Here is a 57,504-nt window from a genome sequence, read left to right on the forward strand (position 1 = left end):
CTGACTGTCGAACCCGTGACGCGCCGGACGGCGCATCTCACAGGAAACGCATACCCTGACACTCAACCCTGAGCTGCTCATCTGAAGGCCAGCTCAATTCAAGATAAGGAAACATGACCATGAAGACCATCATCTCTGCAGCCCTCATCTCCATCGCCGCCGGTTCGGCCGCTTTCGCCGCCGTCCAGCCGATCCCGGGCTCGATCACTTATGACAACGCCAACGTCCAGCTGGAAAAGGCACCCGCCGGTTCGACCTTCTTCCACACCTTCTCCAACGGTGACGGCCGCGACGTTCGCGAGATCTACAAGGTCAATGCCGACAAGTCGGTGACCCTCGTCAACCGTACGGTTTCCAACGCTTCGTAATCCACGCGCCTTAAGAAGACGCACTCTTCGGCGGCCGACCCGGTTCCCCTCCCCCTTCCCCCAACCGGTCGCCGCCAACCCAAACCCAGACAAGGAACACGACCATGAAGACCATCATCTCCGCAGCCCTCATCTCCATCGCCGCCGGTTCGGCCGCTTTCGCCGCCGTCCAGCCGATCCCGGGCTCGCTCACCTATGACAACGCCAACGTCCAGCTGGAAAAGGCCCCGGCCGGTTCGACCTTCTTCCACACCTTCTCCAACGGTGACGGCCGCGACGTTCGCGAGATCTACAAGGTCAATGCCGACAAGACGGTGACCCTCGTTAACCGCACCCTCTCCAACGCTTCCTAATCCGAAGCGCCTCAACCTCGCGCCTCTAGAAGACGCAAAACAGACTTCCGGCGGCCGGCTCGGTCCCCTCTCCCCGCCCCATCGGGCCGCCGCCAACCCAAACCCAGACAAGGAACACGATCATGAAGACCATCATCTCTGCAGCCCTCATCTCCATCGCCGCCGGTTCGGCCGCCTTCGCCGCCGTCCAGCCGATCCCGGGCTCGCTCACCTATGACAACGCAAACGTCCAGCTGGAAAAGGCCCCGGCCGGTTCGACCTTCTTCCACACCTTCTCCAACGGTGACGGCCGCGACGTTCGCGAGATCTACAAGGTCAATGCCGACAAGTCGGTGACCCTGGTTAACCGCACCCTCTCCAACGCCTCCTGATCTTCAGGGTGCGTGCCGGCCCCGGGATCTCGGTCCCGGGGCCTTTTTCATGTGGTCTCAACGAGAGATTTGCGGGTCGATCCGCAGTCAGTGCGGCGCCTCGCCGGGGTCGGCCGCGGCATCCGCCAGGCTGGTCGTCAGCAGCACGGCCCGGGTCTCGTCTGCCACGCGGGCGAAGACCCGACGGATTTCGCAGTCGGTCTCGCCATCGCAATCCTCGCAACGACGATAGGCGGTCAGAGACAGACAGGGAAGCGGCGCAACCGGGCCATCGATCAGCCGCAACACCTCGCCATAGGTGATCTCGCTTGCCGGCCGCAGCAGCAGATAACCGCCCTGCTTGCCCCTTCGACTTTCGACCATGCCGCCACGTTTCAGGTCGAGCATGATCTGCTCGAGGAATTTCTTCGGGATCTTTTGCTTGTCGGCGATATCGGGAATCTGGATCGGCTCACCCGGCTCGGCGCGGGCGAGAAGTGTCAGCGCCCTGAGCGCATATTTGGCTTTCTGTGTGATCATCGATCGTCAGCGTCTGCCAGAACCGTCCCAAATTCGTGGGTCCGGCCATAGCGCAAATCCTCTCGGCGTTCCACGGCTCATTTCGGCCGTGCGGGACGAAATGCCGCGATAAGCCCATGAGAGAGAGATATTTGCTCTTCGACTGCGGCTCGACGCACGTCGATTTCTGTCCGTCCTGTCGTCGATGCCGGATAATGGCTGCAGTCAGCAGGAACCCAATCATGACCAAGAACACTTCCGCAGATCTGGCCAAGGCACTGGACCAGCAACTTGCGTCCGCCGATCTCACCGAGCGACTGCGCATCGTGGCCGCCCTTGATGGTCGTGCCGTCTTCACCACCTCGCTCGGTATCGAGGACCAGGTGATCACGGCGGCGATCGGGCTTGCCGGTTTGCCGATCGATGTCTCGACGCTTGAGACGGGCCGCCTCTTCAAGGAGACGGTGGACCTGATTGCCGAGACGGAAGAGCGGTTCGGCATGGCGATCAAGCGGTTCTATCCCAAGCAGGACGACATCGACGCCTATGCGGCGAAGTATGGCCTGAACGGCTTTTACGAGAGCGTCGAAGCGCGGCACGCCTGCTGTCAAGTGCGCAAGCTGGTGCCGTTGGCCGAGGCGCTTTCCGGTGCCCGCTTCTGGATCACCGGTTTGCGCCGTTCGCAGTCGGGCAATCGTTCGAGCACACCCTTCGTCGAATACGACGCCGAGCGCGACCTGATCAAGGTGAACCCGCTGGCCGACTGGTCGCTGGACCAGATCAACGCTTATGTCGAGGCCGAAAGCGTTCCGACCAATCCGCTGCACAAGCGCGGCTACCCCTCGATCGGCTGCGAACCCTGCACGCGCGCCATCAAACCAGGCGAACCGGAACGCGCCGGTCGCTGGTGGTGGGAGAATGACGAGAAGCGCGAATGCGGGTTGCATGTGCCGGAGGCGGCAAGTTCCGCGATCCCGACGCCGGCCTGAGTTGAGACTTTAGAATTCACCCCCCTCTGTCACTTCGTGACATCTCCCCCACAAGGGGGGAGAGCGGGGCGCCAGCCAATCGCCTCCCTGCCTGGACTGGGCGCTCGGGAGGCGGATTTCGGTCTCCCCCCTTTGTGGGGGAGATGCCGGCAGGCAGAGGGGGGTGCCACGAAATGCCATCACTGATGGCCATCAAGGCAGATAGAGACCATGCACGTACACACATCCGAATTCGATCCGCATTCCAAGGATCCCGTCACCAAGCCGCCGCTCGATCCGCATCTGAAGGCGCTGGAAAACGAGGCGATCTATATTTTCCGCGAAGTGGCGGCCGAGTTTGAAAAGCCGGTCATGCTCTATTCGATCGGCAAGGATTCCTCGGTGCTCCTGCATCTGGCGCGCAAGGCCTTCTTCCCCGGTCGTGTGCCCTTCCCGCTGCTGCATATCGACACCGGCTGGAAATTCCCGGAGATGATCGCGTTTCGCGATGCGACGGCGGAGAAGTTTGATCTCGACCTGATCGTGCACACCAATCCGCGCGGCAGGCAAGAGGGCATCGGTCCCTTCACCCATGGCTCGGCCTATCATACCGACGTGATGAAGACGGAAGCGCTGCGCCAGGCGCTCGATGCCGGCAAGTATGACGCAGCCTTTGGCGGCGCGCGTCGCGACGAGGAAGCCTCCCGCGCCAAGGAGCGCATCTATTCCTTCCGCACGCCCGACCACAAATGGGACCCGCGCAACCAGCGCCCGGAACTGTGGAACATCTATAACGGCATGATCCGCCGCGGCGAGAGCGTGCGCGCCTTCCCGCTGTCGAACTGGACCGAAGTCGACATCTGGCGCTACATCCAGGCCGAAAACATCGAGCTGCCGCCGCTCTATTATGCGAAGAAGCAGAAGTATGTAGAGCGCGACGGCATGCTGATGTGGGCCGAAGACCCGCGCTTCGAGGCCTTACCCGGCGAACAGATCCAGGAAGGCATGCTGCGCTTCCGCACCCTCGGCTGCTGGCCGCTCACCGGCGGCATCCGCTCCAATGCGACCACCCTCGACGAGGTGATCGCCGAACTCGAAATCGCCACCGTCTCCGAACGCCAGGGCCGCGCCATCGACCGCGACCAGGCCGGATCGATGGAAAAGAAGAAGCGCGAAGGATATTTCTGAGATGACCGCTGTTGCCAACACCGCCCTCGTTTCCGAGGCACCGCTTACCGAAGCCGCACCGGTCATCCGCGACTCGCGCCCCCTTCGCCTGATCACCTGCGGCTCCGTCGATGACGGCAAGTCGACGCTGATCGGGCGTCTGCTCTGGGATACCAAGGCCGTCAAGGAAGACCAGGCGGCGACCCTTCGTCGGGATTCAGGGCAACAGAACGATCTCGGCCTGCCGGATTTCGCGCTTTTGCTTGACGGCCTGCAGGCCGAGCGCGAACAGGGCATCACCATTGATGTCGCCTACCGCTATTTCGCCACCGACCGCCGCTCCTTCATCGTTGCCGACACCCCCGGCCACGAGCAGTATACCCGCAACATGGCGACCGGCGCCTCGACGGCGGATCTCGCCATCCTGCTCGTCGATGCGCGTGCCGGCTTGCTCGAGCAGACCCGTCGCCATGCCACCATCGCTTCGCTGATGGGCATCAAGCAGTTCGTGCTGGCAGTGAACAAGTTCGACCTCGTCGGCTACGACAAGGCCGTGTTCGACCAGATCAGCACCGAGTTCAAGGCACTGGCGCTGACGCTCGGCGTGCGCCAGGTGACCGCGATCCCGATGTCGGCGCTGAAGGGCGAAAACGTCGTCTACCCGGCCGGCGCCGTGATTCCGTGGTATGAAGGCCCGACGCTGGTCGAGACGCTGGAGCTTGCGACCCTGCGCTCCGGCCAGTCGACCGGTTTCCGCCTGCCCGTACAGCGCGTCTCGCGTCCGGGCGAAAGCTTCCGCGGCTACCAGGGCACGGTGGCCGGTGGCGCGGTGAAGCCCGGCGACAGCGTGGCCATCCTGCCCTCCGGCCAGGTCGCCAATGTCAAGCAGATCGTCACCTTCGACCTGGTGCGCAACGCAGCCGTTGCCGGTGATGCGATCACGCTGGTGCTCGATCGTCAGGTGGATGTCGCGCGCGGCGACATGATCGTCTCGCTCGATGCCCAGCCGCAGACGGGCCTTGCCTTCGACGCCCAGATCGTTGCTTTGCAGCCGGATGGCATCGTGCCCGGCAAGCGCTACTGGCTGAAGGCCGGTTCGCGTCGCCAGCGCGTGCAGGTGCAGCCGGTGCAGCAGCTGGATCTCAAGTCCGGCAAGTGGCAGGCGGCCGAGATGCTGCAGATGAACGCGATCGGCAAGGTGCATCTGTCCTTCGACGAGACCGCGATCTTCGACCCCTATGAGCAGAACCGCGGCACCGGCGCCTTCATCCTGATCGATCCGGACACCAACAATACGGTGGCCGGCGGCATGATTACCGCCAAGCGCTCGGAACTCGGCGGGCTGAACGCCCATGACGGCCGGGTGATCCTGTCGCTGCCGGCGGATCTTGCCGAGCAGTTGCTCGCCACCGAACTTTTGGCCAGCCGCCGCGACGAAGTGGAGACGCGCCGTGTGACGACGAGCGCTGCGCGCCAGCTTCTCGACGACATCGACGGCTGAAGCCAGGCCGCCATCACCCTCGTATCCGGCCCGCCTCGCGCGGGCCGTTTCATTTTCTCTCCAGGCCGTTGAGGTCCAGACCTTTCCTTCAATCCACAATACGCTAATATCTAACGAAAGGGTTGGAGTGCGCATGCGGCGAAAGAGGCAGGACAAGGGAGACGGGCTGATCGCTCTGGCCGAAGTGCTCACGGCGAGTGGCATCCCGAAGCTGCTCCTGCATGCCTGGGAGCGCCGTTACGGGCTCGAACCGTCCGAACGCAGTCCGACCGGGCGCCGCTTCTATACCCCGGAACAGGCGGAGCGGCTGCGGCTTCTCAAGGCCTGCAGCGATGGCGGCCACCGAATCAGTACGATCGCCTCTCTTCCGATCGAACAGCTGCAGCGGCTTGAGGCGGAAATCGTGGCGCGCGGGGCGCTCGGCGACCTCCTTGATGCGGTGCGTACCATGGACAGCGACCGGCTGCAGGCCCTGCTGCAGGATCGCGCCGAAAGACAAGAGCCGGAAGAATTCATTCGTGCAACGGCCCTGCCGCTGATGCGCGACATCGGCAGCCTTTGGGCCGAAAAGGACCTGACCATTGCCGCCGAGCACATGGCGACGGCGGAAGTCAGGCGGGTCATCGGAGGGCTGTTCGACCGCTGCCCGCCTCCCGCGGAGGACGCACCCCGGCTTGTGGCAACCACGCCGGAGCGGGAGGAGCACGATGTCGGCGCGCTTGTCGCAACGCTGATCGGGCGGCTGAACGGCTGGAATGCCGTCTTTCTCGGGGCGAACCTGCCAGCCATGGACATTGCCGAGGCAGCCCATCGACGTGGCGTCCGCTGTGTCTGCCTGAGCGCCGTACATGGGCGCAAGGCCGCCCTCGACCGTCATCTGCGGGCCTTGCGGTCGGCTCTGTCGCCCGAGATCGAGATCTGGATCGGTGGTCCGGCCTATCGCGCCGTGCCGCCCATCGACGGTGTCACCTTCATCGACGATTTCGACGGGTTTGCCGAGGCGCTGAGTTCAGCCGGCGGGTTGCAGACAGGCGACTAGACGCCGAACGACGGAGCACCGGCTCCTTTCTCTCGATGTCCCTTTCCAGATCAGCTGAGACCGTCGTGCCCGGTGGGGCCGACGCAGCGTTTTCACCCCGGACACCTCAACCTCTCGTAGCTGAATGGACAGCCCTCGCCTTGGTACAAGATTTTGCATGAAACATAGACAAGGCGTTTATATTTTAGCTTTTCATTTATTTTTTGTATGCATTCTGGCACCCAGACAGACTTTTGGTGGATCCAGCTCAGGCGGGCTGGGGGCTGGAGAGAGAGATATGGGGTTTCCTGGATTTTCGGATGCTAAGACGACTGCCAAGACACTTGCGCTCGATGCACTGCAGGCCAATGTCATGGTGGCCGATGCCAAACTGAACATTACCTACATGAACCCGGCGGTCGTTGACCTGCTGAAGGAAGCCGAGGCGGACCTCAAGAAAGAGCTGCCGAAGTTTAGTGTTGCGACCCTCATCGGCAGCAATATCGACGTCTTCCACAAGAACCCGTCGCACCAGCGCAACATGCTGGCGGCGCTGAAGAACCGTCACGGCGCAACGATCACCGTCGGCAACCGGGTTTTCGACCTGCTTGTCACGCCGCTGAAACAAGGCGCAAAAACCGTCGGTTTCGTCGTCGAATGGGCTGACGCCAAAGCGCGTCTGCTCAATGTCGATTACGCAGCGCAGATCGCAGCCATCAGCCGATCCCAGGCAATCATCGAGTTCAATGTCGACGGCAAGATCATCGGCGCGAACCAGAACTTCATCAACTTGATGGGCTATTCACTGCAGGAGATCGTCGGACAACATCACAGCATGTTCGTCGACAAGGCTTTTGCCAGTTCAGAGGAATACAAGAAGTTCTGGCAGACGCTGCGTGACGGACAGTACATTGCCTCCGAGTTCCCGCGGATGACCAAGGCTGGGAAGGAGGTGATCATCTCCGCCTCCTACAACCCCATCCTGGACATCCACGGAAAGGTCGTGAAGGTCGTGAAGTTCGCGACCGACGTGACAGCCCGCGTGCGCACGGTCAGCTCGCTCGGGGATGCGCTGAAGCGGCTCTGCTCGGGCGACTTCGCCTTCCAGCTGACCGAACCCTTCGCAACCGAATTCGAATTCCTGCGCCACGATCTCAACCGCTCGGTCTCGCAGCTCTGCGACACCTTCCGCGAGATCTCCGGCAGCGTCGAGATCATCACCCAGGGCACGCGTGAAATCACCCAGGGCGTTGGCGATCTGTCGCGGCGTACCGAAAGCCAGGCGGCCAATCTCGAGGAGACCGCGGCGGCCCTCGAAGAGATCACCGCCAATGTGACATCATCGGCCCAGCGCGCCCAGGAGGCCCGCAATGTCGCCGGTTCTGCCAAGTCGAGTGCTGAGAAATCCGGTGAGGTGGTCGCGCATGCCGTAGATGCCATGAGCCGCATCGAGGACTCCTCCTCGAAGATCTCCAACATCATCGGCGTCATCGATGAAATCGCCTTCCAGACCAACCTGCTTGCGCTCAATGCGGGTGTCGAGGCAGCACGCGCCGGGGAAGCGGGACGTGGTTTTGCCGTTGTCGCGCAGGAAGTCCGCGAACTCGCCCAGCGTTCGGCCAAGGCTGCAAAGGAAATCAAGGACCTGATCCAGAATTCCGCCACCGAAGTTGCCTCGGGCGTCAAGCTGGTCAGCGACACCGGCGGAGCGCTGAAATCGATCAGCCAGCTGATCGTCGACATCAACGATCACGTCGTTGCCATCTCGACGGCGGCACGCGAGCAGTCCTCTGGCCTTGTCGAGGTCAACAGCGCCGTCAACGGCATGGATCAAATGACCCAACAGAATGCCGCGATGGTCGAGGAAAGCAGTGCTGCAGCGTCCACCCTTGCCAGCGAGGCCGACAAGCTGCGTGGCATGATCGGTCAGTTCAACCTTGGTGACCACCAGAGCGGGGCAGCCGTACGGCGCATGAACCGGGCGGCCTGATCCTCCTGGATTGTGACCGACCGCGAAGGATGTCCCCAATCATCCCTTGCGGTCGGTCGAACCACGCTCCAGGAGCTGATATCCGAGATCGATGATCTTTGACGAACGGCTTGCCGATCCGGTGGCGCGGATGATCAGATCAACGGCGCGATAGCCAATTTCGTAGCGCGGAACGCGCACGGTCGTTATCGCCGGAAATGCAAATCCGGCATATTCCAGATCGTTGAAACCGCAGATGCCGAAATCCTGGGGGACTGCCAGCCCTCGACGCTGGCTTTCAAACAGCGCGCCGAGGGCGATGTCGTCGTTGTGGCAGAGGGCAGCGTCCGCGTCCGGGAAATCGTTCTTCAGTCGGTCCAGCAAATGGCAGCCAAGTCCGACGCTGGTCGTGGTGTCGACAGAGAGCACCAGGGCCGGATCATAGAGACCAGCTGCCTCCAGCACGGCCTTGAAGCCCTCCAGTCTGCGCCGGGCACGAAAATCCCAGACACCCCCCAGCATGGCAATACGCCTGTAGCCCTTGTCGAGAAGGTGTCGTGTGGCCGTTTCGGCCGCGAGCCGGTTGTCGATGCCGACGGCCATGTCCGCCGGCTCGCGGCTGATATCCATGACCTCAACCACGGGACAAGGCGCACGTCTCAGCAGATCATCGATCGCGGTGTCGGCGATCTGTCCGACATGGATCAATCCGGCCGGATTCTGGGACAGGAAGAAGCGCAACTGCCGCAGCTGGTCCTCGCTGTCGGGCCCGGGATTTGCGTATTGAATGCGCAGATCGGAGGGGCGCACACGATCCTCGATGCCACGAACGAAGGCGAGAAAGGCATGGCTGGTCAAGACCGGAGCGACGACACCGACCAGACCGCTGTTTTTGCTGGCGAGGGCGCGCGCCGCAAGATCCGGCACATAGCCCATCTCCTCCACCACACTCAGGATCGTATCCCGCAGCTGCGGCGATACTTTCTCGGGGTCCCGCAAGGCTCGGGAAACGGTGATGGCACTGACACCCGCTTTCTGGGCAACATCTGAAAGCGTTATCTTATCGTGGCTCTGGCGACGTTTTCTCGTGATCTGATTCATGCCTACCAACCGCTTCGAATACAATTAATAGTAGCATTTACGAAATTGGTGTGCGCGATCGCACGTCGCCAAGTACACTTTAAGATAGACTAATCTACCTTGATCGGCAACGTTTTGCGGAGTTTATACAAGATTACGCAAGCAACGCTTGATCGTTGTTCGCTACCATTGTTTGCAACAGATACAACGCAGTCGGGCCGGTGCGGCTATCGATGGAGTACCACGACGCACGGCGGGCGGGAAAACACAGGATTTCGGGGGAATAAGCTGGTCGGAGTGGAGTGATTCGAACACTCGACCCCCACGTCCCGAACGTGGTGCGCTACCAGACTGCGCTACACTCCGTGACCAGCGGCGCCTCTATAGACCAGCGATTTTCGTTGCACAAGCATGGAAACGAAAAAAGCGGCGAGAAAGTTGAAGTTTTCGTGACGGGCGGCTGCATGGCGCTGGATTCATTGCGGAAAAAGCTTGCGATCGGCGGCGTGGCAATCCGCTCGAAGACTGCCGCCGGGGCGCGCGGGATACGGCCGTTGCGGAGAAGCCACCTGACAAAAATTTGCAGTTTATCGGTGGGGACGGACGTTTCGTCCGCCACGCTTTCGCAGTAAAGCAGAGCTGGGCCGGATATGCCCGGCGCAGCGCCGACGGCGGCCCTGACGGGGTTCAAGGGACAGTGACAATGAATTTGCTGAAAAGCACCAGGAATGGACTGATCGCAGCGCTCTGCCTGGCAGTGGCCGGCTGCACGACGGTGGGTGGGGCGCCGAAAAACGAGATCGAGGCGCGGTGGAACGGACAACAGGCCGGCGCCTTCTTTGCCAAGTTCGGCCCCCCGGCCGCAGACGTGGCCTCCGGTACATCGACGCTCTATACTTGGCGCGGCGGGTACAAGACCCGTGTCGTGCCGGCGACCTACGAAGATCTGGGTGACGGCAAGCGCGGCAAAATGCTGACCCGTGCGCGCACGGAATATCTTCGCTGCGAGGTGCAGCTGACGGTGTCGTCCGACTACGTTATTCGCGGTGTTCGCACGGTCGTGGACCGACCGGGTACGCAGGGCGGAAAGAGCTACTGCGCGGAGTTCCTGACTGCCGCCTGATCGCGGTGCCCGAACGCTCATGGGGCCTCCCGCCAACTGGCGTGGGGGCTCTTTTCATATCCGATTGTCTGGGAAACTGTTGCCTTCGAAGGTCGGGCCTTGCGCAACCACCAGGGCATCATGCCCTTTCGGCGCCCGGTGGGTTGCGCGCGGGAGGACGCCGTGGATGACGTCCTCCCCGATACGCAATACTGAAACCGAGCGCTTCTCGACGCATTACCTTGGTGGAAGCGTCTTCTTTATAGGAAGATCAAGGTTAACAGTTGGCTTACGGCGCCACTGATTTATAGTTAATTTTCAGTGACCTAGCAGATCGCGCGCAAGCGGGCTGCAAAGCCCGAAAAGCCTTGAAAACCGGCACCTGTAGCAATCTGAGGGGATCTCAGCACTTGACGATGTTCTTGTTTTGTTCAAAATCGTCGCCATGACACAGACGATCGATACACTGGGAAAAGCGCTGCGCCACAACTTCCTCGTGGTCGCTACCTGCCGGGAATGCCAGAACCAGGGCCGATTTCTGGCAAAAGATCTCGCCACGTTCTACGGGCATGGCCGTGACCCCTTCTCGCTGAAGTTCCGCTGCAGCCGCTGCGACACGCGCAATTGCAAGGTGACGCTGATGGACAATCCCTACGACCGCACCCCGGAGACGATCGTCTGGCGGCCGGTCAAGGTGAAGCTGTGAAATGGCGCGGCGTCAGCCGGTCACAGCGCTCATCCGGGAAAATTCGAGACCTCCGTATTTTTACGGATGAATTTTCGCCAAGGCGTTAACCATTCCGAAACCATAAAGGGCCGCCGGGATCATTTTTCATGAATGATTTTTCCAATTCTTCCTCAGGGCGGTCCGATTTCGATGACGAGCATCCTTACCAACCATTCTGCCATTACCGCGTTGCAAACGCTGAGAAGTCTCGCTTCCGATCTACAAGGTACACAGGAACGCGTGAGTTCCGGCCTTCGGGTCGCCATCGCTTCGGACAATGCTGCCTACTGGTCGATTTCGACCACGATGCGCTCCGACAGTCAGGCGATTTCGGCCACCGCGGATGCACTGGGCCTGGGGGCCGCGAAGGTCGACACGGCCTATGCCGGAATGACCTCGGTCATCAAGGTCCTGACCGATTTCCAGGCACGCCTGGTGGCCGCCACAGAAGAGGGCGTGGACAAGGCCAAGGTGCAGGCGGAACTGGATCAGATGAAAGATCAGGTGAAGTCGGTTGCCGACTCCGCGAGCTTTTCCGGGCAGAACTGGCTGACCACCGACATTGCCGACATCTATGATGTCAACATCAACAAGACCCATGTCCTGTCTTCCTTCGTGCGAGACGCCAATGGGGGTGTGTCGACCAAGTCGATGACCGTGGATCTCTCGGAGATCTCACTGTTCAACAGCACGGGAGGCGGTCTCCTGCAGAAGGATCCGCGGGATATCGAGACGATTGCTGGTATGCGGCGCCTGTGGAGTGAGATCGATGGTGCAAAGGTTTGGGGGCCTCGAACCGGGGGCGCATCAGCTGCAACGCTCCCTGACCGGGTCTTCTCCGGCCCGCTCGATCTCACAGGTGTTGGCGATGCGATTACCTTCGACGTTACCGTCGACAGAGATGAGCCGTCTCACGGTATCTCGCCGCCCTATCATCCGGGCAAGACGACGACAGGCGTCACCATCGACAAGGCTTTTCTGGACACGCATTTCCCGAGCTGGAACGGTGTCATAAACGATTACCGAGACTTTGAGCGCGCCCTGGATCGAGCCCTCACGCTTGCCAACACGGGGGCGACCACAGGTCTCTATCCGAAGTATCCATCCGGGACCGTCCCCGACAAATACTACCTGCAAACCCTGCAGAACTCCGGCCTCGACGGCTCCTATATCGAAATCAGCAATCTCACGTCGCAAGTTACCGCAGGATCTCACGGGTTGGGCAATACGTCCGCCCAGGCACCGCGCGGTTCGCAGATGACGCTGCCCTTTAACGACTTCGAGGTTTTCCGTGATGGCGAGGATCCCGATGGCATCGAGGTGACTTTCAGCTTCTATGTGAACAGCGAAAGCCCGAAGACCTATTCCTTCGACCGGACCTATGTGAACAACCTGCTCGGCAAGACCGACGGGACAGTCTCAAGCTCGGCCGAAATGGTGACGCTGCTGACGTCGCTGATGCAGGCCGACTGGCCGGATGTGATCATCTCGGATACTGGCACCGGCGTTTCGATGGTTCTCGATCCACTGGCCGATCGCCGGGCCGGGAGCGGATCACGGATCGGCTTCAGCGACATCACGGTCAGCCACGAGCCTATCCCCACCATCGACTTCATGAACATTGATATCGTGCAGAACCCGGATTGGGTGCGGACCTATATCAACTACATGGAGACTGCGACGGCGCGGGTGGTGGATGCAGCGGCAACGCTGGGCGCGCTGCAGACGCGCATCGACATGCAGGCGGAATTCGCCGCACGGCTCGCTGCCAGCATCGACAGCGGGATCGGCCGCCTCGTCGACGCCGACATGAACGAGGAATCGACCAGGCTGAAGGCGCTTCAGTCGCAACAGCAGCTCGCCATCCAGGCGCTATCGATCTCGAATTCCGCACCGGACATGATCTCGCAGCTCTTCCGCTGAAGCGTTCATGGCCGAAGCCTAAGGGTTCCGGCGTCGGACAGAACGAAAAAGCATTGTGCATCGACGGCGACACACGTGTCGCCGTCATTCTCTTGGGATCAGAGATCAACGGGCTGGCGCATGATCGATATGCGTCGCCACCAGCATGGCCACCAGATGGACGGTGTTGCGCGCGCCGTAGCGCTGCTTCAGCTTTTCCAGCCTGTGCTCCACCGTGCGATGCGAGAGGCCCAGCAATTCGGCGATTTCCTTGGCGGTAGATCCCTCGATGAGCAGCTGGACGATCGCCTCGTCGGCCGTGTCGAGGGTTTCGCGGGCGGCAGGCTGGCCGAGCAGAAATTGCGCATAGGAAGAGGAGATGACCCATTCGCAACCATTCGCATTCTTCTGCGGCAGCAAGATCCGGTCATAGCCGAGACTGACACCGAGGAGCTTCGTCTTGACCAGTTCCGTTGCCGGCTGCTGGCGCGCCACGACCTCCTTCAGGCGCGGGATGACGGACTGCTCCATATAGGCGCGGTCCTTGAAATCGCCGAGCCGACAATCGGAAAACAACCTGTTGATGTCGAGCAGCCGGGACGTGAAGCCGGAATGGCGCACGGTACGCAGGTGCCAGTCGAGGGGATCGGCACCCCTCACCTCGATCAGCGTGAGCCGCATCTTCAAGGTCAGAAGATCAATGACACCACTGTAGATGTTTTCAGGTCTGGCGGGGCGGTCGGATGATGTGGCGATCCATGCGTCGAGCAAACGGCCAACAACGACGGAAAAAGGTGTGTTTCTGGGCATGTACGCTTCGGTGAATCAACTGCATCAACTTGATACAGTTGCAAATGCACCCATGCAATCTTCGAATGCACTCACCTTCCAAAATACAACCTCTCTCGCCCGAGAGTTGAAGCTTGCGGCCTGCCCCGGTCCCCTGGACAGCGACGACGTGATCTCTATCACTTTTTGCGGGTATTATTTAGCAAATTCAACAAACATTAACCCTACGACCCGCATAACAGTCCTGAATGTAACGATATCATAAAGCGGGAATTCGTGGGCGAAAGTTCGATCATTGTTTATGTGCCACCCATCCTTTTCGGGCTTGTCTCCCTGACATTTTTCGTTCTCTGGCAGCAGAGGATCGTCACCAATTGGCAGTGGGGAGCCGGCTTCGGCCAGACGGCTCTCGGCTTCTCGCTTTCGACCTTTCCGATCCAGCCAGTCTTCGACGCTCTCGCCTCCGGCATGATCTTCATCGGCGCAGCCTATTGCTACAGCAGCGCCGTGTTCGAGCACTTCCAGCAGCGATCCTTCGACCGCGAAAGGCAATGGTTCGTCGGCCTCTACACGCTGCTTCTGATCTATTGCATCTTCGTTCTTGAGAGCCTGCGGTACCAACTCTTCCTGACAGATATTGCCTTCGCCTGTCTTGTGGGACTCGCGCTGATCATGGCTGTCCCAAAGGTGCAACGGGGTGTCGACAAAGTCCTCCTCGCCTCCATCTCTCTCGCATTCGTCGATACCGTCGCCCGAGCCGTCTACTTCTTTTTCTTCTACGGTAATGCCAGTGACGATTTCGGCGACTTCGTCGATTCCGCCTATAATCTGGCGGTCCATATTACGACCATCACAATCTGCATGACCTTCCCGTTCTCGGCACTGGTGGCGAGCGGCGTGTCGGCGATGGATCGGCACCGGCAGGCGGCGGAGCGAGATCCACTGACGGGTCTTCTCAACCGCCGCGGCTTCGAGGCTGCCGTGACCGACCCGGGCGCATCCGGATTGCGCGACGGCGCAGTTCTCGTCTGCGATATCGACCACTTCAAGCGGATCAACGACACGCTCGGGCATGCGACCGGCGATGCGGTGATCTCGGCGATTGCCGACCTGTTGCGTCACGTGACAGGCAGAAACGCGGTGACAGCCCGCTTCGGCGGCGAAGAATTCGTCATATTCCTCCCCGGTGCGACGCTTTCCAAGGCACGGCCGATCGCCGAACAGATCCGGCAATCCGTGGCGGAAAAGGACTGGCGATTTTTCGGTCTGGCTGGTCCGGTGACGGTCAGCATCGGGATCGACCAGCCTCGCTCCGGCGACAGCGATCTCTATTCAGCCATCGCCCGGGCCGACAGGGCGCTTTACGCAGCCAAGGCGGCCGGACGCAATCGCGTGTTCGAGGCGGAGGAGAACGGAGCTTTCGGCGCACCGGCCATGGCATCCGTCTGACAGACGTCAGGGCAGATCAGGATAGCCAGCGGCCATTGCCGTCCGCTCGTGGTCGAGCAGAATGTCATAGGCGGCTTCTTCGAGCACCACGACGTCGGTGAGGCCGAGAATGGCGCGGGCTTCCTCAAGCTCGGTTGCAGTGATCGCAGCCTGCAGGGCGCTGCGGAGAATGGCCAGTTCTTCGTCGGAGGTGGCGAGGCGGGTGATGAAGGGCAGATTGGGGCCGGAGGGGGTTTCGGCGAGGATGGCCAGCCCCTCAATGCGCTCCGGAGCGTGGCGGCGCAAAAGGTCGAACGTTATGCAGTCGATCGCGGCGAGATCGGCTTCGCCCCTTTGCACGGCCTCCATGCTTGCCCGGTGGCCGCCGGTTTCGAGCACGCTCGCGAAGAATGGCTTGCCCGCAGCATGTGGTGCTACAGCAGCGCGCAAGAGATTGTAGCCGGAATTGCTGCCGCGTTCATTGATCGCGACCTTCAACCCCTTGCAGGCCGGCAGATCGGGCGGTGCGTGCCTGGCTCTGACGACGATGACGCTCACCATGGTATGTCCGATACAGCCCGGTGATGCGTAGACCGGGGTCGCGACCAGCCGCACCCGTCCCTTCAGGTGTTTGACGAAGGGAAACCCACAGGTCTGGGCCAGCAGGAGACGCGGGTCGAGCCAGGCCTGGTGGTGGGCAAGCGTTTCATCGAGGGCATCGGGGACGCCCTCAAAACCTACCTGACGCAGCCGCTTTCGCAGAAAGGCCCAGAGGTCGCGCTGCGCCCCAACGACCACCGGTGGGGCGACATACATGGCGAGGCTGGCAAGCCTCCTGTCGGCGGGGCTGTTCAGGGGTACCTCGGATGGGTCGGGTCGTCATGTTTCCTGAAGAGGAATCGTCGGGCGACATCGCGATAGCCGCGATAGACGAGGCCTCCGTTCAGCCGAACGAGGAAATCGCGGTGCCGCTCATAGATGCCGGGCAGCATGTACCAGGGCAGCGCCGGCACGCGGTGATGCAGCACATGCAGGTTGTTGTAGAGAAAGAGCAGGCCGAAGAGCGGGCTGCCTTCGACGATCGCGGTGCGCTCCTCGTGGTTGTCAGCAAAGCGATGCTCCGCATAAGAGCGCAGGCGCGAGAGCGCCGTGCCGCAATAGACGAAGCCGAAGAAAAAGAGCAGGAAAGGCATGTCGCAAACCGCCAGCACCCACCAGAGTACGACGGCGACACCCAGCATATGGCCGGCCCAGAGGCGGCGGCTCTCGCCCTCACCGCGGATGACCTTGATCGCCTCGTGCCACAGGAAGGAACCGAGGATGATGGCGGGACCGATGGTCAGGCGACCGATCAGCGTCAGGTTGAACTCCCACAGCGTGCGGCCCGCCCAGCCGAAGCGGTCCCAGTCCGCCCTGGTGAAGTAATAGGACTCCGGATCCTCGATGGGATCGGTCAGATGCTCGTCGCGGTGATGGGCGAGATGGCTTTCCTTGTAGACCCTGTAGGGCAGCCAGAGCGAGATCGGCGGAAAGCCGATGGCATCGTTGAGCCATTGATGGCGCGTCGGATGATGATGGATCACCTCGTGCTGCAATGACCCGTGCCAGGCGATGAGCCAGGCCCCGAGCGGCACAAGGATCAAAAGCGGAATATCGCGCCAGAACCATGTGAGGCCAAGGAAGCCTCCGTATATCAAAACAGCCAATGCGACGGTCGGCCATTCGAAGCGCGCAATGCGCGGTATTGCGATCTCACCCTCGGCAAGAAGTGCCATGCAGTCCCCATAGACGAATCCCCTATGGGCGTTCAGAGTATCCGCGTGTTTGAGTACTTGATGAGACAAAAGCGGCAGCCGATGGCGCAAAAAGATCAGGAAGAGGCGGAAATCGGCAAAAAACTCCACGTCCAGACGCGGAGATCAGTATCGGCCGAGGCTCTCTTCGATGTCATCGGCTGCATCGCCTGTCGGCGATTGAAAGCCTGATGTTAATCGGATAAGCGAAAGCTTCATTCTACAGTCAATTTTTAATCCGGTGAATCCAGACGCCCCATGGTCGCAGAAGCCAAGAGCCACCTCGCGGTTTTCCTCGAGAACCGATCGGCCCTGGTGAGCTATGCTGCCAGGCTCCTGGGTTCGCGCGATCAGGCGGAAGACATCGTTCAGGATGCCTTTCTCCGCCTCAAACCGCACGACGGCACCGACTACGCTCCGCGCCAGACCCTTGCCTATCTCTACAGCATCGTCCGCAATCTCGTCTTCGACCAACTGAAGCGTCGCAACATCGAGACGCGCGGTCGGGATGTCGATCCTCCCTTCTGGATCCTGCCGCAGGACCCGGGCACACCGGAGGAGACCGTGCTTCTCGCCGACCAGGCGCGGGTGGCGCTTCAGGCTCTCGACGGACTGCCGCCCGAGACACGTCGGGCGATCGAACTCTACCGTGCGGAGGGCTGGACGCTCGAGGCAATCGCGGGAGAGCTCGGTATCTCGGTTGCCACGGCGCATCGCATGATCCGCAGCGGCATGGTTAAGATTGCTCTGTCGCTCGATCAGGCAAGTCATTGAAAAATGCCGTGGGAACCATGAAAAAACGCATCGCGCCGATCGTATCTTCAACAGCCACGGACAAACGCGCAGAACTTGCGGATTTGTCTTGCGTCGTTGCCGGATACCCGTTCGGCACTGCGCAAGACAAACGCAGACGACAGGGAACAGCCGGCCGGTGAGTGTCACGGATCATCCACAGCAGCAGGAAGAGCTCCTCGAGGAAGCCATGGACTGGCTGATGCGCCTCAACGAGGCGCCGACCGACGCCGGCGTGATCGCCGGATGGGAGGACTGGCTGCAGGCCTCCGATGCCCATGCCAGCGCCTGGGCGAGGATCTGTCGCACCTGGGCAGCACTTGGCGACATGCCCTCGGCGCAGCCGGAACCCACGTCACGGCCGGTCGGGATCATGGCAGCCCCGCCGGCCTCGGCCAAAGGCCTTCGCTTTTCCCGCCGCAGCCTGGGCCTTGCGGCAGCCACTCTGATGTCAGCCGGGCTCGTCGCCATCCTGTTCGGACCAGCATGGCAGGTGCGATTGGCGGCGGACTATCACACCGGCGCCGGGGAAACCGCGATGGTGACGCTTCCCGACGGATCAAGCGTGACGCTCGCTCCGGAAACGGCCCTGGCCGAGGAATTCGGTGGCGGTCGACGGCAGGTCCGGTTGCTCTCCGGGGAAGCCTTCTTCGACGTCAAGCGCGACACCAGCCACCCCTTCGTGGTGGAGGCGCAGGATGCCTCGGTCCGTGTGCTCGGCACCGCTTTCAGCGTTCGCGATACGGGTCACGGCACACGCGTCGAGCTGGCGCATGGGGCAGTCACCCTCACCTCCGGCGCCACACAGGAACACCGCGAGCTGACGCTTGTGCCCGGCGATGTCGTGACCGTCGAGCGGACCGACGGCAAGATGGAGCGCAGCCAGATCGATCCGGGCGATGTCGCGCTCTGGCGGAAGGGGCAGCTTGCCGTCACCGATCAGCCGCTCGGCGAAGTCGTGGCGCTGATCCAGCGTCAGCATCCGGGCTGGATCGTCATGCCGGAAGAGCGGCTTGCCGCATTGCGGGTCACCGGCCTTTACGATCTCAGCGATCCCGACAGGGCGCTGATGGCCCTGACGGCTCCCTTCGGGCTGACGGTGAGGCAGGTGTCGCCCTACCTGCACATCATCTCGAGCCGTTGAAATAGCGAATTATAAACAATGATTTATCTCGATTTCGGCCAGTGGGCACAAAAAACTTCGGGCACCGCTGAAAAACTTGTCTGAATTACTCGTATTTTCTCGTAAGCAGAGCCCAGACCGGTTTCTGCATGGGAATGCGTATGAGTTCGACCAGACTGCCCGTGAAGCAGGACGCCTTGATCAGCGCGGCGTGGCGCCGACGGCTGGGCGCGACGGCCTGCGCGCTGACGCTGCTGGCGGGGGTCTCCAGCCCGCCTGTTGCAGCCCAGACGATCGCAGACAGGGACGCGACGCGCACCTATGACATTCCCTCGCAGCCTCTTGCGAATGCGTTGCGCACCTTTGGCCGGCAATCCGGTCTGCAGGTCTCACTTGCGGCAGAGGTTGCCCGCGGCATGCGCTCGACCGACGTCGCCGGCGCTTTGACACTGGATGCGGCCCTGGCACAGATGCTCGCGGGGACCGGTCTTTTCCATCGCATCGAGAATGGCGTGGTGGTGGTGGGCAGGCCGATCTCCGGCTCCGCCGAAACGATCAACGGCGATGAAAACTCCACCGTGCTTAGCGAAATCAATGTGACCGGGCAGCGGCGTCCGGCAAACCTCAACGTGGTCACGATCGGATCCGACGATCTTGCAGCACGGAACCCCTCCGACATTGCCGGCGTGTTCCGCGATCATGCGGATATCAGTGTCGGCAGCTCCATCCCGACCTCGCAGAAGGTGTTCGTCAACGGGCTCGAAGAAACGACGCTTGCGGTGACCATCGACGGCAGCCGGCAGAACAATCGGGTCTTCCACCACAACGCCACCAATCTCATCGATCCGTCATTGTTGAGCCGCGTCACCGTGGACGCCGGGATTGCCCCTGCCGATGCGGGCCCCGGTGGGCTGGCAGGGTCGATTGCCTATGAAACCCGGCATGTCCGTGATCTCCTGTCGGAGGACGGATCTGGCGGTCTGGTGTCGCAAAGTTACGCGACGAACAGCCGGACCTTCACCACGGGGCTCGGCGGCTGGGCGATGCAGGACGGCGTCGAATTCCTCGGTTTCGCGAACTTCGCCAAGGGCAACAATTACACGGCGGGCGGCGGTGACGAGGTTCGCGGGACCGAGACCAATCTTCTGAGCGGGCTCGGCAAGCTTGCCTATGAGACAGATAGCGGCGAACGGTTCGAAATCAGCCACGAACGGGTGCGGGACGATGCGGAACGGCCGTTTCGGGCGAATGCCAGGGCGGTGACCACCGGGCGCAGCTGGGAGCCGCAATACCGCAACTACAAGCTCGATCGGGACAATACGGTCTTCACCTATACCAAGACCATGCCCGAGGGCTGGTGGGATCCGACGATACGCCTCGCCTATAGCCGCAGCGCGGTGGAGACGCCCATCTACTTCAACAACGGCAGCGGCAATCCCGCTTCCTATCCCGGCCAGGGCGAGAGTGGCAGCCTGAACGGGCAGGCGCAGAACCGGTTTGCGCTCGACAGCGGCGATGTGGTCGTCGGTGTCGATTTCTACAGTGACCGGATCGGGCTCAATACCGCCCGGGATAAGGAAAATGCAGAGGAAAAGGCGCGCAATCTCGGGTTCTACACCCAGGCGCGGCTGGAGCCGACCGACAGGATGCGCCTGTCTTTCGGCGGACGCAGCGATGTCCAGTGGTTCAAGGGGACCAACGGCCAGACCTGGCGGCATGCAGGCATCAGCGGCAATGCGTCGGTGGAGTACGACCTGACGGACATGCTGACGGCAAAAGTCGGCGCGTCACATGTCTGGGCCGGCATTCCGCTGGCCGAGGCCTTCATCATGAACCCCGGCTGGGCCTATGGCGCTTCCGGACCCCAGACCACCAGCGCCGACAATCTGCTGGCCGGCCTCCGCTTCGAGCATGACGGCTTTTCTGCCGAGGCGAGTGTCTTCCGCAGCCGCATCCATGACGCACGCGTGGCGAAATTCGCGGTGGGCGAGGCAAACCGGAATTATGACGTGGAGACGCGCGGCTTCGAGCTCGGCACCGGGTATGACTGGATCGATGGCTTCATCAAGGTCGGCTACGCGCATGTCGATGTCGAGATCGATGGCAAGCCCGCCGATTCCGACACCGGGAACTATCTGGCGACGCCCGTGGGCGACATCGTCATTCTGTCGGCTGGTCATCGTTTCGAGACATGGGGCCTGACCATCGGGGGCGATGTGGAGATTGCCCCGGAATACCGATCCGGTGCGGCGACCTATGCCTCCTACGAGGTCGTGAACCTCTACGGCGAATGGCAGCCCGAAGCGCTGTCGCACATGACGTTTCGTGCAGAGGTTCGCAACCTCCTCAACGAAACCTATGCCAGCCGAGCAACCTACGGCCAGGAATTCGGCAATGTGACACCGCTTTACGAGCCGGGGCGAAGCCTTGTGCTCTCGGTCAAGGCGACCTTCTGACAACAAGACTGCAGCACGCCGGGCGATCGGCGTGCGGCGCACGAGCATCAAGCGACGAGGACATGGGAATGAGCGACAGGACTGGACAAGACAAGGGCCGTCACGGGTTTTGCAGTCCATGCCACGGGCAGGAGACCCAGCCATGATGGGGCACGCCCATAGGCAGGCCCGGCCGACGCCGCATGCGATCGCGGCTGCCGCCACCTTCCAGAGCCTTGCCAATTGCTACATCCGGGAGATCGATGCCGGCTGCGGAGCCTGCATGACAGTGGACGGCTGCGAGCGGCGCTGCCTCGACTGGTATCTGTCGGCGCCGAGGCTGCATCTCAGGGCCGTGCTTTCGGGTGACAGCCAGGTGGGGCCGAAAGCCTTCGGGCCGCTCTTCAGCCGGCACGCCGGCGAACAGGGCTGGCAGGAGATCGATCCGCTCTGGGCGGTGCAATGCCTAGTGCAGGATCTCGCCGAAAAGACCAGGGACGACAGCCGGCCCGGCGCAGGGCTTGAGCTGATGCTCCGGACGCTGCAGAGCTGCGCGCGGATCGCTGACCTTACCCGGCAGACGGTGGCCCGACCGCTCGACAACCAGCCGCAAGGCTTTCTCGAAAGCGAGCAATCGCTCACCTTCGGCCACTGGATGCATCCCACGCCGAAGAGCCTGACCGGCATGAGCGACTGGCAATCGACCGTCTATGCACCGGAGGGTGGCGGGGCCTTCCCGCTCACCTATTTTGCTGCCCCACGGCAGAGGGTGCGGGCCCGCTCGGTCGCGGGTGATCTCGATGCAATCTTAAGGGAAATGGCCGGCGATCTCCTCGATACGGTGCCGCTTGGCAAGGACGAGATGCTTCTGCCGATGCATCCGCTGCAGGCCGAGGCGCTGCTGCTGCAGCCGCAGATCCAGGCGCTGATGGCGGCGGGCGGGCTGCGCCTGCTCGGCAGCGGCGGTGTGCGGTTCACCGCAACCTCTTCGGTGCGCACCGTCGCCTCCGACGACTGCGAGTGGATGCTGAAATTCTCGCTGCCGGTGAAGATCACCAATTCGCTGAGGCTCAACCGCGCCCATGAGCTGGAGGCCGGGGTGGTGATGGCGCGGCTGGTCGCGCTGCTCGACCTTGAGACCCGGCTGCCGAAGCTCGGCTTCCTGCGCGATCCCGCCTATCTCACGCTCGACCTGCCGGGATCGACGGAAAGCGGCTTCGAGGTGATCCTGCGGGAGAACCCCTATCGCGGCGAGAAGGGCGAAGGCGTGGTGAGCCTTGCGGCGCTGACGGCACCGGCCCTTCCCGGGCGGCGCCAGCGGCTTGCGGCGCTGATCGAGCGGCTGGCCGGAGAGGCCGGACTCGAGAAAGCAGAGGCCGCGCATCAGTGGTTCGATCGCTATCTCGACTGCGCCATGACCGCGCTTGTCCGGCTCTATGACGAGACGGGCATTGCGCTCGAAGCGCATCAGCAGAACATGCTGGTCGATGTCTCCCAGGGCTGGCCGACGAAGGTGATCTACCGCGACAGCCAGGGCTTCTATCTCTCGGAGCGGCATCGCCCGACACTCACCTCCGCCCTGCCCTCGCTCGCCGAGGTCGCCGACCTCTTCTATCCCGACGCGGAGATCCGCCGCCGCTTCGGCTACTACCTTGTCGTAAACCAGGTCTTTGCCGTGATCCACCGGATGGGCGCCGAGGGCCTTGCCGACGAAGCCTGCCTGCTCACCCGGCTGCGCGGCCACCTCATGGGGCTATGCAAAACATTGCGCGGCAGCGGGCTCGATTTCGTCCGGCATCTTCTCGACGACAGCACGATCACCACCAAGGCCAATCTCGGCGTGCGCGTCGCCGGCATCGACGAGCTCGAAGGTGGGGCGGGAGCCTCGCTTTATCGGGAAATGCCGAACCCGCTGCATCCAACCCATATCCAGAACGGGAGGCTCACCAATGCCCTTGCCTCTTGATCTTCCCGGCCAGCCGGAAGAGCGCGTGCTCCGTCAGCTCGTCTCGGCCCTGCTTTTCGAAGGGGTGGCAGAGGTCGACGATCCCGGTTCGAACGACGGCACGACGCGGCTTGTCATCGGCCATGGCGAGGCCCGTGCCCGGCTGCATCAGGGGCCATTTGGACGCACGCGCATGGCGCCCGGCTCGCTGCAGCTGCGATGCCCGCAGACGCGCGCCTGGACGGCAGGCGCGCTCGATCAATTGGTCGATCTGGTCCCGGCACCGGAGACGGCCCGGCTGACGCTGCTCAAGGAATTGCAAAGCACGATCGTCTTTCTGGCGCAGGACAGCACCCTGCTCCAACCCGGTGACCGCCGGTCGCTGCCCTTCGACTGGCTGGATTGCGCGCTTTCCGAGGCGCATCCCTATCATCCCTGCTTCAAGTCACGCACCGGATTCACGCTGGAGGATAACGCCCTTTTCGGCCCGGAGGCCGCCCGGCCCTTCCGGCTGCATTGGCTGGCGGTCGCCCGCGCGCATGTGCGCGAGGCCCTGCCGACTGACGTGGAAACCTTCTGGCGGAACGAACTGGGCGAGGCACATGCGGCCAGGCTGTTCTCTCGGATGAAGCGTAAAGGCGTCTCGCTCGACAGCCATGCGCTCGTGCCCTTGCACCCCTGGCAGTGGCGGCATCTGAAGGACGGGCTACTCGCCGACTGGATCGCCGACGGGCGGGTTGCCTCGCTTGGCGAAAACGGCGACCCCTATCGAGCCACGCAATCGATCCGCACGCTCATCAACCATGCCGATCCTGCCCGCGCGCATGTGAAGCTGCCGCTCGACATCGTCAACACCTCCTCGAAACGTGTGCTGGAGCCGCATTCGATCGTCACCGCACCGCATCTCAGCCGCTGGCTGGCGGGGCTGGTTGCCGCTGATCCGGATTTCCGCAGCCGCTATCCGCTCGACATCCTGCAGGAATATGCCGGTATCCGCATCGATGCGCATGGCGCGCTCGACGGCAAGCTCGGGCTGATGCTGCGCGAGAGCCCGAAACTCCTGCCCGGCGAACAGGCAGTGCCCTTCAACGCGCTGATGATGCTGGAGGCGGACGGCAAGCCGTTCATCGCACCCTTCATTGCGCGACATGGGCTCCTGCCCTGGCTGCACCGCATGCTGGAGGTCGCCGTTCTGCCGGTCTGGCATCTGATGGTGCATCACGGCGTGGCACTTGAGGCGCATGGGCAGAACATGATCCTCGTCATGCGCCACGGCTGGCCGGAGCGGCTGATCCTGCGCGATTTCCACGAGAGCGTCGAATTCTGCCCGGCACTTTTGCGCCACCCGGGGGGCCTGCCGGATTTCGCCGCCATCGACCCCGTTTATGACGGTGCGCCCTCGGATGCCTATTACTGGACCGACCATGCCAACGAGCTGCGCGAGCTGGTGATGGACTGCCTGTTCATCTACTGCCTGACGGAGGTCTCGCTGCTCATCGAGACAGCCTATGGCCTGTCCGAACAGGCCTTCTGGGACCTCGTGAGCGACCTGCTCGACAGTTACGGTGCGCGATATCCCGACAAGGCGCGGCTTGCGCTCTTTGCCCATGACAGCACGGAAATTTCGACGGAATCGCTGCTGTCGCGCAAGCTTTTCCGCGACCGCAGCCTCTATCGCCACCGGGTGCCCAATCCGCTTGGGCTCAAAGAAAGGAGCGACCAGCCATGATCCTGATCGACGGAACCTTCCATAGCCAGACCGAGATCGACGCCAAGGGCGAGGCCTTTCTGGCCGAAACCGGCATCGCGGACCCGCGCCTCAGCGTCGCCGTCTGCCTGCCCGAAACCATCGACTGGCTTTCGGCCTTCTTCGCCATCAAGCGGCTCGGCGCAAGTATCTTGCCGCTTCTGCCCGGCACACCGCTTGCGACCGCCCGAAAGCTTGCCAAGGAGGCGGGCTGCCACCGGCTTTATCATGGCGGAACCACTGCCGAATGGCTGGGCGAACCCGACGACGGGAGCCCGCGCGGGCGGCTGTTGCAGATGAGCTCGGGCACCACGGGGGCTGCAAAATGCGTGGCGCGCGGATGGGACGATATCGAGCGGGAGCTGGAAGACTATGTCGGCTTCTTCCGCGAGCCTCAGGACATGACGCCCGTCGTCGCCTGCCCGACCACCCATTCCTACGGACTGATCTGCGGGCTTCTGGTCGGCTTGAAGCGCGGGCGCGTGCCGCATGTGGTGAACACCGCCAATCCCAAGCATCTGATCAAGGTCCTGCACGAAACCGAGCGGCCGATCCTCTATTCGTCTCCCGCCATGCTGCACACGCTGGCGCGGCTCCTGCCAACAGGCGAAAAGGTGCATGCGATCATGACCTCGGGCACGCTGTTGCCGGAGAGCTGGTTTTCCACCATCCGCGCCAAGGCCGAGCGCTTCTATCAGCAATATGGCTGCTCGGAGGCCGGTTGCGTGGCGATCAACAGCGACCTCACCCATCCCGCCGACATGGGCCGCATCCTGCCGCGTTTTACGCTCGCCGAAGAGGGCAGCGCGGAGGCGCCGGTCGAAATCGTGCTGAATGGCATCACCAGGATCGAGACCAAGGATCTCGGCTATGTCAGAGCCGACGGCATGCTGGTCTTCATCTCGCGGCTCGATGACACGGTGAATGTCTCGGGCCTCAACGTCTATCCCCGCGATGTCGAAGACCAGGCGATCGCCGTCGACGATGTCACGGATGCAGTGGCCTTCCGCGTGCCCGACAGCTTTGCCGGCGAGCGGGTGGCGCTTGTCTATTCGGCGAACCGGATGACGCCGTCGTCAGAGCTGCGCGAGCGGCTGATCGCCGTTTTGCAACCGCATCAGGTGCCGATGCATCTCGTGCAGGTGGCCGAGGTGCCGCGCCAGGCGAATGGCAAGATCAGCCGCCGCGAGATCGCGAGGCGCTTTTTGGACGGAGAATTCAACGATCAGAAGGAGCGCGCCTCGTGACCCGAAGCGACATCATCGACGCCATCGCAAAGGTGCTGGCCGGCCCCATGCAACACCGGCATATGGAGGCGTTTTCTCCCACGGCGCGGCTCAACCAGGACCTCTATCTCGATTCCGTGCTGATCCTGCAGATCTTCCTCAATCTCGAGCTCGAACACGGGTTGATGGTCGATGATGCCGTGATCAGCCGCAAGGACGTGGTGACGGTCACCGATCTCGCCGATCTCTTTCTGCCTGAAGACGACGCGGCACAAGCCGAACCGGAGCCTGCTGCCGAGCCGATGGCGGAATTCGAAGGCGGGGTGCATGGCGAGGAATATTACGACATCAAGGTCCACTGCCTCGTCAGCTGCCTCTGCGATGGCTTGAAGCGGCGCGGCATCGACCACCGGCCCTTCTATTTCGGCATCTGGGATGCACCCTTCGGGATCAGCCCGCGCCACGAGCTGCTCTATCACGACGCCACCGTCAGCCATGAGCCCTTCCGTCTCTGGTTCGAGCGGCTCTACCGCGCGCCCGTGACGCCCTGGTACGACCATTCCCGCTCCAAGGACGAGAACATCGCGACCTTCCTCGATCTGCTCGAAAAGCGGCGGGAAACCGAGGGCGTGATGGTGATGCTCGACCTCTTCCACCTGCCGGAGCGGGAGAACAAGTTCAACCAGAACCCCTTCCCGCATTACCTGATGCCGGAAATGACCGAAGACCCGGATGTCTGGTTCATCCGCGACCCCGACTATCGCTGGGAAGGGCCGATCGAACGCGCAAAGGTGTTGAACGCGATTGCCCAGCCGTCCGTCGCCGGGGGCTATCATTTCGATCGTGCCGCCTTCCAGCCGGCCGCCGATACCGATGTCGCGGCCTATCTGAATACCTGCCTGATCCGCGACCGCAATCCGCTGATCGACGCGCTGCGATCGATCCTCGCCGCCCATGTCGAAGGGCGCGACGGGCTGACGCTCTCGGATCTGACATCGGGGCTTCGCGAACTGCCGGTGCTCGCCATCCGCAAATATGCCTATGAGCATGGCTTTGCCTTCATCTGGCGGGCGGCAAAGCTTGCCAACAGCGAGTTCGAGCACTGGTGCACCGAGATCGAGGCGCTGCATCAGGAGCTGAAGAACATCCATTTCGCCGCGATGAAGCTCGCCCAGACCGGCGACCGGCGGTTGATCGAGGACGTGACGCGGCGGCTCGACCGCGCGGACCGCTTCGAGACCTCCATCAAGACCCGGCTGGGCGCTGCCTTCGACACCTGGAGTGCCGGTTTTCAAGACACAGCGGCGCCGCGCCTCAAAGCGCTGGGCTGATCCATGACCATCTGACATCTGGGAGAAACGACCATGACCATCCGCCCCTTTACCCGACCCCTCATCCGATGGGCGCTGCTTGCCGCCGGCCTCACGCTTGCCGCCCTGCCGGCGCTGGCGCTCGATGTTGAGACCTATGCCGGCAAGGTCACCGTCGAGGGCACGCCGTCCAAGGTTGCCGTCTTCGACATTGCCGCCCTTGATACGCTGCTCGCCATCGGCGTGATGCCGGCGGGCATTCCGGAAAACCTCTATCTCGCCGAACTCTCGGACCTGCATGGCAAGGCCGAGGTGGTGGGCGATATCTTCGAGCCCAATCTCGAAGCCTTGAGCGCGCTTGCCCCTGACCTGATCATCGTTGGCGGTCGCTCTTCCGGCAAGGAAAAGGAAACGGGCAAGGTCGCGCCCTCGCTCGACATGACCATGGACGGTGTCGACGTGATCGATCAGGCGCGCGAGCGGGCCTTCACCTATGGCGCGATCCTCGGAAAGCAGGCAGAGGCCGAGAAGGCGGTTGCCGAATTCGACGCAGCGCTCGCCCGTGCCAAGGCCGCTGTTCAGGGCAAGGGCAAGGGCCTGATCCTGATGACCAACGGGCCGAAGGTCACCGCTTACGGGATCGATTCCCGCTTTGGCTGGGTACACAAGGCGCTCGACCTGCCGCCGGCAGTCGAGGATGTCGAAGCCGCCACCCATGGCGAGCCGGTCTCCTTCGAGTTCATCGCCAAGGCCAATCCCGACTGGCTGCTGGTGCTCGACCGGGCCGCCGCCATCGGCGCCAATGACCAGAATGCCAAGGCAACGCTCGACAACGCACTGGTCGCCGAGACCAAGGCCTGGAAGAGCGGCCAGGTGATCTATCTGCCGTCGGCGGATTTCTACATCGCAGCCGGCGGATTGAAGGCCACCGAACGGGTGCTGACGATGATCGAAGCCGCCTTTTCCGCCAGCCAGTGATGTCTGCCATCGCTGATAGACCACATCGTCGCGCAATGATTGGCGCCGGGCTCTGCCTGGCGCTTCTCGTCGTCATGAGCCTCGCCATCGGCGTGCAGGAGATGTCGCTCTCCGGCGCTGATGGGGCGATGCCCTTTGCCGATCTCATGGCCATCAGCCGGCTGCCGCGCACGCTTGCCGCCGTGCTCTGCGGTGCGGGGCTCGCCGTTGCCGGCCAGATCATGCAGACGCTGACGCGCAACCGTTTCGTCGAGCCCTCGACGGCTGGCACCGCCCAGAGTGCGGCCCTTGGCATCCTGATCGTGACGCTCTTCCTGCCGGCCGCCGGCCTTGGCGTGAAGGCACTGGTCGCCAGCGGCTATGCGCTCGCGGGCACCGCGCTGTTCCTCGCCACCGCGCACCGCCTGCCGCCCGAACAGCCGCATCTCGTGCCGCTCTTCGGCCTTGTCTATGGCGGCGTGGTGGGGGCGGCCGTCACCTATGTCGCCTGGCAGACTGATCTCCTGCAATATTTGGACATCTGGACCAATGGCGAATTCTCCGGCGTGCTGAAGGGTCGCTATGAGCTGCTCTTCGTCGCCGTCGTCATCGTCGGCGCTGCCATCGCGATTGCCGACCGGCTGACGATCATGGCGCTCGGCGAGGACCAGGCGACCAGCCTCGGCATCGATTATCGCCGCATGACGCAGATCGGGCTGGTGCTGGTATCCGTCATGTCGGCGCTCTCGGTCGTCGTCGTCGGACTGATCCCCTTTGTGGGCCTTGTGGTACCCAATCTCGTCTCGCGCCTCTCGGGCGACAATCTGCGCGGCACGCTGCCGCTCGTGGCGCTCGGCGGGGCAATTCTCGTTCTCGCCTCCGATATCGCGGGGCGCATCATGCGCTTTCCTTACGAGATCCCCGTCGGCACCGTGATGGGCGTGATCGGACCGGCCGTCTTCCTCTGGTTCATCCTCCGGGAGCGGCGCGATGCGTGACCGGATCGTTATCGGCCTTCTCCTCTGTCTTGCGCTCTTGGCCATTACCGCCTTCATGACGGTCAACCTGCGCGGCAATATCGCTTTAGCGCTGGAGCTGCGCGGTGTCAGGCTTGCGGCGCTGGTGACCGTCGCCATTGCCATCGCGCTCTCGACCGTCACCTTCCAGACGATCACCGGCAACCGCATCCTCACACCCTCGATCATGGGCCTCGATGCGCTCTACCAGTTCGGTCAGGCGGCGCTCGTCTATGCACTTGGCGGGCTGGGTTATGTCTCGCTCTCGCCGCATCTGAAATTCGGCATGGAGGCATCCGCGCTGATGCTGCTCGCCATGCTCATCCTCTGGCCGGCGCTGAAAAGCCGGATGGATCTGACGCTGATGCTGCTCGCCGGCGTCGTGATCGGCGGGCTCTTCCGCAGCCTGACCAATCTTCTGGCGCGGCTGATCGATCCGCAGGAATTCGCCGTGGCGCAGCGGGCGATGTATGCCAACTTCTCCGCGCCGAACACCGACCTGCTTATCATCGCGGCCCTCGTCACGGTGTTGGCCGGCGGCTTCCTGTTCTTGCGCCGCCATCTGCTCGATATCGCAGCGCTCGGACGCGACACGGCCATCGGCCTCGGTCTCGACTGGAACCGGGTGGTGCTGGTGCAGCTCATCACCGTGTCACTCCTGGTCGCCGTTTCCACAGCACTCGTCGGCCCCGTCACCTTTTTCGGCCTGCTGATTGCAGCGCTGGCCGAACGGCTCACATCCTCGCGTCGGCACGCTTCCGTCTTCGTGGTTGCCATGTTGCTCGGCGTGATCGTGCTGGTCGGCGGGCAGACGCTGTTGCAACACGGGCTTAGCCAGGCCGGCACGCTCTCTGTCGTCGTCGATTTCCTCGGCGGCCTTGTCTTCATCCTGCTTCTGTTTGCGAGGCGCACACGATGATCGAAATCCAATCCGTCAGCCTCACTCGCGAAGGCCAGCGCGTGCTCGACGGCATCGACCTCGTTCTGCCGAGGGGTGGCCTCACCGCCCTGATCGGCCCGAACGGGGCGGGTAAATCCACCCTGCTCTCGCTTGCCGCCCGGCTGTTGCCGCTGCAGCAGGGATCCGTCACCATCGACGGACTTCCGGTCGGCTCGACGCCCGGCAAGGTGCTGGCCAAGAAGCTTGCGATCCTGAGGCAAGACTCCGGCCCGCCGCCGCGCGTCACCGTGCGCGAAATGGTCAGCTTCGGCCGCTTTCCGCATAGCGGCGGGCGAATGACGGCCGAGGACAAGGCGATGGTCGAGGAGGCGCTTGCCCGCTTCGAACTCGAAGGCCTAGCCAACCGCTCGCTCGACCGCCTCTCCGGCGGCCAGCGGCAACGGGTGATGGTGGCGATGACCTATGCGCAAGACACCGATTACATCCTGCTCGACGAACCCTTGAACAATCTCGACATGTATCACGCCCGCCAGCTGATGCTGGAACTGCGCCGGCTCGCCGACGAGACCGGTCGCACCATCGTCATCGTGCTGCACGACATCAACCACGCCTCGGCCAGCGCCGACCGGATCATCGCCATGAAGGATGGCCGGATCGCCGCCGACGGGCCGCCTGATGCGATCATGCGCTCGGAGGTGCTGGAGGCGATCTACGGGTTTGCTGTGCCGGTGGTTGAAGCGGGCGGCATGCGGCTTGCGCTGCAATATGCGCGTGGGGGCCAGACGAGTTAACAGTCCTTGGGCCGAAGCGCGCTTTAGCGTGTTGCAACCGGTTGGCCGCCGGGGACCCCGGCGGTTCCTTTCAGATTTTTGTCCGATGCCGATCAGTCAGGCTCGCTCCGTCACTCCGTCTCGACCCTGCCCTTCTTCTCGTCCTTCTTGTTCTTCTGCAGCAGCCAGGTCAGCAGGTCGGGTGTTTCCTTCGGCTTGGCCGGCGGTCGCTTGGCCACAACCTTCGGGCGATAGACCTTGACGTTATCGAGGGCTGCGAACTTCTCGCCATATTGGCTCTTGATCGCAGCGACGCGTCCCCAGTTCTTCGCCCGCGAGGCCAGAACGGCGAGGCCGACAACACCACCCTCCGTCGGTTCCCATTCCACGGATTGCTGGAACAGACGCGTGGCGTCCTTGGTGGCCTTGTTGTCGAGGCGGTGCCATGCGAGCGCCTGCGCACCCAAGGCCGATTTCTGCTCGAAGACATAAGCCTCAAAGGTTTTCAGCTCCTCCTCTGAGGGTACCAGAGGCGTCTCCTGATCGGTGAGGCCGGCCGATACCAGCTCAATATAGATCTTCTTCAGCTCTGGGGTCTGCGTTGCGTATTGACGAGCCAGTTGAAGTGCCTCATCGCGGTGGTCCATGTTGCGCAGTGTGAGGATGACGCCTTCGATGCTCTTCAGGCTGGTTGCCATGCGCGTGGCACTGACGAACCAGTGATAGGAGGCCTCCCAGCTTTGCTGGCCATAATAAAACCAGCCGAACAGCTCAGCATCGGCGGCGGAGAATGAGCGCTGGACATAGTCGCTGAAGCGCTGCAGTTCGTCCAGCGTCAGCCCTGTCGCAGGGGTGCCTTCGGCGATCTGGCCCATCTTGCGCCGGACGAGATCGAAAGAGACGTTGTCGAACTCTCCCGTGCCGTCAGGTAGGATCGCGCCGAGAGCAACCAGTGAACGGGTACCAGCCTCAGGCAGAAGCAGGCTTGCCTTCTGCACGGTCGACAGCCGCTCGTTCGGATCCTCGCAGTTTGTGACGATGTATTTGTAGAGATCGAAGGCGCGGGCAAAGTCACGCGACTGGGCGAGTGCTTCGGCCGTGATCCACATGGTGTTCATCTCGGCGCAGACCATCAGCTGCGGCGAGCCCTCGGCAAGGCTTACGACCTGGGCCCAGTTGCGCTGGGCGTGGGAGCGCTCCATCAGCCTGCGGGTCTCGGCCAGAGCCAGCTTGTCGAGGAGTTCCTGGCTGGGCTTCCAGTTGGGGTTCTCGCTCTGCAGCTTGGCCATCTCTGTGCGGACCCGGACGTAGTCACCGCTGCCAAAGATATCCCACAGCGGCTGTTCGGAGACGTTGGTCGGAGCATCGAACAGGTCTTCCGGCGCATCCCAGTTGGGATAGAGGGCCTTCAGGCGGCGCAGTTCCGCGCCAAGCCGCTTCAGGTCTCGTGTCTGGGCATAGTAACGCAGCGCCGTGTCGTCCACCTGCGGCCGGGTCGCAACCACGGGCTCCTCGGCCTGCTGGCTGAGCCGGGCGATCTGGAGCTCTACACTGTCGCGAGACGATGCGGCTGCCGGCGCCTGGGCGCTGACGGCCGAAGGTGCAGGTTGGACGGCCGGTCTGCTTGCCACCGTGGCCTGGCTTGGCCCGAATGGATTTTCCCCGGGCGCGACATCGCGGATCACAGGGCTCGCAGCCTGGGGCGCCATGGCCGTGGGGGCTGTCGGCTCCGGCATTGCGGCCGGCAGTACGATCTGGGCGGCAGCCGGTGCCACGGGCATCACCGGCTGCGGTGCTGCCATGGTCGTCGGAACGACGGGCGGCAGGTTCGGCGCCGCGACCGGCGCAAAGCTCGGCATGGCTGGCTGCACGCCTGCCGGCACGGAGACATTGGAGAGCACCACGCCGCCGGGAACGACGACGCCCATGGCGGGGAAATTCTTCACCGCGTCTCCTGTGGCCTGGCTGAGGGGAATGATCGTGCAGGCACCGAGAAGAAGTGCAGTTTTCAGGGGAAATCGGTCAAACATGTGGGATACCTTTCAGCGATCGCCATGAGGCTGAGCACATGGAGCGTGGCGGGGTAATAGTCTTGGGAGCTGAAGTCAGAGAGAAGGGCGACATCGGGACGTCGGCCCAGGCTGCATTCGACGAGGCCGGCGACAGCTTGGTAGCCGGGACCGGGCATTGGGGCGAGACGGGTCGCGGTTGCGAGTTCGACCACGGACATCGAGGCGGGTCCGAACTGCTTCCAGTGCGCGGCAAAGACCTCGAGAATGTCCGGGTAGTCGCGCGAATACCACGCCAGATAAAGCGGAACGCGGATCGCATCATAGCCGAACTGAGAGGGATAGCCGCTTGCGGGGCGTGGCATCTCGTTGGAAAGCGAGACCCAATCTGCCGGCAATCTCGCAGGACCGAAGCGGGCTTCGCGGAGCAGGCGTACACCGCTGTCCATGAGAGCTTCAGACGGAAAGCGGTTCGACAAGCGTCCGAGATCAACGATCGCCGGAAAAATCCAGTAGGCCATGTTGACCACCGGACCATCCGGCTGGTCGTTTGCCCCGAAGCCCTGAACACCGGGAAGGAGGACGAGGCCATGCGCCGTATCGATCGCGGTCCGGGCATTGATCGCGTCTGATATCCGCTGGGCTTCCCTCAGCAAATCAGGCTCGTTCCAACGCTGGCCGGCGCGCATCAGTGCCCAGGCGATGAGCAGATCGCCATCGGTCGCGTTGTTGCGATCGGTGATCGGCGGCATCTGAGACGGATCCCAGCGCCAGGCGGCGAGACCGTCCTCCCGGACAAAGAGATTTGCCTTCGTCCACCGCCAGATGCGATCGAAGCTGTCGCGATCATCAGCCGCCTCGGCCATCAGCATGCCATAGCCCTGGCTTTCGCTGTGGCTGATCCCACCGGCCCGGTTGTCAACCACCCGCCCCTCTTCGGTGAGGAAGTTGTGGCGATAGACGAGCCAGGCGCCGACGGCGAGGTCGGCCGCAGGATTTTCCTCCAGCTGCGACCGCACCGCAGTCGCAGCACCCGTAAACAGGGAGCAACTCAAAAGCAGAAACGACAGGATACGAGTGCGTGTCTTCACGATTTCCGTCCCTGCCTCAAGACGACGAAAGTCGAAGCGCCGAGAAGGATTGCGATGATGATCTGCGCGATGGTGAACTCCCGGGCATTGTTGGAGAACCAGCCGGCCACGATAAGTCTACCGTTCTGCAGGCTGAGCGGCTTCGTTTCATAGAGACGCTCATGGGCAGCCAGTTTGCGCTCGACCAAGGTCCCGTCGCGCTTGAGGGCATAGACCGCGCCGCCAAGACGACCCCAGACATCCCTCTGCACGAGGCTTCGCAGGCCCTCGGACAGGACTGCCGGCTCGCGCACTGCGACGACCGTCCAGGCATCACGCTCATTGACGAGACGCTGGGCCACCAGCATGTCCGCCTCGCCGCTCACCTGGTAGACGGCATCGTCGGAGAGGACAGTGCCGTCTTCGACGAGACCCAGTTGAGCGGCCTGAATGCGGATGCGAGTGCTGATCCCATCGAAAAGCTCGTTCGCCCTTTCCCGCAAGCGGGCAACGAGAGACGTCGGGCCTAAATCGTCTGCCGCCACCGGAGTGCCGTCGATGGAAAGTGCTGGGGCAGCCTCTTCGACCGGGGCGCTGCTCGGATCGGCCAAGTTCTGATCGATCGACAGGCCGAGATCACTCGCGACCGGATTGAGGTTGATCCCAAGATCCGACTGCAACTGACCCGAAAAACCGGAGAAGGTGCCAAAGGCCAAAAGCGGGCCTTCACGATCCAGCGGCCAGCCGGAGGTCACCGAAACGGAGCTGACCTCGCGCGATACGTAGGCCATTTTCGCCAAAAAGGTTCCGGCGGCACCAAGGACGGCGTCATCCATGTTCTCAACGTAGAGCGGCATGGACGCATCATCGTCGAAGTCCGCCTTTCCGGCGGAGACCACGGCGAGATCCGGCGCATGGCCAATCTGGGCGAAAGCCGGGATGTTGAGCGTGCTGTCACCCTTGATGAAGAAGCGCGCCGTTGTGTTGCCGAGGGTCGAGGGGTCGCAGACCGCATCGGATGCCGCGTGCAGTTCCGCCTCGAACTCGATGACGTTGTAACCCGGTCTGAGCTTGTTGAGAGGGATCGGCAGCACCTGGCCGTCGATGCGGCCGGAGCGCGCCTCACCGAGCCGGATGTTTGCGACCGTGTCACCATTGGCGCGGACGACCATCTGGGCCGTCGGCGAAAGTCCGGCGGCGTATTCCGCATTCAGTTTCAGGTTGGCGGCACCGTAGTCGCCCGGGTAGAAATCCGCCGGCAGACTGAAGGCGATCGCCTGCTGGAAATGACGACCGGCAAAGGGACGGGACACGAAACCGAGTTCGGCCAGGGTGTTGACGCTGCCGGACTCGAGCAGGCGACCCCGACGATTGCCAAGCGCCCGACGCCCCTGGGGTGAACCGTCGGTGATCTCTGTCTGGGCGCGCAGCGTAAAGTCCCTGATTGTGCTCGCCAGTTCATCGGCGGTCCGAGCCGCCACGACCATACGGCTCCTTCCGGTGGACGGATCTATGTCGAATTGGACGCCGGACTGCTGTGGCACCACACCGATGAGGTCGCGCACCGTGCCGAAGGTGCCGACCACGAGATCGATGCCAGGACCCGATCCGGCACTGTTTCCTACGGTGACCACAGGTCGATCGAAATGGCCGAGAATGGAGAGAGCCTGCACGACGGCAAAGGTACGATCGATATCCTCGCCGGCGGCGCCACGGGGAATGAGGCCGTTGATGGCGGCATGGCCATTGACGTCCCGGCTGTAGGCGAGAAGCGTCGAGACATCGCTGGGGTCATCCTTGGCATTACGGGTGAAGACGAAGCCGCTGCGTGCCGGATCGATCTGCGTCCACAATTCATAGGTCGCCTCGACGGAGCAATCGACGCGATGCGATTGGTCCAAGAGAACAGTCACGGCATTATAGCCGGGCTGAAGAAGGCCCTTCGGCAGCTCAAGCTCGACCTGATGGGCGTCACCGGACTTCAGGTTCACCGAACCGATGTCACGATCATTGACAAAGATGCGCATCGCCGAGCGTTCCGGTGCGACCGAAATCGCCGTTTGCAAGGTGATGATCAGCTTGGCTGAACCCGTCATTTCCGAGGGCAGCACGACGAAGGGATATTCGCGATTGGCGGTCTCGCCGGTGAAGAACAGGTCCTGCTTGTCTGCTATGAGACGGCGGATCTGGCTTTCATCCTGGAAATATTCCTTGGTCTCGGTCTGAACCTTGACCTGCGGTGCGAGAACAAAGCCGGCGGAGGTGGCTGCGGCTGATGGCGAGGCGGCAAGCAGCAGGCCGACGATCGCCAGCGAAGAGAGGTGTTTCCTGATCATTCTCCGGCCTCCTGGTGACGTACCGGGGCAGCGGCCAGAGCGGCGCCGGCAAGAGGTTTCAGTCTTTGCGGCTCGGCCTTTTCGGTCGGCTTGCCACCGAGCGCGACGCCGAGTGCGGCGAGCGGGCATGTGATCGCCCAACGCAGAATGCGAATGCTGCCGGCGATCATGCTCTTGGGACGTTGGCGCAGGGCACGCTGTTCACGGACCACCGACATGTCGTGCATCAAAAGTTCTGCGATGATCGGGAAGTGATAGGGCTCGGCATCGAAGTGCAGGGCGATGGCCCCGTCTTCGTCGGGTGCTCCGCCGGCAATGCTGACGGGCAAGGACGTCACGATCATCGTCGAGGACACGTTGAGCAACTGAAGACGACCATATTCACCCTTGCGCAGCATGCGGGAGGCGCCCTGTGCGGGTATGAGCTTGGCACCCTTGGCGGAAGCCTCGGTGATTGCCCCGCGCAGGACGGTTTCGCCGAACTGCAGCTCGACATTGGTGCGCAGCGGCAGCTCGACGCCTGCGAGGTCCTGGCTCCGTTCGGTGACGACTCCCAGCGCACAGCCGGCGATCATCAGGTTCATCCAGTTCCAGGCACCGACGATCAGGAGCAGGCTCGAGATCTCCGGCTCGGTGTTGTAGCGATAGGCCGCGACAAACAGTGTGAAGCACAGGATACCGAAGATGATGAAGTAGGGCAGCGAGAGTTCCGAAAGACGGTCCTGCTTCAGGGAGACGCCCTTGGCAGTCACCTTGAAGGTCGGGCTCTTCGGCTTCAGGATCACGCTGATGATCGCCTGGAACAGATAGACCGACTGGACATATTCGTAGAGCTCCGAAATCCAGGGCCAGCGGACGCTGCCATAGAGGTAGCTGCGGACCATTTCCCCGACGATCAGATACATGACCGTATAGGCGAAGAAGTCTTCAAAAGACGCGACGAAGATCTTCATGTCGAAAAGGATGAAGAGCAGCGGGGCGACGAAGAAGACCGAGCGGACGAAGGGGAAGAACCAGAAGAGCGAGCTCGAGATGTAGCTCAGGCGCTGCGGCAGGGAGAGGCCGCGCTTGAAGAGCGGGTTCTTGAGCATCAGGATCTGCACCATGCCCTGGCACCAGCGCGAACGCTGACCGACGAAGCTGGCGAAGGTCTCCGGCTGCAGGCCCGAAATCAGTGGCTTGTCGATATAGAGGCTGTTCCAGCCACGGGAGTGGAGTTCGAGGGCGGTCTCGCAATCCTCGGTGATGGTGATACCCGAAAAGCCGCCGACCTCTTCCAGGGCTTCACGGCGCAGGACCGCAGCCGAGCCGCAAAAGAAGGATGCGTTCCAGCGGTCGAGACCCTTCTGAATCTTGCCGTAGAACATCTCGTTCTCGGAAGGCATGCGGCCGAAGGTTCCGAGATTGCGCTCGATCGGATCCGGGTTCGAGAAGAAGTGCGGTGTCTGGACGAGGAACAGGCGCTCATCCTCCAGAAAATAGCCGACGGTCTCGCGCAGGAAGTTGCGTTCCGGAGCATGATCGGCATCGAAGACGACCACAAGATCGGCATGGGTGCGCCAGAGGGCGGCGTTCAGGTTGCCGGCCTTGGCATGCACGTTCTCCTGACGGGTCATGTAGACGGCGCCGAGGTCGCTGCAGAGATCCTTCAGGATTGCCGCGCGCTCCTTCGCCTTGGCGGCGGCGACCGGATCGTCGGCATTACGCTTCTGGTCGGTGCCGCCATCATCGAGGAGGTAGACGGTGAACTTGTCGGACGGATAGTCCATCGCCTTGGCCGCGGCCACCGTGAGCGCCAGAATCTCGCGATCTTCGTTATAGGTGGGAATGAAGACGTCGACCGTCGGACTCTCTTCGTCGGCAAGTTGTGGCGCTCGCGGGCGATCGATCGGATCGGCGACGACGAACAGGCTGATGCCGAGCATCATGATGCAGTACATCTCGGCGGCGTAAAGAATGACGCCAGGAACGAAGGAATAGAGATCTTCCAGCGGCGGAAGGGTGCTTGTCGTACGCCAATAGGCATATTGCAGGATCACGACGCTCGCCAGCGCCAGGAAGATATGGCGCCAGAAACCATCGAGCTTCAGCAACATGATGGCGCCGAGAAGGACGATCACGATAATGGAAAGGTTGAAGCGCGCGGCATGGCCGACGGGCTGGGCGATCAAGACGAACATCGCCACGACGATGGCCAACCAGATTGCATAGCGAAGTAAATTTCGCACGGCTCGGGACTCCTCATGAGTTCAATCGTCGATTAACCCGGGAGTGCCCTGCCCGCTTCACTGCGCTCTCGAATGCGTCCCCGAATTGAGGCACGTCAAGAAAAAGGCGGAGGCGGCAAGACCCGAAAAGTTAATCTTGACTTAACGTTAGGAGCCGCTCGTGGGGGATGGAAAGTGCAGACTGTCACCGACTTGCACAGTTGTCGGAATCTTGTCGCAAAATGTCCGAATAGTTGCGCTGCAACATAAAGATCACAGACCGAAATTCCGCAATTTATAACCAAAAAAGGTCTGCCAATCCAGTAAAATTGTCATATACGATTTGTTATAAGCGATATCCAAGACATGCATAAAAATTGCGACTTACCTGAATAAACAGAATCCATTCTATACCAAATACAATGTCGATAACTATTTGCGCTGATTATTTTTTATCCACTCTTTGTTCAAAAAATGCTCAATTATATTATTTTTTAGACAAGAATGACGGATGAAGGCGATCGAGACACTAGGAACCGACGGCGATGCGGACAGTGATGATTGTGCTGCGCAGCAATTGCGGAATGTTAGATCTGGCCTCCTTCGTCGAGGCCTTGCGGTCAGCCCGGGATCCCAACGGCGACGCGTCCTATCTGCTAACAACTTGCGCTTGTGGACAAGGCAGCCTTCAGGCCGAAGAACCCTGGATCCGCGTCCAGGCCGCCCATGACATCACCAGCGCGCCCACAGATATCGACACGCTGATCCTGCCGAACTGCTCGGTCAGCGCCCTGCAAGACCAGGATGTCGAATGTAGTGCAGTTCTTGCCCGGCGCGGCGCGGCGGTGAGACGGATCGTTGCGCTTGGAAACGGCCTCCTGCTGGCCGCGCATGCCGGGCTGACGCGCGGCCTCACGGTGGCGGCCGACAGCAATGTCGGCGAACGTCTCTCGACAATCTGCGATCAGACCGTCGTTGACCCCAATTACGATTTGCACAAGAGCGGCAAGATCTGGAGCGCACGCGGGCCGGCCGTCGGGCTATCGCTTGCCCTGGCCCTGATCGAGGAGGATCTGGGATATGACGCAGCCATGGATGTCAGCCAGCGTTTTACCGACCGGTTTCCGGACATGCGTCCCCGCTTCGCCAATGGCGGTGCAAATCTGGTGAATGGAGATCGACGGAGCCCCGTCGAGCGCATTCAGCAGTGGGTGATCGCCAACCCCTCGGCCGACCTTACCGTCGGCCGGCTTGCCAGCATGGTCGCGATGAGCGAACGCACCCTGTCACGCACCTTCAAGCAGAGGACAGGTCAGACGGTGGGCGATTTCGTGCTGTCCGTCCGGCTTGCTTATGCCTGTGAGATGCTTCGCTCTGGGGAGCGCAAGATCAAGGATGTCGCCCGATTGGCAGGACTGGGCAGCCAGACGAACATGCGCCAGCTGTTCATCAGCCGCTATGGTCACCCGCCTTCGGAATTTCGCAAGCTCGAAGCGCAGCCCGCAATGGACGACGAGAACATAGTACCCTTTCGCAGGGCGTTGTCGGCCCGCTTGTGAGCGCCTGATCAACGGCAACGTGCCCCGCAAGCTATCGACGCTCATGTGGCATACACCGGCGCCCTGCCCTTTGTCGGTCAGGCCGCAAGCTTTGCATAAGCCCCTTGCCGCTTCATCAGTTCGGCATGGTTGCCGACATCGACGATGCGGCCCAGCTGCATGACGAGGATGCGGTTGGCATTGCGGATGGTACCGAGCCTGCGGGCAACGACCAGCGTCGTGCGGGCGATTTTGGACTGCTACTCCCGCGTCGCCCTATCCACAATCAGGATCGGCCGCTCACTGGGAAAAAGTGCGGACGCTCAACACACGCTGCTTCTGGCCAGTTGTACGCATGACACAGCATTCGCCGAAGACGGTGTCCACTCGCTTTGGCGGGTCCTCCCGCAAGGCCGACAGCGGGCCACCGCCGAATCCTCCAGCACCTCATCATCGCTTACTGAAGTCGCAAGCGCAGCACGGCTATCCCATGGCAGACCGGCTGCGATAATGGCTGGGGCGCCAGGATTCGAACCTGGGAATGTCGGTACCAAAAACCGATGCCTTACCGCTTGGCGACGCCCCAACAGGATTTGAGCGACGATGACGCGCTGCAAATCGCGGCCTGATTAGCAAAGGGAAAGCCGGGCGGCAACACCTTGAGGAGGGGTCTTTTGCGTTTTTCCCGGAACGATGCCGCGGCGGCGTCGTTTCCTTGTCATCCCCCACGACAAAAACCAAGGAAAAGGACCTCCCATGCCCTCCATCACTTCCGCCCGCATTCTCATTCTCGCCACCCACGGCTATGAGCGCTCCGAGCTTCGCGTGCCGCTGGAACAGCTGACGGCGAAGGGTGCAAAAGTCACAATCGCCTCGCTTGAAAAGGCGCCGATCAAGAGCTGGGACGAGGACAACTGGGGCGACACGGCTGACGTGGATCTCACGCTTGACGAGGTGCAGATCGATGATTTCGACGCTCTCGTCATTCCCGGCGGCCAGATCAATCCCGACCTGTTGCGCAAGGAGGAGAAGGCCGTCGACCTGGTCAAGACCTTCCTCAATTCCGGCAAGACGGTTGCCGCCGTCTGCCATGGTCCGTGGCTTCTGATCGAAGCCGGTGGCATCAAAGGCCGCAAAGCGACCTCCTACTCCTCGATCAAGACCGACATGATCAATGCCGGCGCAGTCTGGCGGGACGAGGCCGTGGTCACCGACCAGGGCATCATCACCTCCCGCAATCCCGGCGATCTCGACGCCTTCGTCGCCAAGATCATCGAGGAGATCGAGGAGGGCCGGCACGAGCGCCGCGCGGCCTGATTCCTTCTTTCAAGCCTGTAAAACAAGCCAGGAACCCGGCGGGAGACCGCCGGGTTTCTGGTGCTTTGCCGCCCGGGATTCCGCTTCAGCCGGGAATGGACGGTATTTCGCGTTTCAGGTCGGGCTCGTCATGGATGAACGTGAGCTGCAGGGTGGCCATGCGCTCGGCCGAGGGATCACGGATGGTGCCGAGCCTGGCCGGAGTCTCGACCGCGATGCCGCCTTCACCCAGCGCTTCCAGCAAGCCTGCAAAGGCGCCGGCGGGCAGGGTGAAACGGATCGTGTTCATCAGGTTGGAATACATGTGCACGTCATCGATCCAGCCGCCAAGGCGGTTGACGGTATCGAAGACGAAACTTGTCGCCGCTTTGCGCTCGATACGCGTGACGGCATTGAGCATCACGATGGCCATGAATGCGCTCCCTTTTCGTCACCAGAGAGTGCAGCGGCCGGCGGTGACAAATCAAGCCTCCTGTGAAATAGGCTTCACGCTGCGGCTTGCCGCGCGGGATGGGACGAGGTGGATGAAGAAGCAGAAGCCCCACAGGAAATCGGAGCGGAATGCCGCGAGGCGCGGAAGTGCAAAGCCTGGTCGGCCCCAGCCGGGTGGCGGGTCTCTCCACGTCTCGGGCCGGAAGGCGGAAGACATCCCTGGCGCGGCCGTAGCCTCAGGCGTCATGACGGCCGCCGAGCGTTTGCGCGCCGGTGCTCGAACCCGGGAGTTCCGGATCGCCTTCGGCGTCTTCCTGGCCGGCGTGCTCACAGTCGCCGCCTCGCTTGGCATTCCCCACGAATTCGCCTTCTTCGAGCTCGGCTATCTCTTCACCTTGTCCATCTACGATCTCGTGCTTGCCATGCTCGGCCTGTCAGTGGCGATCGGCATGGCGCAGCGGCGGAGCGAGGTCGTCTCGATCGTCGTCGCCTTTATCGCCGTCGTCGCGCCGATGCTGCTCTTCTTCGACCCGATCTTCAGCGCCATCCTGCAAAGCCCGCTCGGTCACGAGCTTTTCCTGATCGCGCCGGTGGCCGTGTTGCTGTCGGGTCTCGTTCTGTGGCTGCCGGCGCGGGTTCGCCGTCTTGCCGCACCGTTCGCGGCCGCCGTGGTCGGCTTTTCCATATCGCTCTTCATCGGGCTTGATGATTTCGGCATCGGTATCAAGGAGTTCGCGTTTTCCGCCGTCCTCGGGGCGCTGTGGATCCTGGCCGTTCCCGGTCTCATGCTGCGCCCCTTCCGCGGTGCCTGGCTCACCATTCCGGCGCGCATTATCGGCTCCTGGCTGATGGTGATCGCGGTCATCGTGACCGTCTCGCTTTACGTGCCATTGACGCCGGATGCGCCGCCGCTTGCCGATGCGAGCCAATCCGACGGCGGCATGACGCCGGATGCGCCAGCGCTGCCACCGCTCGATCCGGCGATCGAAGAGGGGCTGATGGAGGCTCCCGACAGTTTCGGCGAAGCCCCCGGTGACGGCGGCATGCCGGCGCCGGAACTCGGCGACAATCCGCTTCTGGGTGGCGGACGCAGCCGACAGCCATGAGGCACGGTCGACCGCATTGCCTGTCGACGCTTTCAGCGCCAGCCGTTACAAGCGGTCAGTGTCGCCTCTGATTCCGGTAGAACCTGATGCAAATCCGCTATGACCGTCCGGTGTCCCGTTCCGCCTTTCTGGCGCGGCGGCTCGCACTGTTTTCGCTCGGCATGCTGCTGATCGTCGTGCTGGCGCATCGCTTCGGGCCGCTGGCGACGCCGGATTTCGTCATGCTGGTTCTGGCAACGGCGGTACCGGCTGCCCTTGCCGTGCCGCTGGCGTTCCTGGGTCTCGCAAGGCTCTGGCAGATCGGGGCGCTCGGCGGTGTCGCATCGGCCTGGGCACTGATCTATGCCCTCCTGCCGCTCGCCCTGCCGGGTTACGGCTACTACCTCTATCTCACCAAGCCGAAGCTGACGGAGGTTTCGACCGACCTGGCCGACCGCCCCGGCTTCATTTCCGCACCGGATGCGGCGCAGCATCTCCTGCCGCGCCCTGCCCTTCCGGCCAATGCCGCCGAGGCGCAGCTCGAAGCCTATCCAGGTCTCAACGGTCGGCGCTACGAGGGCGCGATCGACCGCGTCTATGAGGCGGTGCGCAAGGTCGCGGCGGAAAACCGGCTGGTGGTGACGGCGAGCCGTGGCGAGGAATATGGTCTGCCGGAGCTTGAACTGCGCCCGACGACCGAAAGCCCTGCCGAGGCGGAGGCTGACGGGGCTGCAGCCCCCGCCCAGGAGGCCCTGCCGGAAAGCGGGCCGCTTCCCACGGCGCGGCCCGAGCCAAGCCTCCTTCTGCCGCTCGCGAACGACGAGCCGGAGGGCACGGCACGGCTGCAGTTTTCCACCCGCACCCTGGTGCTTGGGCTTCCCTTCGACGCGGTGGTGCGCCTGCGCGAAGAGGCGGAAATGACGCTCGTCGATATCCGCGTTGCCTCGCGCTACGGGCCGCACGACCTCGGCATCAGCGACCGCATTGCAGAGGGCTTTCTGCATGCGCTTGATGCGGAACTTCTGGGGATTGCCGGGAACTGAGATTGGCCTTTTGCCGCTTGGTACCCCCCTCTGCCCTCCTGAGCTTGTCGAAGGGCGGGCATCTCCCCCACACGGGGGGAGAGCGGATGAACGCAGGCGCCGGCGACAATCTCCACTCTCCCCACCTGTGGGGGAGATGTCGGCGAAGCCTACAGAGGGGGGTGATCCAGGTGGTGCGGCGAACGGGGCAGGCCAAGGACCCGCAAGTCAATCTAACCCGGCCGATACTCCCCCGACAGCCGCGGCGGGCCGTCCGTGGCAATCAGGCCCTTCTCCACGAGATCCTCGATATGGGCGAGCACGGAGAGGGCAGCTGCCCCATGCAGGCGCGGGTCCGTGGTGGCGTAGATCACCTTGACCATGTCCGGGATCAGCCGGTCGCCCTTGCGGATGCGCTCCAGGACGGCGCGTTCGCGCAGGCGGCGATGGGTGCGCAGCGCCCGGACAAAGGCTTGAGGCTCGGTGACGGGGCCGCCATGGCCGGGCAGATAAAGCCGGTCCTGCCGCTCCAGAAGCCGGTCGAGCGAGGCCATGTAATCGCCCATGGCACCATCCGGAGGGGCGACGATCGAGGTGGCCCAGGCCATGACATGATCGGCGGAGAAGAGGATGCCGGTGCCTCCCAGCGCAAAGGCGGCGTGATTGGCGGTGTGGCCCGGCGTCAACACGGCGGTGAGACGCCAGCCCTCGCCCTCGACGGCCTCTCCATCCGCAATGGCTATATCGGGCACGAAATCGCTGTCAGCGCTTTCGGCAAAGGGGTTCACCTCGCCCTTGAAGAGCGGCCGGGCCGGGCGATGCGGGCCTTCGGCGACGATGACGGCGCCTTTCCTTTCCTTCAGCCGGCGGGCGAGCGGGGAATGATCGCGGTGCGTGTGGCTGACCGCGATATGGGTCACCTCCCTGCCCTCCAAGGCCGTCATCAGCGCCTCGAAATGCGCGTCATTTTCGGGGCCTGGGTCGATGACGCAGACGGATTTCTGACCGACGATATAGGTGTTGGTGCCGTGGAAGGTGAAAGGGCTCGGATTGGGTGCGGTCAGCCGCTGCACGCCTTCAGCCACCGGCACCGCCACGCCATGCAACGGCTCGAAGGCGGTGACGAATTGGGGCGTGGCCTCGTCTGCGCTCATTTGTATTCGATCTCGATGAAGCTCATCGGCTGGTCGCCGCCATTGATGACATTGTGCTCGACGCCGGCGTCGCGCCGATAGGCTTCGCCGGCCCTGGACGTGACCTGGCGCGAGCCTTCGGCATCCTCGATCAGGAAATGGCAATCGGTGAGCGGTACGACGACATAGCCGAGACCATGGGTGTGATGCCCGGTTGCGGCGCCGGGCTCGAAATCCCAGCGGGTGATGCGGGTGACGGCATCATCGAGGACCACGGTCGGGATGGCGGGCGGACGGGCGGAATAGCCGGGCATGGGCGAGGTCTCCGGGTGGGGCGTGGGGGCGCAACCTAACCTGCGCCTTCCGATGCGGCAATTGCCGGATTGGCGGTATCCGACCAATGCCATGACTGCCGCTCTGCCAGTCTCGCTGGGCCTGTGGTGCGGTCAGCCTCCTCAGATCCCGTAATAGACATAGATTGCGGCGCAGGATGCCAGGCCGACGATGATGTTCATCGGCAGTCCGATCTTCACAAAGTCGCTGAAGCGGTAATTGCCTGCGCCATAGACCAGTGTGTTGGTCTGGTAGCCGATGGGCGTTGCGAAACTGGCGCTCGCGCCGAACATGACGGTTACGACCAGCGCCCTCGGATCAATGCCAAGCTGTTGCCCAAGGCCGATGACAATAGGGGTCAGGATGACCGCCACGGCATTGTTGGTAACGCATTCGGTGAGCGTGGAGGCAAGGACGTAGACAAGGATCAGCACGACGAAGGGCGAGACGGTCGACATGAGCGGCAGGGCCGTGTCGACAACCAGCGTGACGGCGCCGGTCTCCTGCAACCCCTGCCCCACGATCAGCATGGCAAAGATCAGGATCAGGATCCCGCCCTCGATCGATCCCCAGGCTTCATCGGCATCGATGCAGCGCAGGATGAGGATGACGGGCACGGCGATCATTGCGAGTATGCCGATCTCCATGACGTTGAAGGCGGCCAGCACCACCACGAGACCGAGCGCCAGAAGCGCCAGCGGGGCCTTGGTCGGGCGAAAGGCGCGCGCGGTGGAGCGGGTGACGGAGACGAGATCGTTCTGGTGGGACAGTTCGTCGAGCGCCTCAGGCGTGCCTTCGAGAAGCAGCTTGTCGGCGGGACGCAGCCTTACATTCGCCAGATCCGGTCCCGGCACATGGCGGTGCCTGTGGGCGCCGAGAATGCGCACACCGAAACGGGTGCCGACAGAGAGGCTGGAGAGAAGCGTGCCGTAATTCATGCGGCCAGGCGCCACGACAGCCTCCACCACCAGCTTTTCGCCGCTGCCCGTTGCGCCGCGCCGTTGCCCGATACGCAGGCCTTCCAGGTCGTTGAGGGTAAGAAGGATGGATGATTTGGCGAGGATGATCAGTCCGTCGCCCTTTTTCAGGGACAGGGACTGAAGGTCCTTTCGCACCACGCCTTCCTCCGAGCGCAGCCCGACGATCCGCAGCCCGGGCTGCTTGAACTCCGCGATCTCGCCAATCGGCTTGCCGGTATATTCGCCCTCGGCGAGCACCGTCAGCTCCGATAGATATTCGGCGTCGTCCTCATTGGCGAGTTCGCCACCCTCCTCGCGCCGGTCAGGCAGGAGAAACTTGCCGAGCACAAGCATGGTGAGGATGCCGGTCAAGGCGGCAGCGAGGCCGATGGGGGTGATCTCGAAGAGCGAGAAGGGCTCGAGCCCCTGACCGCGCGCCACGCCGTCGACAAGCAGATTGGTGGAGGTGCCGATCAAGGTCAGCGTTCCCCCGAGGATCGCGGCATAGGATATCGGGATCAGCAGCCGGGTTGCGGCGATGTCAAGCGCTGCGGCAAGGCGGATGACGATCGGGATGAGGACCAGCACCACCGGGGTGTTGTTCATGAAGGCCGAGGCTGTCAGCGTCGTCAGCAGAAAGATGGCCAGAGCCATTTTCGGCCGCTTCTTGGAGCGGTCGAGAACGAGGCCGGCCACTCTTTCGAGAACCCCTGTGCGGACCAGGGCGCCTGTGAGGACGAACATCGCCGCGATCGTCAGAGGCGCGGAATTGGAGAAGACGGCCATCGCCTTGTCGGTGGGCACGAAACCGAGAACAATGAAGACCGCCGCGCCTGCGGAGGCCGTGACTTCGGCCGGATACTTCTCCCAAACGAACATGGCGAAGATCAAGACCACCAGCCCGAGCGCCACATGTGCCTCGTAGCCTGCAAAGAACCCCAGTGTCATTTCCTGTTACGCCCCCAAGTTTTCACGCTCTTAAACGCGCGACCTTGGTTCTGGCTCCATGGGTCAGAAAATATCCCGGGACGATAGCCGCATTGAGGCAAATCGGGTCTCAAGAGATTGTGCGCGGGGCGTTTGGGCCAGGGCGGAAAACGCAATGTTCTCAGAAACGGACAAGGCTGCCAGTTCCAAGGTGAAGCGTGACGCGTCGATTCCGTCGGCCCAGATTTGAAACTTTGCCGAGAGTGTTCACCCCACCACATCCGCCGTCAGCGAAATCCCCAGGGCCATGCCGTTCATCCCGTCTGAAACTAGGGGATTGTTTGACACCGATATGCAGAAGCTGCTGCAAATCGCCTAGCATCCCGGCCGGAACCATCCCCGAAAGGACAACCATGAAAAAACTTCTCCTAGCCTCGGTTTTCGCAATCTCCATGCCGTTTGCCGCGTCTGCCGCCGAACTCATCTTTCCCAGCGATGCGCCGGTTGCGTCCATCACCATTCCCGACAGCTGGGGACCGCAGGAAACCGAAACGGGCGTTGATGCCACGTCCGAAGACGGAGCCGTCTACTTCTCGATCGACGTGGCAGACGCCGCGTCTTCCGACAAGACGACCCAGATCGCCATCGACTTCCTGACCAAGAACGGCGTGAAGATCGATCCCCAGTCCCTAAAGGAGTCTGGCGAGACCGATATCAACGGCCTGAAGATTTCTTCGCTCGATTACCAGGGGACGGACGAAGATGGTCCGGTCGACATATCGATCGGTTTCGCCGAAGCGGGCGACAAGGTTCTGATCTTCACCTATTGGGGTTCGAAGGAGACCCAGGCAGCGCACCAGAAGGAACTGGGCGAAATGCTGGCCTCGCTGAAGCCCGCGAGCTGACGTTAAAAACCCGGCGCTTCCGCGCCACTGAGGCTGATTGCAGACCCGTCGATTTTTCGGCGGGTTTTTCTCTGCGCCGAGCCGAGCGGACATGAAGAACTGGGTGCCCGGCGTCGGAGAGGTTCCGGAGGGGCACGCCCCTCCCTGCCCTATCAGCGGTGCCTCATTCGTCGGCGTCAAAGCTGTCGTCTTCGGCCTCCAAGCACATGTCGGCGCCTTCTTCGAGATCGCTTTCACTCAGCCCGTCGAAGAAGGCGACGCTGCTGCCGATCATCTGGTTGGCGGCATCCTTGCCCCCATTGAGTTCCTCGGATTTTTCACGAAATGTCTCGGCGGCCGCCTTGTAGTCTTCCTGATCAGCATCATCGATGACGCCGTTTTGGAGCGCAAGGCCGATGATCACCACACAGGCCGAAGGAGACGCATGGTCCGGCAGCTTGTCCTCCTCGGCATGCACGGGGGCGGACACGGCTGCGGCCAGCAGGAGGGCGTAGAGCGGAAATTTCGGCACGTCGGAGATCCTATGGCGTTTTGAAAGAGGTCCAGTCGCAAGGACCTGCCATGTATGCTGTTTACAAAGCGTGAAATGATGGGGCCGTCGCGCCGTCCGAAGGGTCCTACCCGTCGGTGACCTACATAATATCCGCCGTCAGCGAAATCCCCAGCGCCTTCATCACCGCAAGCGTCGTCTTGAGGGTCGGATTGCCCTCGCTGGAGAGCGTCCGATACAGTTGCTCCCGCGAAAGTCCCGCCTCCCGCGCAATGCCGGCCATGCCTTTCGCGCGGGCGACGACGCCGAGCGCGTGGGCGATGTAGGAGGCATCGTCGGTCTTCAGGGCCTCGTTGACGAAGACCGAAATCGCTTCCGGAGTATCGAGGTCTTCGGCCGGATCATAGTCGGTCAGGATTTCAGTCATCTGTCTCTCTCCAGATCCGTGCCAGGCGTTTCGCGGTCTCGATGTCTCTAACCTGGCGGTCTTTGTCTCCGCCACAGAGGAGGATAATGATCTCAGCACCCCGCTGCATAAAGTAGATGCGATAGCCAGGGCCGTAGTGCAGGCGCAGTTCCTGCACGCCCTCGCCGACGGATGCTGCATCGCCCACATGGCCAAAGCCGAGGCGGTCGAGACGCGCAGCAATCAAAGCTGCGGCTCGCCGGTCCTTCAGACCGAGGCGCCACTTTCGAAAAGTCTCAGTCTGCTTCAACTCGAACATATTGTCGTCCAAAAACTACAAATGCACAAGCCCTGCGGAACTACCCCCTAGCCTTGATCGCCGCCTGGGCCGCAGACAGCCTCGCGATCGGAACGCGGAACGGCGAGCAGGAGACGTAATCCAGGCCGACATCCTCGCAGAAGTGGATCGAGGTGGGGTCGCCGCCGTGTTCGCCGCAGATGCCGAGTTTCATGTCGGGGCGCGTCTTGCGGCCGCGTTCGGCGGCGATCCGGATGAGTTCGCCGACGCCATCGAAATCGAGCGACACGAAGGGATCCTGCACGATGATGCCCTTCTTCTGGTAGGTCGGGATGAAGCGGGCGGCGTCGTCGCGGGACATGCCGAAGGTGGTCTGGGTCAGGTCGTTGGTGCCGAAGGAGAAGAATTCGGCGGCTTCCGCGATGATATGGGCGCGGATCGCGGCGCGCGGCAATTCGATCATCGTGCCGACGAGATAGGAGATCTCAAGCTTCGCCTCGCCCATGACTTCCGTTGCCACGCGGTCGATCACGCCCTTCACATAATCGAGCTCGGAGCGCAGGCCGACCAAGGGGACCATGATTTCCGGCACGACCGGGGCGCCGGTTTCGCGGGCGGCAGTGACGGCGGCCTCGAAGATGGCGCGGGCCTGCATTTCGGCGATCTCGGGATAGGAGATGGCAAGGCGGCAGCCGCGATGGCCGAGCATGGGGTTGAACTCGTGCAGCGCATCAATGCGGCGGCGCATGAAGCCGGGTTCGAGGCCCATGGCATTGGCCACTTCCTCGATCTCTTCGTCGGACTTCGGCAGAAATTCATGCAGCGGCGGATCGAGCATGCGGATCGTCACCGGAAGCCCGTGCATGATGGTGAAGAGCTCGGTGAAGTCGGAGCGCTGCATGGGCAAGAGCTTGTCCAGCGCCGCGCGGCGGCCGGCCTCGTCTTCGGCGAGGATCATCTCGCGCATGACGTGGATGCGGTCGCCCTCGAAGAACATGTGCTCGGTGCGGCACAGACCGATGCCTTCGGCGCCGAACGAGCGGGCGGCACGGGCATCGCCCGGCGTGTCGGCATTGGTGCGCACGGTCATGCGGCGGGCGGCGTCTGCCCATTCCATCAGCTTGGCGAAATCGCCCGAAAGCTCCGGCTGCAGCATGGGGACTTCGCCCTTCAGCACCTGGCCGGAGGAGCCGTCGATGGTGACAATGTCGCCCTTGGTGAGCGTCACCCCCATGCCGATGAGCTTTTCGTTGCGCAGGTCGACGCGCATGGTGCCGGCACCGGCCACACAGGGGATGCCCATGCCGCGGGCGACGACGGCGGCGTGGCTGGTCATGCCGCCACGGGTGGTCAGGATGCCTTCGGCGGCATGCATGCCATGAATGTCTTCGGGGCTCGTTTCGACGCGCACCAGGATAACCTTGCGGCCTTCGCTCTCCGCCTCCACCGCCTCTTCGGCGGTAAAGACGATGGCGCCTGTCGCCGCCCCCGGCGAGGCGGGAAGGCCCGAGCCGATGACATGGCGGGTGACGCGCGGATCGATCGTCGGGTGCAGAAGCTGGTCGAGCGAGGAGGGATCGATGCGCAGCACCGCTTCCTCCTCGGTGATCAGACCCTCCGCGACCATGTCGACGGCGATCTTCATCGCAGCCTTGGTGGTGCGCTTGCCCGAACGGGCCTGGAGCATCCAGAGCTTGCCGCGCTCGATGGTGAATTCGAGATCCTGCATGTCGCGGTAATGCGCTTCGAGCCGGTCGCAGATCGCTGAAAATTCGGCGAAGGCCTCCGGCATCAGCTTTTCCAGCGAGGGCTTGTCGGAGCCACTGTCGATGCGGGCGGCCTCGGTGATCGATTGCGGCGTGCGTATGCCCGCCACCACATCTTCGCCCTGGGCATTGACGAGGAATTCGCCGTAAAGCTCCCTGGCGCCGGTGGACGGGTTGCGGGTGAAGGCAACGCCGGTGGCCGAGGTCGAGCCGAGATTGCCGAAGACCATGGTCTGCACCGTGACGGCTGTGCCCCAGTCCTCGGGGATCGAATGCAGCAGACGATAGGTCTTGGCGCGCGGGTTCATCCAGCTGGAAAAGACCGCGCCGACCGCGCCCCAGAGCTGGACATGCGGGTCCTGCGGGAAAGGCTGGCCGAGATCGTGCTCGAGAAGCTCCTTGTAGAGCTTCACCACATGCTGCCATTCGACCGCCGAGAGTTCGGTGTCAAGCTCGTGGCCGAGGCGCGCCTTTTCGTCTTCGAGAATTTCCTCGAAGACCTCGTGGTCGAGGCCCATGACGACATCGCCATACATCTGGATGAAGCGGCGATAGCTGTCCCAGGCGAAACGCGCATCGCCGGAGTGATGGGCAAGCGCCTCGACCGTGTGGTCGTTGAGGCCTAGGTTGAGGACGGTGTCCATCATGCCTGGCATCGAGGTACGCGCGCCGGAGCGGACAGAGAGGAGAAGCGGATGGCTGACATCCCCGAAGGCGCGGCCGGTGGCGGTCTCGATGCCGCCAATGCCTTCGAGAACCTGAACCTTCAGGTCATCGCCGAGGGTCTTGCCGTTCTTGTAATAGAGGCCGCAGGCGTCTGACACGATCGTGAGGCCGGGCGGCACAGGCAGGCCAAGCGACGCCATTTCGGCGAGATTGGCCCCCTTGCCTCCCAGCTGTTCAATCTCGGCCCTACTCCCTTCGGCCGCTCCTCCGCCGAAGGTGTAAACCCACTTGCGCATTGCCCTCTCCACCCGAACAGGCTTGTTTTTCCACCGTTTACAGCAATTGTGACGGATTGGAAACGCCAGCTTGTCAAGTTTATGCTGCAATGCATCATAATTGCGGCAATCGCAGCAGATCGCACTCACGGGCATGTGAGTTTTCGTGGTCCGGGCCGAGGTGACGATTGTTACATCTCATCACGCATTGCGATGAACGGTCACTTAAAATGACCGGAGAAATCGCTCCGGGATGATGCACTGCAGCTCAGTCTTTGCTAGTGGGCAATCACAGCAATTGTAATCCGGAATCAAAAATGACCCTGACCAGCCCGGTTTCCCTGACTGAGATCCCGCAGAACAACCTCTACAAGAAGGGCGATGTCTTCGTTCTTTTCGGGGAATTGTTCGGGCGTGGCTATGTCACGGGCCTGCTCGACCAGGCCAAGAAGGCCGGCATGGAGATCATCGGAATCACCGTTGGTCGCCGTGACGAAAACAACAAGCTTCGCCCTCTGAACGCCGAAGAGCTCGCCCAGGCAGAAGCCAATCTCGGCGGCCGGATCATCAACATTCCCGCCATGGCCGGCTTTGATCTCGATGCGCCCGATGGCGAGCCGACGCCGACCGACCTGCTCGCCTCGCTGACCTTGGAAAACTGGGAAACGGAAAAGCTCGACTGGGCGCATATCGAAAAGTGCCGCCAGGTTGGCGTTGAGCGTTTCCAGAAGGCGGTTGCCGACATCATGGCCGAGCTGGAAGGCATGATCGCCGACGGCAAGAACGTTCATTTCGCCCATACGATGGCGGGCGGCATTCCGAAGGCGAAGGTCTTCCTCGTGATTGCCAACCGCATCTACAAGGGCCGTGGCGCGCGCCACATGTCCTCGCAGGTGCTGCTCGACAGCGATCTCGGCAAGCTCATCCTGCAGAACTTCGACGAAGTCTCGGCGAACACGTTCCGCCACCTGATCGAAGGCAGCGCTGCCATTCGCGCCCGCATCGAAAAAAGCGGTGGCCAGGTCCGTTACTCGGCCTATGGCTATCACGGCACCGGCATCCTGATCGGCGACGAGTATCGCTGGCAGACCTACACCAACTACACCCAGGGCTATGCCAAGATGAAGCTCGAGGCGATCGCCGAGGAGGCATACGCCTCCGGCATCAAGGCGACCGTCTTCAACTGCCCCGAGATCCGCACCAATTCGTCCGATGTCTTTGCCGGCATTGAGCTGCCGCTTCTGCCGCTCCTGAAGGCCTTGAAGAAGGAAAACCCCGGCGCCCGCGCCGCGAAGATCTGGGCGGACTGCGAAGCGCTGCTGGTCGAGGGCGTAACTGTGGACGGCGTGCTCCAGAAGATCGCCGACTTCCAGGTCAGCGAGGTGATGAAGCCGTTCTACGACTTCAACAACTGGCCGATGCCCAACAGCCAGGGCCAGTCCGACATCACCATCGGCACCTCGGCCGAAATCGCCCAGATGCATAGGGATGCCAAGGCACTGATCTCGGATTACCTGAGCGTGCTCGTGGTGGAAGCAACCGGCGCGCTGATCTTCGGCGAAGTGGCGAACCCATCGGCGCCGGTGCTGTGGCTCAACCACGATCTGGTGGCAAGGCAGATCAATTCGGCTGGGTGAGCGCGCAAAGCGAATAGCGAATAGAAGGATGCCGGGAGCCATGCTTCCGGCATTTTCGTATCGGTGGGTCGTCATCCTCGGGCTTGTCCCGAGGATCTACTGCCGCTGCTATTGGCTCGAGGTTTATGGCTTCTCGATAGGCCTCCCATCCACGGCAAGCCTTGGCAGATCCTCGGGACAAGCCCGAGGATGACGGGGCGTATGGGGCATAATCCCTGCCCGCCAGATATCTCGGCGAGCAGCGCCAACCAATGGGCCTTTTTCGGGGGCGAACCGATCGCTCCGCTCGACGGCTGGACTTCGGCGACCGATGCTGGCACGCCGTTGACTGGTCATCAGACAAATCGAGTCGTCTCCATGCATTTTCAGCCTCAGTACCGCGTCTATATCGCCTTTTTCCTGTTTGCCATGTCGACCGGTTCGCTGTTCTCGCGCCTGCCGGACCTGCAGACGCAGCTTTCCGTCAACAAGGCGGAACTCGGCATGACCTTGATCGGCATGGCGATTGGCTCGCTGATCTCGCTCACGCTGTCCTCGCCGCTCATCGTGCGGCTCGGGTCGCGCCTGACACTGGCGATTACCCTGCTCGGGGTCATGGGACTGCTTTGCCTCATCCCGCTCCTTCCATCGGCGCCCTTCGTGTTCGTCACCTTGTTCGCAATCGGACTTCTCGCCGGCGCGCTGGAAATCTGTCTCAATGTCGAGATCGGACGGATTGAGGCGCAGGCGGGCTTCGGTGTCATGAACCGCGCGCATGGCTGCTGGAGCCTCGGCTTCTTCGTCACGGCGGTCACCGCATCGCTGGTGCGGCAGGCGGGCATTCCGATGCAGACGCACATGCATGTGCTGCTGGGGCTGATGTTCGTCATCGGCGCGATCACGATCGCAGGTATGAAGAATGCGCCGGCACTGACCACCGCAGGCGCCGAGGACAAGGCGCCGCATTTTGCGCTGCCGACGCTGGCGCTTCTGCCGCTCTGCATCATCGGCACCTCGGCCTTCCTGATCGAAGGTGCCGGCATCGACTGGTCGACGATCTACATGGAAGAGGTCTTCGACGTCTCGCCCTTCATTTCCGGTTCCGGGCTGACGCTGTTTGCCTTCTTCATGGCGCTCGTTCGTCTGACGGTCGATCCTGTGGTCGATCGCCATGGCGCACGGCTCGTGGGCCGCGTGCTGCTCTCGGTGGCAGCGGCCGGGATCGCCATGGCCTGGCTTGCGCCGCATCCTTACGTGGCGCTTCTCGGTTTTGCCCTGATGGGCGCCGGCTGCAGCGCGGTCTATCCTATGGCAGTTTCGGCGGCCGCCCAGCGCACAGACCGACCCGCCGTCATCAATGTCGCGGCGATCGCGCAGATGGCCTTCGTCGTCTTTTTCCTCGGGCCGCCGCTGCTCGGCTTCGTCGCCGAAGCCTTCGGCATCCGCAATGCCTATCTCGTCTGCCTGCCGCTGGTGCTCGGCTCGATCCTGGCCAGTCGTGCCCTGCCGGTCGGGCCGGCCCGGCGTGCGGCGGTGGCGGCGTGACCGTCAACGGGTGAGGAAGAACAGTTCTTCCGGGCCCGGATCGCCGAAGATCTTGATGCCGAGTTCGGCATCGGAGACGTAGAGCAGCGCCCGCTTGCCATCCTCGGAATACAGTACGCGGATAAAGCTCGTTTCGCAGGTCCGGGGCTCACACGCACGGAACAGCTGCATGCGCTTGTCCTTGACCTTCACCTCTTCGGAGGCGAGCGCGACGTAGCGCGGCTGACGCACGAGAGCACGCACCCAGAAGGGCAGTCCAGGCTTGCCCTTGATCATCTCCATCAGGCTGTCGCGATGGGCCGGAGAGGTCGCCAGCACGCTCGGCAGGTAGTTGCCGGCGAGCGAGGTGGAAGTCTGGGCATGGACGGGGGCGGCCACAAGGGTCGCGACAAGGCCAAACATGATCAGGAGCCGCCTCACACCAAGTCCCTCTCGCGCAGGGCCTCCGCCGTCTGCAAATCGACGGAGACGAGCTGGCTCACACCCTGCTCGGCCATGGTGACGCCGAAGAGGCGGTTCATGCGGGCCATGGTGATGGGATTGTGGGTGATGATGACGAAGCGGGTCTCGGTGGAGGCGGCCATTTCGTCCATGAGGTTGCAGTAGCGCTCGACATTGTGGTCGTCGAGCGGCGCGTCCACCTCGTCCAGCACGCAGATCGGCGCGGGGTTGGTCAGGAAGACGGCGAAGATCAGGGCCATGGCGGTCAGCGCCTGTTCGCCGCCCGAGAGCAGCGTCATGGTCTGCGGCTTCTTGCCCGGCGGGCGGGCGAGAATTTCGAGGCCGGCTTCGAGCGGGTCATCGCTTTCGATCAGCTGCAATTCGGCAGTGCCGCCGTTGAAGAGGTGGGTGAAGAGGCGCTGGAACTGGGCGTTGACGACGTCGAAGGCAGCGATCAGGCGTTCGCGGCCTTCGCGGTTGAGGCTCTGGATGGCGCCACGCAGCTTGCGGATGGCATCGATCACGTCGTCGCGCTCCTTGATCAGGGTGCTAAGCTTTTCCGACAGTTCCTTCTGCTCTTCTTCGGCGCGCAGGTTGACGGCACCCAAGCGCTCGCGCTCCATCTTGAGCCGGTCGAGATTGCGTTCGACCTCGCGCAGGTCGCCGATTTCGGAGGGGTCTTTCAGGCCCGTCAGGCGGAAGGCCTCGTGCGGGCCGACAGTCAGCGTATCGCGGATGCGGGTCTCGGCTTCGATGCGCCATTCGCGGGCGGAGACGAGGCGTTCTTCGGCGCGGCCACGCTTTTCCCTGCTTTCAGCAAGTTCGGCGAGTGCTGCGGCCGCCTTCTGGTCGGCCTCGCGCTGGCGGGTCTCGGCTTCGACGAGGCGATCGGCGGCGTCGCGGCGGTCCTTCTCGGCCTTGTCGAGTGCCGTCATCAGGTTGCGGCGCTTGTCCTCGAATTCGTCGGGCGCCATTTCGAGATCGGTGATCTCCTCGCGGGCTTCCGCCTCGCGCTCGCGCAGGGTCGCGATGTGTTCCTCGGCAGACTTGGCGCGGTTCTGCCAGTTCTGCTTTTCCTGGCGGATCGAGAGAATGCGGCGGCGGCGCATTTCGTCTTCGCGGGCGAGCCCTTCAAAACGGGCACGAGCTTCGGCGAGCAGACCCCGGTCGCGGGCGACAATCGCCTCGGCATCGCGCAGGCGGGCGTCAAGGGCGGAGAGGTCGGGCGTCTCCTCCATCTCGATGCGCGCGGTTTCCTCCTGCTCGACGATCTCCTCGATCTGGGCCTTCAGACCGTTCACCGCCTCCTCGATCACCTCGCGGCGGCGGATGAGATCGCCCGAGGCGCGTTCGGCCTGGGCAAGAGCATCGCGGGCTTCGGCCAGCGCGCGCACCGTCAGACGGCTGCGGTCTCGGGCATCGGTCAAGCGGGCTTCTTCGGCGCGGATGGCGTCGGCTGCTTCGGCCAAGCG

General features: G+C 62.5%; 50 protein-coding genes and 2 tRNA genes (1 of these 52 only partly in view). 31 read left to right on the forward strand and 21 right to left on the reverse strand.

Annotation, left to right across the window (positions count from 1 at the left end):
- Positions 1-119: 119 nt before the first annotated feature.
- From H6M51_RS07990 to H6M51_RS08000, 3 genes are all read left to right on the forward strand, one after another.
- On the forward strand, positions 120-368 hold the full coding sequence (locus tag H6M51_RS07990; protein ID WP_185809360.1) for a hypothetical protein: 249 nt from the start codon (positions 120-122) through the stop codon (positions 366-368).
- 104 nt (positions 369-472) lie between these two features.
- Entirely contained in the window at positions 473-721 is a 249-nt protein-coding gene (locus H6M51_RS07995; RefSeq protein ID WP_185809361.1) for a hypothetical protein, read from the forward strand.
- A 122-nt stretch (positions 722-843) separates the two neighbouring features.
- On the forward strand, positions 844-1,092 hold the full coding sequence (locus H6M51_RS08000; RefSeq protein ID WP_185809362.1) for a hypothetical protein: 249 nt from the start codon (positions 844-846) through the stop codon (positions 1,090-1,092).
- A gap of 87 nt (positions 1,093-1,179) precedes the next feature.
- Here H6M51_RS08000 and H6M51_RS08005 read toward each other — a convergent pair whose 3' ends face one another.
- Complete coding sequence (locus H6M51_RS08005) at positions 1,180-1,611, reverse strand: Rrf2 family transcriptional regulator (protein WP_185809363.1); 432 nt, start codon at positions 1,609-1,611, stop codon at positions 1,180-1,182.
- A gap of 221 nt (positions 1,612-1,832) precedes the next feature.
- On the opposite strand from H6M51_RS08005, the gene H6M51_RS08010 reads away from it, so the two are divergent.
- The 5 genes from H6M51_RS08010 (at position 1,833) to H6M51_RS08030 (ending at position 8,234) form a co-directional block, all read left to right on the forward strand.
- Positions 1,833-2,579, forward strand: a complete 747-nt coding sequence (locus H6M51_RS08010) for a phosphoadenylyl-sulfate reductase (RefSeq protein ID WP_185809364.1) — start codon at positions 1,833-1,835, stop codon at positions 2,577-2,579.
- A 210-nt stretch (positions 2,580-2,789) separates the two neighbouring features.
- The gene (gene cysD / locus H6M51_RS08015) at positions 2,790-3,746 is read left to right on the forward strand and encodes a sulfate adenylyltransferase subunit CysD (protein WP_185809365.1); all 957 of its coding nucleotides are present in this window, start codon (positions 2,790-2,792) and stop codon (positions 3,744-3,746) included.
- A 1-nt stretch (position 3,747) separates the two neighbouring features.
- Complete coding sequence (gene cysN, locus H6M51_RS08020; RefSeq protein ID WP_185809366.1) at positions 3,748-5,226, forward strand: sulfate adenylyltransferase subunit CysN; 1,479 nt, start codon at positions 3,748-3,750, stop codon at positions 5,224-5,226.
- A 133-nt stretch (positions 5,227-5,359) separates the two neighbouring features.
- Positions 5,360-6,265 (forward strand): MerR family transcriptional regulator, encoded by a 906-nt coding sequence (locus H6M51_RS08025; RefSeq protein ID WP_185809367.1) that lies wholly within the window; start codon positions 5,360-5,362, stop codon positions 6,263-6,265.
- Between the two features lie 277 nt (positions 6,266-6,542).
- Complete coding sequence (locus H6M51_RS08030) at positions 6,543-8,234, forward strand: methyl-accepting chemotaxis protein (protein ID WP_185809368.1); 1,692 nt, start codon at positions 6,543-6,545, stop codon at positions 8,232-8,234.
- Between the two features lie 39 nt (positions 8,235-8,273).
- Here H6M51_RS08030 and H6M51_RS08035 read toward each other — a convergent pair whose 3' ends face one another.
- Together H6M51_RS08035 and H6M51_RS08040 are read right to left on the reverse strand one after the other, a co-directional pair.
- A complete protein-coding gene (locus H6M51_RS08035; RefSeq protein WP_185809369.1) occupies positions 8,274-9,314 on the reverse strand; it encodes a LacI family DNA-binding transcriptional regulator in 1,041 nt (346 codons plus the stop codon).
- Positions 9,315-9,582: 268 nt separating this feature from the next.
- Positions 9,583-9,659, reverse strand: a tRNA-Pro gene (locus H6M51_RS08040).
- A 337-nt stretch (positions 9,660-9,996) separates the two neighbouring features.
- On the opposite strand from H6M51_RS08040, the gene H6M51_RS08045 reads away from it, so the two are divergent.
- From H6M51_RS08045 to H6M51_RS25045, 3 genes are all read left to right on the forward strand, one after another.
- Positions 9,997-10,416, forward strand: a complete 420-nt coding sequence (locus H6M51_RS08045; RefSeq protein ID WP_185809370.1) for a hypothetical protein — start codon at positions 9,997-9,999, stop codon at positions 10,414-10,416.
- 424 nt (positions 10,417-10,840) lie between these two features.
- Entirely contained in the window at positions 10,841-11,101 is a 261-nt protein-coding gene (locus tag H6M51_RS08050; RefSeq protein WP_185809371.1) for a hypothetical protein, read from the forward strand.
- A gap of 171 nt (positions 11,102-11,272) precedes the next feature.
- Complete coding sequence (locus tag H6M51_RS25045) at positions 11,273-13,045, forward strand: flagellin (RefSeq protein WP_185809372.1); 1,773 nt, start codon at positions 11,273-11,275, stop codon at positions 13,043-13,045.
- Positions 13,046-13,150: 105 nt separating this feature from the next.
- Here H6M51_RS25045 and H6M51_RS08060 read toward each other — a convergent pair whose 3' ends face one another.
- Positions 13,151-13,834, reverse strand: a complete 684-nt coding sequence (locus tag H6M51_RS08060) for a helix-turn-helix transcriptional regulator (protein ID WP_185809373.1) — start codon at positions 13,832-13,834, stop codon at positions 13,151-13,153.
- A gap of 255 nt (positions 13,835-14,089) precedes the next feature.
- Between H6M51_RS08060 and H6M51_RS24955 the strand changes: the two genes are divergently transcribed.
- Positions 14,090-15,262, forward strand: a complete 1,173-nt coding sequence (locus H6M51_RS24955; protein ID WP_185809374.1) for a GGDEF domain-containing protein — start codon at positions 14,090-14,092, stop codon at positions 15,260-15,262.
- Positions 15,263-15,268: 6 nt separating this feature from the next.
- On the opposite strand, the gene H6M51_RS08070 is transcribed toward H6M51_RS24955, so the two are convergent.
- Together H6M51_RS08070 and H6M51_RS08075 are read right to left on the reverse strand one after the other, a co-directional pair.
- Positions 15,269-16,057, reverse strand: coding sequence for a phosphate/phosphite/phosphonate ABC transporter substrate-binding protein (locus H6M51_RS08070; RefSeq protein WP_185809375.1), 789 nt, complete (start codon positions 16,055-16,057; stop codon positions 15,269-15,271).
- A gap of 35 nt (positions 16,058-16,092) precedes the next feature.
- Positions 16,093-17,016, reverse strand: a complete 924-nt coding sequence (locus H6M51_RS08075; RefSeq protein WP_185809376.1) for a fatty acid desaturase — start codon at positions 17,014-17,016, stop codon at positions 16,093-16,095.
- A 24-nt stretch (positions 17,017-17,040) separates the two neighbouring features.
- On the opposite strand from H6M51_RS08075, the gene H6M51_RS08080 reads away from it, so the two are divergent.
- From H6M51_RS08080 to H6M51_RS08135, 12 genes are all read left to right on the forward strand, one after another.
- Positions 17,041-17,226 (forward strand): hypothetical protein, encoded by a 186-nt coding sequence (locus tag H6M51_RS08080; RefSeq protein ID WP_185809377.1) that lies wholly within the window; start codon positions 17,041-17,043, stop codon positions 17,224-17,226.
- Between the two features lie 66 nt (positions 17,227-17,292).
- Entirely contained in the window at positions 17,293-17,808 is a 516-nt protein-coding gene (locus H6M51_RS08085; protein ID WP_185809378.1) for a sigma-70 family RNA polymerase sigma factor, read from the forward strand.
- Between the two features lie 157 nt (positions 17,809-17,965).
- Positions 17,966-18,970, forward strand: a complete 1,005-nt coding sequence (locus H6M51_RS08090) for a FecR family protein (RefSeq protein WP_185809379.1) — start codon at positions 17,966-17,968, stop codon at positions 18,968-18,970.
- 140 nt (positions 18,971-19,110) lie between these two features.
- The gene (locus tag H6M51_RS08095) at positions 19,111-21,405 is read left to right on the forward strand and encodes a TonB-dependent receptor (protein ID WP_185809380.1); all 2,295 of its coding nucleotides are present in this window, start codon (positions 19,111-19,113) and stop codon (positions 21,403-21,405) included.
- A 142-nt stretch (positions 21,406-21,547) separates the two neighbouring features.
- Positions 21,548-23,350, forward strand: coding sequence for an IucA/IucC family siderophore biosynthesis protein (locus tag H6M51_RS08100; protein ID WP_210314760.1), 1,803 nt, complete (start codon positions 21,548-21,550; stop codon positions 23,348-23,350).
- A complete protein-coding gene (locus tag H6M51_RS08105) occupies positions 23,334-25,058 on the forward strand; it encodes an IucA/IucC family siderophore biosynthesis protein (RefSeq protein WP_185809381.1) in 1,725 nt (574 codons plus the stop codon). The genes H6M51_RS08100 and H6M51_RS08105 overlap by 17 nt, the downstream gene beginning before the upstream one ends.
- The gene (locus tag H6M51_RS08110; RefSeq protein ID WP_185809382.1) at positions 25,055-26,323 is read left to right on the forward strand and encodes an AMP-binding protein; all 1,269 of its coding nucleotides are present in this window, start codon (positions 25,055-25,057) and stop codon (positions 26,321-26,323) included. Before H6M51_RS08105 ends, H6M51_RS08110 begins: the two co-directional genes overlap by 4 nt.
- On the forward strand, positions 26,320-27,633 hold the full coding sequence (locus H6M51_RS08115; protein WP_185809383.1) for a DUF6005 family protein: 1,314 nt from the start codon (positions 26,320-26,322) through the stop codon (positions 27,631-27,633). The genes H6M51_RS08110 and H6M51_RS08115 overlap by 4 nt, the downstream gene beginning before the upstream one ends.
- Before the next feature lie 33 nt (positions 27,634-27,666).
- Positions 27,667-28,590, forward strand: coding sequence for a siderophore ABC transporter substrate-binding protein (locus H6M51_RS08120; protein ID WP_185809384.1), 924 nt, complete (start codon positions 27,667-27,669; stop codon positions 28,588-28,590).
- Complete coding sequence (locus H6M51_RS08125; protein WP_185809385.1) at positions 28,590-29,567, forward strand: ABC transporter permease; 978 nt, start codon at positions 28,590-28,592, stop codon at positions 29,565-29,567. The genes H6M51_RS08120 and H6M51_RS08125 overlap by 1 nt, the downstream gene beginning before the upstream one ends.
- Positions 29,560-30,504 carry an iron chelate uptake ABC transporter family permease subunit gene (locus H6M51_RS08130; protein ID WP_185809386.1) on the forward strand — a complete coding sequence of 315 codons (945 nt, stop codon included), beginning with the start codon at positions 29,560-29,562 and terminating at the stop codon, positions 30,502-30,504. Before H6M51_RS08125 ends, H6M51_RS08130 begins: the two co-directional genes overlap by 8 nt.
- A complete protein-coding gene (locus H6M51_RS08135; protein WP_185809387.1) occupies positions 30,501-31,277 on the forward strand; it encodes an ABC transporter ATP-binding protein in 777 nt (258 codons plus the stop codon). The genes H6M51_RS08130 and H6M51_RS08135 overlap by 4 nt, the downstream gene beginning before the upstream one ends.
- Positions 31,278-31,387: 110 nt before the next feature.
- On the opposite strand, the gene H6M51_RS08140 is transcribed toward H6M51_RS08135, so the two are convergent.
- Genes H6M51_RS08140 through bcsA form a run of 4 tightly spaced genes read right to left on the reverse strand, consistent with a single transcriptional unit; the run spans position 31,388 to position 38,899 of the window.
- The gene (locus H6M51_RS08140) at positions 31,388-33,286 is read right to left on the reverse strand and encodes a hypothetical protein (protein ID WP_185809388.1); all 1,899 of its coding nucleotides are present in this window, start codon (positions 33,284-33,286) and stop codon (positions 31,388-31,390) included.
- Positions 33,265-34,356: a glycosyl hydrolase family 8 gene (locus H6M51_RS08145; protein WP_185809389.1), complete on the reverse strand. Its 1,092-nt coding sequence runs from the start codon at positions 34,354-34,356 to the stop codon at positions 33,265-33,267. The genes H6M51_RS08140 and H6M51_RS08145 overlap by 22 nt, the downstream gene beginning before the upstream one ends.
- Positions 34,353-36,671: a cellulose biosynthesis cyclic di-GMP-binding regulatory protein BcsB gene (locus H6M51_RS08150; protein ID WP_185809390.1), complete on the reverse strand. Its 2,319-nt coding sequence runs from the start codon at positions 36,669-36,671 to the stop codon at positions 34,353-34,355. The genes H6M51_RS08145 and H6M51_RS08150 overlap by 4 nt, the downstream gene beginning before the upstream one ends.
- On the reverse strand, positions 36,668-38,899 hold the full coding sequence (gene bcsA, locus H6M51_RS08155; protein ID WP_185809391.1) for a UDP-forming cellulose synthase catalytic subunit: 2,232 nt from the start codon (positions 38,897-38,899) through the stop codon (positions 36,668-36,670). The genes H6M51_RS08150 and bcsA overlap by 4 nt, the downstream gene beginning before the upstream one ends.
- Before the next feature lie 563 nt (positions 38,900-39,462).
- On the opposite strand from bcsA, the gene H6M51_RS08160 reads away from it, so the two are divergent.
- Positions 39,463-40,437 (forward strand): GlxA family transcriptional regulator, encoded by a 975-nt coding sequence (locus H6M51_RS08160; RefSeq protein WP_185809392.1) that lies wholly within the window; start codon positions 39,463-39,465, stop codon positions 40,435-40,437.
- Between the two features lie 490 nt (positions 40,438-40,927).
- Here the strand turns inward: H6M51_RS08160 and H6M51_RS08165 are convergent.
- Positions 40,928-41,002 (reverse strand) — tRNA-Gln (locus H6M51_RS08165).
- Positions 41,003-41,172: 170 nt separating this feature from the next.
- Between H6M51_RS08165 and H6M51_RS08170 the strand changes: the two genes are divergently transcribed.
- A complete protein-coding gene (locus tag H6M51_RS08170; RefSeq protein WP_185809393.1) occupies positions 41,173-41,733 on the forward strand; it encodes a type 1 glutamine amidotransferase domain-containing protein in 561 nt (186 codons plus the stop codon).
- 85 nt (positions 41,734-41,818) lie between these two features.
- Here H6M51_RS08170 and H6M51_RS08175 read toward each other — a convergent pair whose 3' ends face one another.
- Positions 41,819-42,145: a hypothetical protein gene (locus H6M51_RS08175; protein ID WP_185809394.1), complete on the reverse strand. Its 327-nt coding sequence runs from the start codon at positions 42,143-42,145 to the stop codon at positions 41,819-41,821.
- Positions 42,146-42,257: 112 nt separating this feature from the next.
- On the opposite strand from H6M51_RS08175, the gene H6M51_RS08180 reads away from it, so the two are divergent.
- Both H6M51_RS08180 and H6M51_RS08185 read left to right on the forward strand, forming a co-directional pair.
- Positions 42,258-43,271 carry a hypothetical protein gene (locus H6M51_RS08180; RefSeq protein WP_185809395.1) on the forward strand — a complete coding sequence of 338 codons (1,014 nt, stop codon included), beginning with the start codon at positions 42,258-42,260 and terminating at the stop codon, positions 43,269-43,271.
- A gap of 86 nt (positions 43,272-43,357) precedes the next feature.
- Complete coding sequence (locus H6M51_RS08185) at positions 43,358-44,293, forward strand: DUF1499 domain-containing protein (RefSeq protein WP_185809396.1); 936 nt, start codon at positions 43,358-43,360, stop codon at positions 44,291-44,293.
- 212 nt (positions 44,294-44,505) lie between these two features.
- Here H6M51_RS08185 and H6M51_RS08190 read toward each other — a convergent pair whose 3' ends face one another.
- The 3 genes from H6M51_RS08190 to H6M51_RS08200 form a co-directional block, all read right to left on the reverse strand.
- The gene (locus H6M51_RS08190; protein ID WP_185809397.1) at positions 44,506-45,426 is read right to left on the reverse strand and encodes an MBL fold metallo-hydrolase; all 921 of its coding nucleotides are present in this window, start codon (positions 45,424-45,426) and stop codon (positions 44,506-44,508) included.
- A complete protein-coding gene (locus tag H6M51_RS08195; protein WP_185809398.1) occupies positions 45,423-45,719 on the reverse strand; it encodes a cupin domain-containing protein in 297 nt (98 codons plus the stop codon). The genes H6M51_RS08190 and H6M51_RS08195 overlap by 4 nt, the downstream gene beginning before the upstream one ends.
- Before the next feature lie 141 nt (positions 45,720-45,860).
- The gene (locus tag H6M51_RS08200) at positions 45,861-47,645 is read right to left on the reverse strand and encodes an SLC13 family permease (RefSeq protein WP_185809399.1); all 1,785 of its coding nucleotides are present in this window, start codon (positions 47,643-47,645) and stop codon (positions 45,861-45,863) included.
- 392 nt (positions 47,646-48,037) lie between these two features.
- Between H6M51_RS08200 and H6M51_RS08205 the strand changes: the two genes are divergently transcribed.
- A complete protein-coding gene (locus H6M51_RS08205) occupies positions 48,038-48,529 on the forward strand; it encodes a histidine kinase (protein WP_185809400.1) in 492 nt (163 codons plus the stop codon).
- A gap of 163 nt (positions 48,530-48,692) precedes the next feature.
- Here H6M51_RS08205 and H6M51_RS08210 read toward each other — a convergent pair whose 3' ends face one another.
- From H6M51_RS08210 to ppdK, 4 genes are all read right to left on the reverse strand, one after another.
- Positions 48,693-49,040: a hypothetical protein gene (locus H6M51_RS08210; protein WP_185809401.1), complete on the reverse strand. Its 348-nt coding sequence runs from the start codon at positions 49,038-49,040 to the stop codon at positions 48,693-48,695.
- Between the two features lie 121 nt (positions 49,041-49,161).
- Positions 49,162-49,446: an addiction module antidote protein gene (locus H6M51_RS08215; protein ID WP_185809402.1), complete on the reverse strand. Its 285-nt coding sequence runs from the start codon at positions 49,444-49,446 to the stop codon at positions 49,162-49,164.
- Positions 49,439-49,744: a type II toxin-antitoxin system RelE/ParE family toxin gene (locus H6M51_RS08220; RefSeq protein WP_185809403.1), complete on the reverse strand. Its 306-nt coding sequence runs from the start codon at positions 49,742-49,744 to the stop codon at positions 49,439-49,441. Before H6M51_RS08220 ends, H6M51_RS08215 begins: the two co-directional genes overlap by 8 nt.
- 40 nt (positions 49,745-49,784) lie before the next feature.
- The gene (gene ppdK / locus H6M51_RS08225; protein ID WP_185809404.1) at positions 49,785-52,451 is read right to left on the reverse strand and encodes a pyruvate, phosphate dikinase; all 2,667 of its coding nucleotides are present in this window, start codon (positions 52,449-52,451) and stop codon (positions 49,785-49,787) included.
- A gap of 302 nt (positions 52,452-52,753) precedes the next feature.
- On the opposite strand from ppdK, the gene H6M51_RS08230 reads away from it, so the two are divergent.
- The gene (locus H6M51_RS08230) at positions 52,754-54,067 is read left to right on the forward strand and encodes an enoyl-acyl carrier protein reductase FabMG (RefSeq protein ID WP_185809648.1); all 1,314 of its coding nucleotides are present in this window, start codon (positions 52,754-52,756) and stop codon (positions 54,065-54,067) included.
- Positions 54,068-54,424: 357 nt separating this feature from the next.
- A complete protein-coding gene (locus H6M51_RS08235) occupies positions 54,425-55,591 on the forward strand; it encodes an MFS transporter (protein ID WP_185809405.1) in 1,167 nt (388 codons plus the stop codon).
- Between the two features lie 3 nt (positions 55,592-55,594).
- Here H6M51_RS08235 and H6M51_RS08240 read toward each other — a convergent pair whose 3' ends face one another.
- Complete coding sequence (locus H6M51_RS08240; protein ID WP_185809406.1) at positions 55,595-55,993, reverse strand: Ivy family c-type lysozyme inhibitor; 399 nt, start codon at positions 55,991-55,993, stop codon at positions 55,595-55,597.
- 14 nt (positions 55,994-56,007) lie between these two features.
- Positions 56,008-57,504: the 3' portion of a chromosome segregation SMC family protein gene (locus H6M51_RS08245; RefSeq protein WP_185809407.1), read on the reverse strand. The gene runs 1,968 nt beyond the window's last position; the window shows 1,497 of its 3,465 coding nt (coding positions 1,969-3,465); its start codon lies beyond the right edge, outside the window — the gene reads right to left on this strand; the stop codon is at positions 56,008-56,010.

It is taken from the genome of Rhizobium sp. AQ_MP (assembly GCF_014237835.1).
Taxonomy (GTDB): Bacteria; Pseudomonadota; Alphaproteobacteria; order Rhizobiales; family Rhizobiaceae; genus Allorhizobium.

Bases quoted from the DNA above. Each gene is read 5' to 3' on its own strand.
- H6M51_RS07990 (WP_185809360.1), top strand. From the start codon at position 120: ATGAAGACCATCATCTCTGCAGCCCTCATCTCCATCGCCGCCGGTTCG.
- H6M51_RS07995 (WP_185809361.1), top strand. From the start codon at position 473: ATGAAGACCATCATCTCCGCAGCCCTCATCTCCATCGCCGCCGGTTCG.
- H6M51_RS08000 (WP_185809362.1), top strand. From the start codon at position 844: ATGAAGACCATCATCTCTGCAGCCCTCATCTCCATCGCCGCCGGTTCG.
- H6M51_RS08005 (WP_185809363.1), bottom strand. From the start codon at position 1,611: ATGATCACACAGAAAGCCAAATATGCGCTCAGGGCGCTGACACTTCTC.
- H6M51_RS08010 (WP_185809364.1), top strand. From the start codon at position 1,833: ATGACCAAGAACACTTCCGCAGATCTGGCCAAGGCACTGGACCAGCAA.
- cysD (WP_185809365.1), top strand. From the start codon at position 2,790: ATGCACGTACACACATCCGAATTCGATCCGCATTCCAAGGATCCCGTC.
- cysN (WP_185809366.1), top strand. From the start codon at position 3,748: ATGACCGCTGTTGCCAACACCGCCCTCGTTTCCGAGGCACCGCTTACC.
- H6M51_RS08025 (WP_185809367.1), top strand. From the start codon at position 5,360: ATGCGGCGAAAGAGGCAGGACAAGGGAGACGGGCTGATCGCTCTGGCC.
- H6M51_RS08030 (WP_185809368.1), top strand. From the start codon at position 6,543: ATGGGGTTTCCTGGATTTTCGGATGCTAAGACGACTGCCAAGACACTT.
- H6M51_RS08035 (WP_185809369.1), bottom strand. From the start codon at position 9,314: ATGAATCAGATCACGAGAAAACGTCGCCAGAGCCACGATAAGATAACG.
- H6M51_RS08045 (WP_185809370.1), top strand. From the start codon at position 9,997: ATGAATTTGCTGAAAAGCACCAGGAATGGACTGATCGCAGCGCTCTGC.
- H6M51_RS08050 (WP_185809371.1), top strand. From the start codon at position 10,841: ATGACACAGACGATCGATACACTGGGAAAAGCGCTGCGCCACAACTTC.
- H6M51_RS25045 (WP_185809372.1), top strand. From the start codon at position 11,273: ATGACGAGCATCCTTACCAACCATTCTGCCATTACCGCGTTGCAAACG.
- H6M51_RS08060 (WP_185809373.1), bottom strand. From the start codon at position 13,834: ATGCCCAGAAACACACCTTTTTCCGTCGTTGTTGGCCGTTTGCTCGAC.
- H6M51_RS08070 (WP_185809375.1), bottom strand. From the start codon at position 16,057: ATGTATGTCGCCCCACCGGTGGTCGTTGGGGCGCAGCGCGACCTCTGG.
- H6M51_RS08075 (WP_185809376.1), bottom strand. From the start codon at position 17,016: ATGGCACTTCTTGCCGAGGGTGAGATCGCAATACCGCGCATTGCGCGC.
- H6M51_RS08080 (WP_185809377.1), top strand. From the start codon at position 17,041: ATGGGCGTTCAGAGTATCCGCGTGTTTGAGTACTTGATGAGACAAAAG.
- H6M51_RS08085 (WP_185809378.1), top strand. From the start codon at position 17,293: ATGGTCGCAGAAGCCAAGAGCCACCTCGCGGTTTTCCTCGAGAACCGA.
- H6M51_RS08095 (WP_185809380.1), top strand. From the start codon at position 19,111: ATGAGTTCGACCAGACTGCCCGTGAAGCAGGACGCCTTGATCAGCGCG.
- H6M51_RS08100 (WP_210314760.1), top strand. From the start codon at position 21,548: ATGATGGGGCACGCCCATAGGCAGGCCCGGCCGACGCCGCATGCGATC.
- H6M51_RS08105 (WP_185809381.1), top strand. From the start codon at position 23,334: ATGCCCTTGCCTCTTGATCTTCCCGGCCAGCCGGAAGAGCGCGTGCTC.
- H6M51_RS08110 (WP_185809382.1), top strand. From the start codon at position 25,055: ATGATCCTGATCGACGGAACCTTCCATAGCCAGACCGAGATCGACGCC.
- H6M51_RS08120 (WP_185809384.1), top strand. From the start codon at position 27,667: ATGACCATCCGCCCCTTTACCCGACCCCTCATCCGATGGGCGCTGCTT.
- H6M51_RS08125 (WP_185809385.1), top strand. From the start codon at position 28,590: ATGTCTGCCATCGCTGATAGACCACATCGTCGCGCAATGATTGGCGCC.
- H6M51_RS08130 (WP_185809386.1), top strand. From the start codon at position 29,560: ATGCGTGACCGGATCGTTATCGGCCTTCTCCTCTGTCTTGCGCTCTTG.
- H6M51_RS08135 (WP_185809387.1), top strand. From the start codon at position 30,501: ATGATCGAAATCCAATCCGTCAGCCTCACTCGCGAAGGCCAGCGCGTG.
- H6M51_RS08140 (WP_185809388.1), bottom strand. From the start codon at position 33,286: ATGTTTGACCGATTTCCCCTGAAAACTGCACTTCTTCTCGGTGCCTGC.
- H6M51_RS08150 (WP_185809390.1), bottom strand. From the start codon at position 36,671: ATGATCAGGAAACACCTCTCTTCGCTGGCGATCGTCGGCCTGCTGCTT.
- H6M51_RS08160 (WP_185809392.1), top strand. From the start codon at position 39,463: ATGTTAGATCTGGCCTCCTTCGTCGAGGCCTTGCGGTCAGCCCGGGAT.
- H6M51_RS08170 (WP_185809393.1), top strand. From the start codon at position 41,173: ATGCCCTCCATCACTTCCGCCCGCATTCTCATTCTCGCCACCCACGGC.
- H6M51_RS08175 (WP_185809394.1), bottom strand. From the start codon at position 42,145: ATGGCCATCGTGATGCTCAATGCCGTCACGCGTATCGAGCGCAAAGCG.
- H6M51_RS08180 (WP_185809395.1), top strand. From the start codon at position 42,258: ATGAAGAAGCAGAAGCCCCACAGGAAATCGGAGCGGAATGCCGCGAGG.
- H6M51_RS08185 (WP_185809396.1), top strand. From the start codon at position 43,358: ATGCAAATCCGCTATGACCGTCCGGTGTCCCGTTCCGCCTTTCTGGCG.
- H6M51_RS08190 (WP_185809397.1), bottom strand. From the start codon at position 45,426: ATGAGCGCAGACGAGGCCACGCCCCAATTCGTCACCGCCTTCGAGCCG.
- H6M51_RS08195 (WP_185809398.1), bottom strand. From the start codon at position 45,719: ATGCCCGGCTATTCCGCCCGTCCGCCCGCCATCCCGACCGTGGTCCTC.
- H6M51_RS08200 (WP_185809399.1), bottom strand. From the start codon at position 47,645: ATGACACTGGGGTTCTTTGCAGGCTACGAGGCACATGTGGCGCTCGGG.
- H6M51_RS08205 (WP_185809400.1), top strand. From the start codon at position 48,038: ATGAAAAAACTTCTCCTAGCCTCGGTTTTCGCAATCTCCATGCCGTTT.
- H6M51_RS08215 (WP_185809402.1), bottom strand. From the start codon at position 49,446: ATGACTGAAATCCTGACCGACTATGATCCGGCCGAAGACCTCGATACT.
- H6M51_RS08220 (WP_185809403.1), bottom strand. From the start codon at position 49,744: ATGTTCGAGTTGAAGCAGACTGAGACTTTTCGAAAGTGGCGCCTCGGT.
- ppdK (WP_185809404.1), bottom strand. From the start codon at position 52,451: ATGCGCAAGTGGGTTTACACCTTCGGCGGAGGAGCGGCCGAAGGGAGT.
- H6M51_RS08235 (WP_185809405.1), top strand. From the start codon at position 54,425: ATGCATTTTCAGCCTCAGTACCGCGTCTATATCGCCTTTTTCCTGTTT.
- H6M51_RS08240 (WP_185809406.1), bottom strand. From the start codon at position 55,993: ATGTTTGGCCTTGTCGCGACCCTTGTGGCCGCCCCCGTCCATGCCCAG.